Raw genomic sequence first — 50,446 nt, forward strand, 5'->3', positions numbered from 1 at the left:
GCTTGCGGCAAACAGAAAAATCGTACAGGTCCGACGGACAGAATTCATGGGATAGCCTTGGTTTTCAATAACTTGGAACACTAGTTTTTGCGCCCGACAATTATGTTTCACGCCTCGGGGGATTGTCCACTCACATTTCCAACAGCACATCACACCGCTCGCCCCCTGATGCGCGATTGCATCGTCTGGAAAAAAACGAAAGGGATTCAGGTCTGTTCGCCATATTTTTTGTCACTTGCGCAGATTTTCGCCGAAAATTCCCCGTAAGAAAGCACAAGACCAAAAGATCACTTGGCGCAAGAATCCCTCTGTGGCATAAAATCCGCATCTGGGATGGGAAAGAATTAAGAAGGCGCACGTAACATCGTGTGCAGGCAGGAACTGTACGGGACGAAACACGCTATGACCAAGAGCAGTACCTCGGGGATGACCCGGCGTGCCCTATTGGGCGCATTCGCGGCAACGGCAGTTGTTGCAGCACCAACCTACTCAAACGCAGCAGGCTTCCTTCGCGGGGGTGGAGACATCCGCAGGATCCGTATGTATTCGGGTCGTACCGGCGAGCGCTTGGACATGATCTACTGGGTCGATGGTAAATACGTCAAAGACGCGGTCAAGGAAATCAACCACTTCATGCGTGACTGGCGCACCGATCAGTCAAAGGACATGGATCTGCGCACGATCGACATCATGGCCGCGGCCCACAACCTGCTGGATGTGAACGAGCCCTACATGCTGTTGTCGGGCTACCGCTCTCCGCAGACCAACGCCATGCTGCGCCGTCGGTCGCGCGGTGTCGCCAAGAACTCTCTCCACGTCAAAGGTCAGGCTGCGGACCTGCGGCTTGCCTCCCGCTCGGTCTCACAGATGGCCAAGGCAGCCATTTCGTGCCGTGCCGGCGGTGTCGGCCAATACTATGGATCAAATTTCGTGCACATGGATTGCGGCGACGTTCGCTCCTGGCGCGGCTAATACACTACCACTCATCAACCCCGCAAAAAGCCCCGGCGCATCACTGCCCGGGGCTTTTTGCTGCGCAGCGCCCATCTGGCAATGACGGACACAGGCGCAGAAGCGCTACGCCTTGAAACTCTGGAAGAAAGTGGCGCACCTGAGAGGATTCGAACCTCTGGCCTCTGCCTTCGGAGGGCAGCGCTCTATCCAGCTGAGCTACAGGTGCGTTGGCCGTTAGCTAACCTTGTTCCGATCCGGGTGCAACTGGATTTTGCATGTCGGAACTCGGTTTAGCGACGAACAATCAGGCAAACAATTCGTGCGCCAGTTCCAGCGCATCGATCAGTGTGTCGACCTCATCGGTTGTGTTGTACAGACCAAAACTGGCGCGGCAGGTGGCCGTAACCCCGAGATGATCCATCAACGGACCGGCGCAATGGTGCCCCGCCCGAACGGCGACGCCCTTCTTGTCGAGAATGGTGGATACATCGTGCGCGTGGCCCGCACCATCCAGCGTAAAGCTGAAGATAGCGGCCTTGTCGGGCGTCGTCCCCTGAACCTGCAGCCAGTTCAGCCCGGTCAGGCGCTGCATTGCATAGTCGCGCAAGCCCGCCTCATGGGCCGCGATGTTGTCCATCCCCAAACTCATCATGTAGTCCAGCGCAACGCCCATGCCGATCGTCTGGACGATACCTGGAGTGCCGGCTTCGAATTTCATCGGCGGATCGTTGTAGATCACCGTGTCTTTCGACACCTCCTTGATCATATCGCCTCCTCCGATGAAGGGGCGCATCTCGGCCATACGTTCCGATTTGATGAAGATCGCGCCAGATCCCGAGGGGCCGTACAGCTTGTGCCCGGTGATAGCATAGAAATCACACCCGATATCCTGCAGATCCACCGGCATGTGAACCGCGCCCTGGCTTCCGTCGACCAGCACAGGCACCCCTTTGGCGTGAGCGCCTTCGGTGATCGCCTTCACGTCAACCACGGTACCCAGAACGTTGGAACACTGGGTCACCGCCACCAGTTTGGTCTTGGGCCCGATGGCGTCGATCACGGCCTGCGGATCCAGCGCACCACTTGCATCCACGTCCACCCATTTCAGAACGACGCCCTGGCGTTCGCGCAGGAAATGCCAAGGTACGATGTTGGCATGATGCTCCATGACGCTCAGAACAATTTCGTCACCGGCCTGCATCCGCGGCATGGCCCACCCATAGGCGACAAGGTTGATCCCCTCGGTCGTCCCGGAATTCAGGACGATCTCATCCTCATTCGCGACATTCAAAAACCGGGCGACGGTCCCGCGCACGGATTCGTACTTTTCGGTCGCCAGGTTCGACAGGTAGTGCAATCCGCGATGCACGTTCGAATACTCGTGCGCATAGGCATTGGTGACTGCATCTATCACCACCTGAGGTTTCTGCGCCGAGGCCCCATTGTCGAGATACGTCAACGGTTTCCCGTTCACCTCACGCGAGAGGATCGGGAAATCGGCGCGGATTTTCTGGACGTCATACATGAACGAATTCCCTAAACAGGCCCGCTTGGGGTCATCAACAGGACGAAGGGTATCGCCAGCAATCCCGAGATGAGGATGACCACGAAGGATTTGCCCAGCGAGTGGAAGTGGTGCGCCTGATTGATGAAATGCAGGCTGATGTAGAGGCTGTACAGGCTCATCCCCAATACGAGGATCAGGAACATCGTCGGCGCAACCATCACCATGACGAAGATGATCAATTGGCCCAGAATCTGCAGAAATTGCAGCCAGACCATTAGCAGCATCATGCCTTCCAGGCTACCGGTGCCGCCAAGCATCCTGCCGACAAAATGGAACGCGAAGATGCCCAAGAGAACGGCCCCGGCCGAAGTCGCCAACGACTGCACAACCGGTTCAAACGCCATATCCAGCGATGGATCAAGCGCCGGAAACACAAGGGTCGACAGTGATTGAGACAAAGCGTTCAGGACAACGACCAATGCCAGCGCTGTCCAAAGCACATCCCGACCGGGTACACTGGTCAACAGACGCCTTGCCGCCTCGGCCGGATTTGCCAGTGTCAGAACGGCCAGATGTCCCAGAAATGCGGCGTTCATGCCGGCGCCCTTCGTGTTTGAGAAAACCCGGAAAACCAGAACCAGACGAATACCGCAACCCACAGGGCCCCGGTCAGCGTCTGGACAGGGCCCGGACCGATGAAACCCGCCACCAGCCCGTTCAACAACACCAGCGGCGATGAGGCGAGCAGAGCCCAGAACAGCGCAAGCCGCGCCTGATAGGACGTGGTTGCACCGCCGAACATGCGAGAAATCAGATAAGTCCCCCAGGCAAGGACGTAAAGCAGTAACGGCAGAATGAAGACCGACCCCAGCAAGGCCCCACCCATCAGCATGTTCAGGTCCAACCCCTCAAGATGGGCACGGCGCGCAAGGCCCGGCAACTGTGCGATAAAGCCAATCACACAGAACGCCATGACAAAGGCCAGCGCGCGGTCTTCGCGCGGGCCCATGTCCAGCAGTCGACGCACCACCCGACCGGGCCCGCGATACGAGGCGACGATATCGGTGGTCACCGGCATCAGCTGTGCCGCGCCAACCAGCCTTCCAGCCGCGAGACGATGTCCTCGGCCAGCGCTTCGTCTTCGATCTCTTCCACGGCTTCGGCCAAAAAGGCCAGCGTCAGCATGTTGGTCGCCTCCTTTGCCGGAACCCCGCGCGAGCGCAGGTAGAACAGCGCGGTCTCGTCGATCGCACCCGAGGTCGACCCATGCGAACAGGCCACGTCGTCGGCATAGATCTCAAGCTCGGGCTTGGCCAGGAACTGACTGTCGTCATCCAGCAGCAAAGACTGGCTGATCTGGTAGCCATCGGTCTTCTGAGCGCCTTCCTTGACCAGGATCTTGCCTTGGAACACGCCGGTCGCGCCGTTGCGCAGAACCTTCTTGAACACCTGACGGCTTTCGCAGTTCACCGCGTCATGGGTGATGAACACCGTGTCGTCATGGTGGAAGTCGCCATCGCCCACGCAGGCGCCGGCCACATGCGCCACCGCATCGTCGCCGGTCAGCTCGACCACCTGTTCATTGCGCGTCAGCACACCATTCACGGTCAGGGTGAAAGACTTGTAGACGGAGTCCTTGCCCAACCGGGTGAACATATGCGTCGCGGCACGGCGCTGATGGTCCCTGCCCTGCGCCCGGACATGGTGCAGCGTGCCGCCATCGGCGATGTCGATCTCGATGCACTTGTTGAACCGCGAGGCCGCCGGGCCATTCTCGAGAATCGTCACCTCGGCGCCGCTTTCCACGCGGATCACGTGGTGCAGGATCGCGTCCGAGGTCTCGGAGTCGTGGCGATAGATCAGACTGATCGGCTTGGACGGGTTGCCGGTCACATGGATCGCCACGCCGTCCTGCACAAAGGCGGTGTTCAGCGCCGCCAGCGGGCGTTGAACCGGGGTCTGGCCCCGCTCCTCGAGCACGCCGTACAGTTGCTTGGCCCAGTGGATGTCCTTGCAGCAGATATCCTCAAGCCGGTCGATGCTCACGCCTTCCAGCGTCAGGTCATCGCTGTCCTCGGGGCTGAACACGCCATCGACGAAGACGATTTTAAGGCGGTCGAACCCGTCAAAGACCATCGGCTCGTCGGTGTGGAACACCTCGGCCGCCGGGGCCTCGGGCGAAATCAGCGTATCAGGACGCGTGTATTTCCAATACTCGTCGCGCCGCCCGGGCAGACCCATGGCGCGCAGCCGGGCCAGAGCCGCCTCGCGCGCATCGCGGGTGCAGCCAGCTTCGGGCATGCGCAGCGTGGCCAGCCGCGCCTCGGTCGCGGATTGTTTCACGTCGGGCAAGGCCATCAGTTCACCTCGGCAAGAATGTCGGCGTAACCGTTGTTTTCGACTTCCAGCGCCAGCTCGGGCCCGCCGGTCTTGACGATCCGGCCATCGGCCATGATGTGCACCACGTCGGGTTTGATGTGGTCCAGCAGGCGCTGATAGTGGGTGATCACCAGGAATCCACGGCCTTCGTCGCGCAGCGCGTTCACGCCCTCGGCAACCAGCTTCATCGCATCCACGTCAAGGCCCGAGTCGGTCTCGTCCAGGATGCACATCTTGGGCTCGAGCATCGCCATCTGCAGGATTTCGTTGCGCTTCTTCTCACCGCCCGAGAAACCCACGTTCACCGGGCGTTTCAGCATGTCGGCGTCGATCTTCAGCGACTTGGCCTTTTCGCGCACCAGTTTGAGGAAATCCGCGGCCGAGAGTTCTTCCTCGCCGCGCGCCTTGCGCTGGGCGTTCACGGCCGTGCGCAGAAACGTCATGTTGCCCACGCCCGGGATCTCGACCGGGTACTGGAACGCCAGAAATACGCCGGCGGCGGCACGCTCTTCCGGCTCCATCTCCAGCAGGTCCGCGCCATCCAGCGTCGCCGAACCCTCGGTGACCTCATACCCGTCACGGCCCGAAAGCACATAGCTGAGCGTCGACTTGCCCGAGCCGTTCGGCCCCATGATCGCGTGTACCTTGCCGGCCTCGACCGTCAGGTCTACGCCCTTGAGGATCTGCTTTTCTTCTTCCTCAAGTTTGACGTGCAGGTTCTTGATTTCCAGCATGTTTTGTCCTTTTGCGTATCTTCGGGACGCGCCGGCCCCGGTCTGTTCCTATCCCAGCACCCTGCGCAGCAGCCGCGCCGCGATCCATCCCAGGACCGCCCCGCCGCCGATTGCCCAGACCGGGTTGATGAAATCGGTGTCGTTGACGTTGACATAGGCCACGCCCAGCAGGCCGCCCAGCACCGGCAGCGCATAAGACGCAGCGGTCAGGACATCATCCCTGCGGAAGCGCGGCGAGCGGGCCATCAGCCGACCGAGCCTTCCAGCGAGATCGCGACCAGCTGCTGGGCTTCCATGGCGAACTCCATCGGCAGCGCCTGCAGCACGTCCTTGCAGAACCCGTTGACCACCAGCGCCACGGCCTCTTCCTCGTCCATGCCGCGCTGGCGGCAATAGAACAGCTGATCGTCATCGACCTTCGAGGTGGTAGCCTCGTGCTCGACCCGGCTGCTGTTGTTCTTGACCTCGATATACGGAACGGTATGCGCCCCGCATTTGTCGCCGATCAGCAGGCTGTCGCATTGGGTATAGTTGCGGCTGTTCTTGGCCTTGGGGTGCATCGACACCAGCCCGCGATAGGTGTTCTGGGCCTTGCCCGCGCTGATGCCCTTGGACACGATGCGCGACTTGGTGTTCTTGCCCAAATGGATCATCTTGGTGCCGGTATCGGCCTGCTGCATGTTGTTGGTGATGGCGATCGAGTAGAACTCGCCTTGGCTGTCATCGCCCCGCAGGATGCAGGACGGGTATTTCCAGGTCACGGCACTGCCGGTCTCGACCTGCGTCCACATCACCTTGGACCGGTCGCCCCGACAATCGGCACGCTTGGTCACGAAGTTGTAGATGCCGCCCTTGCCGTTCTCGTCACCCGGGAACCAGTTCTGGACGGTCGAGTATTTCACCTCGGCGTCTTCTTCGACGATGATCTCGACCACTGCGGCGTGCAGCTGCGCGGTATCACGCTGGGGCGCGGTGCAGCCTTCCAGATAGGACACGTACGAGCCCTTGTCGGCGATGATCAGAGTGCGTTCGAACTGGCCGGTGTTTTCAGCGTTGATGCGGAAATAGGTGCTCAGCTCCATTGGGCAGCGTACGCCGGGCGGCACATAGACGAACGAGCCGTCCGAGAATACGGCCGAGTTCAGCGTGGCGTAGAAATTGTCCGACACCGGCACCACCGAGCCCAGGTATTTCTTGACCAGTTCAGGGTGTTCCTTGATCGCCTCGGAGATCGAGCAGAAGATGACGCCGGCCTTCTTCAGCTCGGCTTGGAAGGTCGTGCCAACCGAAACCGAGTCGAACACCGCATCCACCGCGACCTTGCGGCCCTCGGCCGGGGCATCCTCGGCACCTTCCACGCCGGCCAGAATCATCTGTTCTTTCAGCGGGATACCGAGCTTCTCGTAAGTGGCCAGCAGTTTCGGATCGACCTCGTCCAGCGACTTGGGCTTGGTCTCCATCGACTTGGGTCGGGCATAGTAATACTGGTCCTGAAAATCGATTTCAGGATAGTGGACCATGGCCCATTTTGGCTCTTCCATCTGGGTCCAGCGCTCGAAGGCCTTCAGGCGCCATTCGGTCATCCACTCGGGCTCTTCGTTCTTTTCCGATATCAGCTTGACGATATCGGGGTTCACGCCCTTGGGCGCGTACTCCATCTCGATATCGGTATCCCACCCGTATTTGTAGGTTCCGACCTCGCGCACCGCGTCAACGGTTTCCTGATCGACACCTTCTTTTACCTGGGTCTGGTCCAAAGCGGCCATGTTCCACCCTCCGTCAGATCACGCGGCCCGCGCGCGATGCTTTTTCTCTTTTTCCAGCCACGTCTCGGCGAAACGCAGCACGTCTTCTTCACTCGTCTCGGGGCCCAGCGAAACGCGTACCGCGCTGGCCGCCGTGGCCTCGTCATATCCCATCGCGGTCAGTACCGCGCTTGCCCTCACCTTGCCGCTGGAGCAGGCCGAACCGGCGCTGATCGCAAAGCCCGACAGATCCATCTGCATCACCTGCGTTTCGCCCTTCCAGCCGGGCGTCGCAAAGCACAGGGTGTTGGGCAACCGATCCTGATCTTTCCCGACAAAAATAGTAGATTTAGAACCAGCCTCAAGGGCCTTTTCTAGAATATTTCTAAGCTCTGCAACCTTTTCCCAAACTCCGTTTGCCAGATCCCGCGCCGCCGCTTCAGCCGCAGCGCCGAACCCAGCGATTCCAATGACATTTTCCGTCCCCGACCGGCGCCCCATTTCCTGGCCACCGCCCTTGATCCGGGCCTCCAGATCCGTGCCGCGTTTCATCACCACGGCACCCACACCCTTTGGCCCGCCCAGCTTGTGCGCCGAGACCAACGCCATCTGCACATCCAGCCAGTTGAAGGCGATCGGCAGTTTCCCGAACGCCTGCGTGGCATCGGTGACGGCTAGACCCTTGGGCAAGGCCTGAATGATCCCGGTTTCAGAATTGGCGAGTTGCAACGTGGACCGGTCCGGGTCGGCTACGGCGACAACGCCTTGGTGCGAAACCGGCAAATCCTCGACAGTCCAGGCCCTTACGGCATCATGTTCGATCGCCGCGCCATGCAGGTTGCGCCCTTCCAAGGCCAGCGCCGCGCCTTCGGTCGACCCGGATGTGAACACGATATCGGCCCCATCCGCCCCAAAGGCCGCGGCCACCTGCGCACGCGCCTTTTCGATGACAGCCTTGGCCGCTCGCCCCTCAGCATGGACCGAGGAGGGGTTGCCGCAGACCTCCATCGCCGCGATCATCGCGTCGCGCGCCTCGGGGCGCAGCCGGGTCGTGGCGTTGTGATCCAGGTAAACACGTCTCATGGACTCACCTTTTCATCCACGGCCACGCCCCTCGAGATTCCCAATCCACTCACCGGTCAATCATCCACGACCGAGAACAGCCCCGGCACCGCCGGACACGGCGCAAGGTCGTTCTGGATCACATCGGACAAGCGTGTCTGGTGCAGGAATACGTAGACATGCGCGCTGAGACTTTCCCACAGGCGGTTGGTCAGCGACTGCGCCCGGCTGCCCGAGGATCCCCCCGACGCCCCGGCCCCCTTGTGCATGGCATCAACTGTTTCATCCACGGCTGACAGAATCTCGACCACGCGGATCTCCGACGCCGGCCGCGCCAAACGATAGCCGCCGCCCGGCCCGCGCACGGATGCAACCAGATCGGCACGGCGCAGCTTGACGAACAGCTGCTCCAGATAGGGCAGCGAAATGTCCTGACGCTCGGAAATCTCTCCCAGGGTCACCAGCGTGTCGGCGGGTTGAAGCGCGATGTCCGCCAACGCCACCATCGCGTAACGGCCCTTGGTTGACAGCTTCATTCTTCGATCCTCGTGGCTTGAACCGCGTGAAAACATTGACGTCGCCGCGGTCAGTGCGTATCTCCGACTGACAGCGTGCTCACGCTGCGATACTCAATTAGAACCGTTCTAAGGTGCCTGACGATAACCGTCAAGTATATCCCGGCGCCCGCGAGAAAAAGACAGGACAACCGCACACATGCCCGAGGTGATTTTTCCCGGACCTGAAGGCCGACTGGAAGGCCGTTACCACCCCCAAAAGGAAAAAGACGCACCGATCGCCATCGTGCTGCACCCGCACCCCCAGTTCGGCGGGACCATGAACAACAAGGTCGTCTACAACCTGCACTACGCGTTCTACAACATGGGTTTTACGGTCCTGCGCTTCAATTTCCGGGGCGTCGGCCGCAGCCAGGGCGAGTATGACCAGGGAGTCGGAGAACTCAGCGACGCGGCATCGGCGTTGGACTATCTGCAGTCGATGAACAACAACTCGAAACATTGCTGGGTTGCAGGCTTTTCGTTCGGAGCCTGGATCGGCATGCAGTTGCTGATGCGTCGCCCCGAGATCACCGGCTTCATCAGCGTGTCGCCGCCCGCGAACATGTATGATTTTTCGTTCCTTGCCCCCTGCCCCTCGTCCGGGCTGATCATCAACGGAACGGCTGACCGGGTGGCACCGCCGGCGGACACCACCGCACTGGTCGGAAAGCTGCACGAGCAGAAGGGTATCACCATCACCCACACCGAGGTTGAAGGAGCCGACCACTTCTTCCAGGGTGAGCACATGGATACGCTGATGACCAACGTGACCGACTACGTCAAACGCCGCCTGACCGAGAACACACGCTGATGTCCGACACCATCACCATTCTCGCGGCGAAACTGGCCGAGGATACGATGAAGGTCATGGACGAAACCGGCCAGGATCGGTTCTACGTCGAAGTCGGTGACGTGCTGGGCGCAGCCTCCCAATCGCTTGAGGAGGCTTTCCTTACCGAAATCCGCGTCCGGTTGGCCGAGCGCAAGGCGCGGCAATTCCTGATCAAGAGGCTGTCGGATCACCGGTCCAAGGTGAAGGCGATCGAAAAGCAATAGGCGCAAAAAAAGGAGCCCGCGGGCTCCTTTTTCGTTTCATTCGTGGCGTTCAAACTGTTGTTGCGCTTGACCTATCAACCAATTTGGCTGCGTCAGTATCGACGGACCCCCCGTCAGCAAGCCACCCAATCGCCACGATAATTGCCGAAGCAAACACGACCGTTTTTGCAAATGTCGTCATGAAACACACTCGTTAAAAAAGTAATCGAAAACGTGCAGTAGTTTACACACTTTCCGGCCTTGCCATAGTCGGGTTTACCTGACCCTAGGTGAACCAACGAAAGGGGCGGCTGCCTGAATTTCCTTGCGCCGTTTCTGAATTCTGTGCTCAACGTCCCAGCAGATGCATCAAGGGTTCAAGAACCATGCCCCACGCCTACCTGATCCTCCTTCTCGCCGTTATTGCCGAGACAATCGGAACGACCGCACTGCAGGCCAGCCAGCAATTCACCCGGTTCTGGCCCTCGGTTCTGGTGGTGGTGGGCTATGGCTTTGCCTTTTACCTGATGGCGCTGACGCTGAAGGTAATGCCCGTCGGCATCGTTTACGCGATCTGGTCCGGGCTTGGCATCGCTCTGATTGCGCTGATCGGCTTTGTGGTTTTCGGTCAACGGCTGGACTGGCCGGCGGTTCTGGGCCTTGCGATGATTCTGGGCGGTATTCTGGTCATCCACCTCTTTTCGCAGACTGCGGGCCACTGATCGCGCGTTAGGGCTGGTAACTTGTGCCGCGCCGCGTTATGCGCGCGGCAACTTCCCGTTCAAAGGCTGACCTCATGGACCTGCGCAACATCGCAATCATCGCTCACGTGGACCACGGTAAAACGACCCTGGTTGACGAGCTTCTGAAACAATCCGGTGCATTCCGGGAAAACCAGGCCGTGGCCGAGCGCGCCATGGACAGCAACGACCTGGAACGTGAACGCGGCATCACCATTCTGGCCAAGGCCACCAGTGTCGAGTGGAAAGGCACTCGCATCAACATCGTTGACACGCCCGGCCACGCCGATTTCGGCGGCGAGGTCGAGCGTATCCTCAGCATGGTCGACGGTGTTGTGCTTCTGGTCGATGCCGCCGAAGGCCCGATGCCCCAGACGAAATTCGTGACCTCGAAGGCGCTGGCACTGGGTCTGCGTCCAATCGTGGTGCTGAACAAGGTCGACAAGCCCGATGCCGAGCCCGACCGCGCGCTGGACGAATGCTTTGACCTGTTCGCCAACCTCGGCGCCGACGACGACCAGCTGGATTTCCCTGCCATGTACGCCTCGGGGCGGTCGGGCTGGGCCGATATGGAACTGGACGGCCCGCGCAAGGACCTGTCCGCTCTGTTCGACCTCGTAGTCGACCACGTTCCCGCCCCCAAACAAGCTGAGCGCAAGGATGAACCCTTCCGCATGTTGGCGACCACTCTGGGCAGCGACCCGTTCATCGGTCGCATCCTGACCGGCCGTGTGGAAAGCGGTACGCTCAAAGCGGGTGACAGCCTCAAAGCGCTCAGCCGTGACGGCAAGCTGATCGAGAATTTCCGGGCTACCAAGATCCTGGCCTTCCGCGGCCTCAGCCAGCAACCGATCGACGTCGCCGAAGCGGGCGACATCGTAACCATCGCAGGCATGAGCAAGGCCACCGTTGCGGATTCGCTGGTGGCGCCCCAGGTGGACGAGGCCCTGCCCGCCCAGCCGATCGACCCGCCGACCATCACCGTCACCTTCGGCATCAACGACTCGCCGCTGGCGGGGCGTGACGGCAAGAAGGTCCAGTCGCGCGTCATTCGTGACCGCCTGATGAAAGAGGCCGAATCGAACGTGGCCATCCAGATCACGGACACCCCCGGCGGCGAAGCCTTCGAGGTTGCGGGCCGAGGTGAATTGCAGATGGGCGTTCTGATCGAGAACATGCGTCGCGAAGGGTTCGAGCTCAGCATCTCGCGTCCGCAGGTTCTGTTCCGCGAGGAAGACGGCCAACGCCTGGAGCCCATCGAGGAAGTCACCATCGACGTGGATGACGAATTCTCGGGCGCAGTCATCGAAAAGGTGACGGGCGCGCGCAAGGGCGAGCTGGTTGAGATGCGCCCCGCAGGAGTTGGCAAAACCCGCATCATTGCGCATGTCCCGTCGCGCGGTCTGATCGGCTATCATGGTGAATTCCTGACAGACACCCGCGGCACCGGCGTTCTGAATCGCGTTTTCCACGGTTGGGCGCCGCACAAGGGCCCGATCCCCGGACGGCGCGCCGGCGTTCTGATCTCGATGGAGAACGGACAGGCCGTCGCATACGCGCTGTGGAACCTGGAAGAGCGTGGGCGGATGTTCGTCGGCCCCCAGACCGATGTGTATCAGGGCATGATCATCGGCGAACATTCGCGGGACAATGACCTTGAGGTGAACCCGCTGAAAGGCAAGAAACTGACCAACGTGCGGGCCAGCGGTTCGGACGATGCCGTTCGCCTGACACCGCATGTCCAGTTCTCGCTGGAGGAGGCCATTGCTTACATCGACGACGATGAGCTGGTCGAAGTAACTCCGAACGCGATCCGACTGCGAAAGCGGTTCCTTGACCCGCACGAACGCAAGCGTATGGCCAAGTCAGCCTGACCCCCGGTCCGTTCGATTTTGGACGGGTCGGAAACAATGGCGCGAATGTGACATTTTTGCGTCCATCTGAAACAGTGTTTTCTCAGGGAAGCCATGAATGGATCATGGCTTCCCTTTTGTTTTGCCTGCAATTTCATCCATAAGATGAGTTAATTCCGTATTGCTATCGCGGTGTTGCCCTTGAAAATGCGACGTGATAGGGGTGTAATTGTGTTCAAAGTGTGTCATCGCCAGGTTGTTCGGTGATGAGTTTAACGAGTTTAAGGAGGCGCGATATGCGCATCAAATCCCGTCTACTGACAATAGTATTTGCTTCAGCTTCATTGCCGCTGATGTCCGGCGGACCTGTTGTCGCCGCGGACAAATGTACGATCCAGACAGCCCGGCAGTCGGTTTCCACAGAAACCCTGTGTGCCTGTACGGTCGTGGATGCACGGATGCTGCGTTACATCCAGCGTCGTGCCGATTTTGAAGACATTCTTGCCCGCACTTTGCAGACCTGCCCGGCTTTTGCAGCCGTACTGACGGATTTCCCTACCGCGTCGATCGGGACGGTTGATCAAAGATCCGGCGACGGCCCTTCGGACCCGGGTGGCAGTTCTTCGGGCGGCAGCTCGAGCGGCGGTAGCTCGAGCGGCGGCAGTTCCTCTGGCGGAAGCGGAGTTACCCCAACTGGTGGCGGCAGCTCCAGTGGTGGCAGCTCAAGCGGCGGTAGCTCTAGCGGTGGCAGTTCCAGTGGCGGCAGCTCTAGCGGCGGCAGCTCCAGCGGTGGAAGCTCCAGCGGTGGCAGCTCCAGCGGTGGCAGCTCCAGCGGTGGCAGCTCCAGCGGTGGGTCCGGTGATGGCGGTGGCAGCTCAAGCGGCGGTAGCTCCAGTGGCGGTTCCGGTGACGGTGGCAGTTCCAGTGGCGGTAGCTCCAGTGGCGGGTCCGGCGATGGTGGTGGCAGCTCAAGCGGTGGCAGCTCCAGCGGTGGGTCCGGTGATGGCGGCAGCTCAAGCGGCGGTAGCTCCAGCGGTGGGTCCGGTGATGGCGGCAGCTCAAGCGGCGGTAGCTCTAGCGGTGGGTCCGGTGATGGCGGCAGCTCAAGCGGCGGTAGCTCCAGCGGTGGGTCCGGTGATGGCGGCAGCTCAAGCGGCGGTAGCTCCAGCGGTGGGTCCGGTGATGGCGGCAGCTCAAGCGGCGGTAGCTCCAGCGGTGGGTCCGGCGATGGCGGCTCGGGCGGTGGCGACGGCGGTGACGGCGGCGGCTCGGGTGATGGCGGCTCGGGCGGTGGCGACGGCGGTGACGGCGGCGGCTCGGGTGATGGCGGCTCGGGCGGCGGCGACGGTGGCAGCTCAAGCGGCGGCAACGGTAACGGCGGTGGCAACGGTAACGGCGGCGGCAACGGTAACGGCGGCGGCAACGGTAACGGCGGCGGCAACGGTAACGGCGGCGGCGTCAACGGTAATAATGGCGGTGGAAATGGACCGGAAGGCGCAAGCCCTGGTCAGGGCAACAACGCCAACAATGACGAGGACTAACCGCCTTTGGTCGTGATGCCACGTTTCAGTGGCAATCTGGCATACAAATGAAAAAGGGCGATGAATTCATCGCCCTTTTTTTTGCTGGAGCCTTCAAGAAACTCAAATCGCTGTGGCTTCTTAGCTTCGCCCGTAAATCCCAACCCAACGCTGGGGCTGTTTCGGATCCTGCATCCGCAGGAACAAATAGCGTGTGGCCGACCAGGGTTTGATCCGATTGGTCAGGTTGTCCAGCACGAGATCACCTTGATTGGAGCGGTAAACCAGAACCGCGTGAGGGCCGCGGCGGGTGTCCAAAACGGTCGCCAGCAAAAGCTTGTTGGGATCAATTCCAGCCTTGATCAGGTCACGCTTTTTCAGCAGCGCAAAATCCTCGCAATCACCGCCGCGCGATGTTGGCAGGGCCCAACGCTCCCGCGTCTTGTACTGCACTTGGTCCGTGACCTCACGCGTTGTCGCATTGACCTGGGCATTGATTTGCTTGACCAGTCGCAATTCCTGATGGCTGGGCAGCGAAACCGACTTCTTGTTCGCACAAGCCCAAGCATACTGGCGGCACAAGGTCCGTGCGCCCGACGGCGGTGGCGAAGCCGAAAACCCCGAAATGAAAGCTGTCTCTGAAGCGCTGGCTTGTCCTGTCGCAAGAACGGCACCGCCGATCACTCCCAACACACCCAGAGCCAATGTGGCCTTGCTGGCCGCGCGACTTGCCACTGTGTTGAGCCTGTCCAAAACCCGTTTCATGCCTGTCCCTCGATCCCATACGTTCGACTGACTGCCGCTTCTGAGGACCACATTCTGCTTTTGGAAACTATCCGTTAACAGACTGGCTCTGGCAATCCTCGGTCAGGTTGTCGGCAAAAAACGGCGGAAATTCGTAACTCAATATGACCTTTTCCGCGCAAGAAAATGGCGAAGCCTGACACAATTAGAGGTAGAACGTCATAGTTTCGCCGCCACAAAAAAGCTCAACCCATTGAAAGTATGAGGGAAATTTTGTTGCGGGACGTGATCACCGGAACACTATCGGCCCAATTACAGGATCGGCGTCGCAACTTTGGCTGACGTTGCGTCACCCAAAGCGGGTTCCGGAGCCAATCCAAGACCGGATCCGGTTGATTCTCACTCGGTCGTTTCGACGACCAGCAATTCGCGCTCGCTTGCGCCCCGGGCGTGGCTCAGGGCTTCTTGGTATTCAGCCGAGTTGTAACAGGCGACGGCGGCTTCAACCGACGGGAACTTCGCCACGACATTGCGGGGCCGCTCTTTGCCTTCCAGTTGGACATAGCGTCCTGCACGGGCAATGAACGTGCCCCCATGTTTGGAAATGGCCGGGCCGGCAAGCTCGGCGTATTTGCCATAAGCTTCGGCATCAGTAACCGTGACATGTGCAATCCAGAGTGCTGGCATCTTATCCTCCCAAAACCTCTTCCGCGGCCTTGATGGCCGCCGCGGCGTTGGCGGCATCGCGACCACCGCCCTGCGCCATGTCGGGACGCCCGCCGCCGCCCTTGCCGCCCAGTTCCTGCACGGCGGCCTTGACCAGATCGACGGCCGATATCGACTGCGTCAGGTCGCTTGTGACACCGGCAGCAACTGCAGCCTTGCCGCCCGTGTCGGCGATCAGAAGAACGGCGCCCGATCCCAGCCGCGCTTTGTGCTCATCAATGAGGGCCGGCAGATCCTTGCCCGACACACCATTCAGAGCCTGTGCCAGGAACTTGACGCCGTTGATCTCTTTGGCTTCCGCGCCGCCGCCTTGACCGGCTCCACCGGCCATCGCCAGATCGCGGCGCAGTTGCGCCACTTCGTTCTGCAACGACTTGCGCTCGTCCAGCAGAGCTTTGATGCGATCGACGACATCATCCGGCTGCGCCTTCAACTCGGCAGCAATCTGGCCAAGCCGCCGATCCTGCTCGGTCAAGTACCGCAATGCAGAGTCCCCGGTCAGAGCCTCGATCCGCCGCACGCCCGCGCTGCTTGCACTGTCACCCAGAATGACAAAGGTCCCGATATCTCCTGTCTGGCACACATGCGTACCGCCACACAGTTCGATCGACCAGGTTTGGCCGTCGTGACCCTTGCCGGTCTGGGCCTTGCCCATCGAGACGACCCGGACTTCGTCGCCGTATTTCTCACCGAACAACGCCTGTGCACCCAAGGCGCGGGCATCGTCCGGGGTCATGATACGGGTTTCGACCGTCGAGTTCTGACGAATGAACTCATTCACCTCGCGTTCCACGGTCTGCAGCTCGGCCGGTGTCAGCGCTTTGGCGTGGCTGAAATCAAACCGCAGACGGTCGGCAGCATTCAACGATCCGCGCTGTGCAACATGATCGCCAAGCGTTTCTCGCAGCGCTTCGTGCAGGAGGTGCGTCGCCGAGTGGTTCGCTCGGATGGCCGAACGCCGGGCGTGATCGACTTCGAGCTCGACGGCATCACCTTTGGCGATCGCACCGCTGTCCACGACGATCTTGTGTGCATAGACCTTGCCATCCGCGAACTTCCGGGTGTCTTCGACCGTCGCGCTCTGGGTGCGATCTTCAAGACGGCGGATGCTGCCGGAATCGCCAACTTGGCCACCCGCCTCGCCGTAGAAGGGTGTCTGATTTACGACCACCCAGCCGGATCCGCCCTGCTCGATACGGTCCACAAGGTCACCGTCGACCACCAGAGCCACTACCTGACCCTCGGCCATTTCGGTTTCGTAGCCCAGGAAATCGGTCGCACCGCTTGCGTCCAGTATGTCGAACCAGACCGCCTGATCTGCTGCCTCGCCCGAACCAGCCCAGGCGGCGCGCGCCTTCGCCTTCTGCTCGGCCATGGCGGTGTCGAACCCGGCGGTATCAACCGTCCGACCTTTTTCGCGCAGGGCATCCTGGGTCAGGTCAAGCGGGAAGCCATAGGTGTCATACAGCTTGAAGGCGGCATCCCCGGGCAGTGGCGCCCCGTCCGGCAGGCCCGCCACTTCGTCATCCAGCAGCTTGAGCCCCCGGTCCAACGTCTGCTTGAACCGGGTTTCCTCCAACAACAACGTCTCTTCGATCAGAGCCTGAGCACGACCCAGCTCGGAATACTGCGCGCCCATCAATTGAACCAGTGTCGGAACAAGTTTGTGCATGACCGGATCCTTGGCGCCCAGAAGATGCGCGTGGCGCATGGCCCGGCGCATGATCCGGCGCAGGACATAACCGCGACCATCATTCGAGGGCATGACCCCGTCTGCAATCAGGAACGAGGTCGACCGCAAGTGGTCGGCAATCACCCGATGGTGCACATTCTGATTGCCATAGGGGTCCACATGCGTGACTTCGGCCGAGGCCTCGATCAGTGTCTTGAAAAGGTCGGTGTCATAGTTGTCATGGCTGCCCTGCAGCAACGCACCGATCCGTTCCAGACCCATGCCGGTATCGATCGACTGCATGTCCAGTTCACGCATCGAGCCGTCTTCGAACTGCTCGTTCTGCATGAAAACGATATTCCAAATCTCGATGAACCGGTCACCGTCTTCCTCGGCCGATCCCGGAGGTCCGCCCCAGATGTGGTCGCCGTGATCATAGAAGATCTCGGTACAGGGGCCGCAGGGACCGGTCGGGCCCATTTGCCAGAAATTGTCGCTGGTGGCGATGCGGATGATCCGGTCCTCGGGAACGCCGACTTTCTTCCATATCTCAAACGCCTCGTCATCGGTATGATAGACGGTCGTCAGCAGACGGTTCTTGTCGATCCCGAACTCCTTGGTGATCAACTCCCAAGCGAACGGAATCGCTTCCGATTTGAAATAATCGCCGAACGAGAAGTTGCCCAGCATCTCGAAGAACGTGTGGTGGCGGGCCGTGTAACCAACATTGTCCAGGTCGTTATGCTTGCCGCCGGCGCGCACGCATTTCTGCGCCGTGGTGGCACGTGTGTAGTCGCGGGTCTCAAGGCCGGTGAACAGGTTCTTGAACTGCACCATGCCCGAGTTAACGAACATCAGCGTCGGGTCGTTGCGCGGCACAAGCGGGCTCGATGCGACCACTTCGTGCCCTTGTTTGGCAAAGTAGTTCAGAAAGGTTGAGCGGATATCGTTCAGCGTGGGCATTGGGCTCTCTCAGCGCGCATTCATGATCTATCGCGACGGTTTAGCCCCCTGCCCGCCGATAGTCCACAGGATTGCTGCACCGCAAACGAAACAAGGTGAACCCGAAGGCTCACCTAGCCAGTGTTCTCTCGGATCTTCCGATCAGGCTTCGAGGATATCATCCTCGTCCGCCGCAGGCGGCATGTCGAAATCAAGCCCGTGCGCGGCACGGATCTTATCCTCGATTTCCAGCGCAACCCGACTGTTGTCCCGCAGGTATTGCTTGGCGTTTTCACGCCCCTGCCCGATCCGCTCGTCCCCATAGCTGAACCACGAGCCGGACTTTTCGACCACTCCAGCTTTGACGCCTAGATCCAGCAGTTCGCCCATCTTGCTGATGCCCTCGCCATACATGATGTCGAATTCCACCTGCTTGAACGGCGGGGCCACCTTGTTCTTGACCACCTTCACGCGGGTCTGGTTGCCGACCACCTCATCGCGGTCTTTGATCGCGCCGATGCGGCGGATGTCCAGGCGGACCGAGCTGTAGAATTTCAGGGCGTTGCCCCCGGTCGTGGTTTCCGGGCTGCCGAACATCACGCCGATCTTCATGCGGATCTGGTTGATGAAAATCACCATGCAGTTGCTGCGGGCGATCGAGCCGGTCAGTTTGCGCATCGCCTGGCTCATCAGCCGGGCCTGCACACCCACGTTGCTGTCGCCCATGTCGCCTTCCAGCTCGGATTTCGGCGTCAGCGCCGCCACAGAGTCCACCACGACCATGTTCACCGCCCCGGAACGCACCAGCGTATCGGTGATTTCCAGCGCCTGCTCACCCGTGTCGGGCTGCGAGATCAGCAGTTCGTCCAGATCCACCCCCAGCTTGCGCGCGTATTGCGGGTCCAGCGCATGTTCCGCATCGACGAATGCACAGACGCCGCCGCGTTTCTGCTGCTCGGCGATACAATGCAGGGTCAGGGTCGTCTTGCCCGAGCTTTCCGGGCCGTAGATTTCGACAATCCGACCCATCGGAAGTCCGCCGATGCCAAGCGCGATATCCAGCCCAAGTGACCCGGTCGAACTGGCTTCGATCTCCTGCCGGGCACCATCGCCCAGTTTCATGATCGAGCCCTTGCCGAACTGCCGCTCGATCTGCGCCAACGCGCTGTCCAGCGCCTTTTGCTTGTCGGGGTTTTTCTTGTCGTTCATTGTCAGAAGATCCGCCATTGTCCTGTCGCCTTCCCTTTTGTCACACCCATCACCGGGCGGCAATCGCTGCTTTGTTCGCCTCTTGTTCCTTATGAGATCAAAAAGAGAACATTTCAACAAAAACTTTCATTCCTTACCATTCGACGAAGAGGTTAAAGAGTCGTTTACTCAGACCTCGAAACTTCTCAATCATGCCCAAGGCTCTGTCTTTGCAATGAAACTTTGCTTGCACAGGCTGGCGATTTTGTGCGGAAGCAATTGACCTCGGCCGCCGGGGCGGACAATCATGTGGCACGACAGCCTTCGGCGCAGGAAAGACATGAAATGCTGATCTTCTTCAAGGAACGCCTTGCGCTTCTGTCCCTGCCTAAAACCGGAAGCACCGCCTATCAGGTCGCGTTGCGGGACCGGGCGGATATCGTGGTGTCGGGTCCACCGGATCTGAAACATGCGCCGGTGCGTCGCTACGACCGTTTCTTCCAGAACATTTTCCGCAAGATGTACGACACGGAAATGGAAATCATGGCCGTCGTGCGCGAACCCGTCGATTGGCTGGGCAGCTGGTATCGGTACAGGACGCGCACCGAATTGACGGGCCACCCGCATTCGACCGACGGCATGTCTTTCGACAAGTTTGTCCAAGCTTATATGCAGTCGCCCCGTCCCGCGTTTGCCGATGTCGGCAGCCAAACTGAATTCTTCCGGACCCGCAGCAACGGCGCCGGTGCTTCGCATATCTTTCGCTACGAACACCAGGACGAGATTCTGAACTTCCTTCAAGATCGACTGAACGCCCGGATCGATCTGACCCGCGAAAATGTATCGCCCAAGCGGGAACTGATACTTTCGGACCAGACCATGGATACATTCCGCAAGGCTCATGCCGCCGAGTTTCGTCTGCATCAGCAGGCGCGTTAGTTGAGGTGTTGGAACACCGCCTCGGTCAATTGTGTCAGTGAAAAAGGCTTGGGCAGGAAGGTCGAGTTTCTGATTTCCGGCCCAGCGTCCCCAAACGCGCCTTCGGTATAGCCCGACATGAAGACCACCCGCACATCTGGCCGGCTTTCAAGCGCCTTGGCAACCCAGGTTGGACCATCCATTCCGGGCATGACCACGTCCGTGACGAAGACGTCGACGTGCAGGTTCTGATCCGCAAGAATGCGCAACGCGTCCTCGGCAGAGCCCGCCTCAAAGACGGTATAGCCCTTGAGGCGCAAGGCACGGGTGGCAAAGGCGCGTACCGGCGCCTCATCCTCGACCAGCAAAACGACACCTTCGCCTTGATGCGCGTTCGGTTCCGGTTGTGCCGGCGGTTCGATCGCAACCTCGGTGTCCCGTGCCAAGCAGACCGGCAGCATGACGTTGAATTCGGTCCCACGCCCTTCGGTGCTGTCCACGAAGATGAAGCCGCCGGTTTGCTTGACGATGCCATAGACCGTCGACAAACCCAGACCGGTCCCCTCGCCTGTCCGTTTGGTCGTGTAGAAGGGTTCGAAAATCTTCTGCAGCTTGTCTGACGGAATACCGACGCCACTGTCGATGACCTTGACCGAAACATATTCACCCACCGGAACCGTCGCTCTGTCCCGCATCAGCGGCTCGGTCAAAGAAAACACCTCGGTTTCGATACGGATTTCTCCGCCGTCGGGCATGGCATCGCGCGCGTTCACCACAAGGTTCATGACGACCTGTTCCAACTGCCTCTTGTCTGCGCGAACGGGCTTGAGAACCGGATCATGACTGAGGATCAGCTTGACCTTCTCGCCCACCAGGCGGTTCAACAAGTGGATCAGGTCGGAAATGGTATCGCGCAGATCCAGCACTTCGGGTCGCAGAGTCTGTTTTCGGGAAAAGGCCAGCAACTGGCTGACCAACGCAGCGGCCCGGTTGGCATTCTGGTTTATCTGGACGAGATCGCCGTAGTTCGGATCACTTTGATCATGGCGCAACAGAAGCAGGTCGCAATGTCCGGAAATGGCGGTCAGCAGATTGTTGAAATCATGCGCCACACCGCCCGCCAGCTGCCCGACCGCCTGCATCTTTTGCCCCTGGACGAACTGAGCCTCCAGCGTCTTGAGTTCGGTCGCGTCGTTCAGCACGGCAACAAGGCGCACCTCACCGTTCTTGACGATGCGGGTCAGGGTCAGTTGAACGAAGACCTCTCGGTCCTTTCCACCCAGCCGCAGGAATTCGGAACGTGGTGGCCCATCGCACGCGGCGACCTGAAGCAGCCAGTCCCGCAAGGGATGCCCCAATCCGCTCAGAACCGTGTCGATATTGGTCTGACCAAATTCAACATCACCGATCAGCTTGCGCGCCAGTCGATTGGCATCCAGAATCTCACCGCCCGGAGCGATGTGCATCATGGGCACCGGGACGTCAGCGAAAGTCGTGGTCCACTGATCTACAGGCACGTCGTCAAGCACGACCAGCGCTATGTCCCGGCCCGCGCTGGTTTTTTGAACCTCGCACACGAATACCCGCCGCGAACTTTCTTGAGCAGGCAGGCGCAGAACCGTTTCACCGGATATGACCTCCGGCGTCAGAGCCTCGGCCGCGCCAACCTCGCTGCCTCGGAGCATCGCCTCGGCCGCAGCATTCATGTTCAAGACCACGTCATTTCGCCCGAGCGTCACGATCGGAAGCGAAGTATACGCCCAAGGTTGCCGACCCGAGGCCTTGATCCGCCACAGGTACAGATCATCGCCAAGGTCGATCGCCAGAACTGGAATTGTCGTACCCTTTGTCACGATGTCTTCTGCCGCGCGCCCTTCGGCTTGCGCCAATGACTGCATCCGAACCAGTATTGCCGCAGGATTGGCGAAAACGGACCGCAAACACATGTCCAGCCTTGCGCCTGTTGAGGCGTTGAACCTGTCCCGCGCTGCGGAATTCACGATCAGCACCCGCCCGTTGGCATCCGTGATGAAACCCGGAGCGGGCTCTTTTTCCAGAAACGACGCGAGAATGGTCTGCGCCTGTTTGTCAACGCGATACGAGAACCATCCGCGCAACAGAACAAACGCGCCAACGGCCAGAAAAGACCCTCCGACCGCCAGCAGGCCCGAAACCAACTGAGGTGAGAACGGAAAGAGTTGGGCGAGAATGACCAACAAAAGCGCGACACCGACCAGAGAAATGGCCCGCGACCAGCTCGGAAAATGTCGCCCGGTCAAGCTTGGCGTAAATTGAGCGACTTCGGTCATCAACAACTCGATTCAAAATCAATCCACGGCATATCGTGGTACAAAGAGTTAATATCCGCTTAAGAAATCCAGCGGACATTCTCCTTTAAGTTGTTTTCAACGTATCAGCGTCGCGTCAAGTGGGCGGAATAGAAGCCGTCGGTGCCGTGTACAACCTGCCACAATCGGCTGAACGTGCATTGCCATTCCGGATGCGCCGACAGGAACGTGTCTATGACGCCTCTGTTTTCGACATCCAGCATCGAACAGGTGGCGTAGGCCAATACACCGTCATCACAGATGAGGGGTGCGGCCGCGTCCAGAATGGACAATTGTGTCTGAGGCAACTGGGCCAATTGCTCGGGCGTCAATGCCCATTTGCCCGCAGGTGCGCGCCGCCACGAGCCGCTCCCGGAACAGGGGGCATCAGTCAGCACCAGGTCAAACGGGCCGTGTTCTTCCAAGTCATCCGTAGACAGGATGGAAATGCGCGCTCCCGCCCGTCGTGCTCGGTCAGGAAGGTCACGCATGCGCCCGGGGTTGGCGTCATGGGCGAAGACTTCGACACCGCCAGAGGCGGCCATGGCCAACGCCTTGCCGCCACCCCCGGCACAATAGTCCAGAACCCTCATGCCGGGTCTTAGGTTCAATGCAGCAACGACAGCCTGGCTCGCCGCATCCTGCAACTCGACCAAGCCGTCACGATAGCTTTGGGATTGCGAAACCTTCCGGGCACCATCGACGACTTCAAGCGCCGTCTCGCAGGCCGGGTGCGGCGCAGTGGAAATCCCTTCCCGCGTCAGTGCATCCACCGCCTCTTGCATGCTCGTGCGGGCCAGATTGACCCGCAGGTGAACCGGAGCGCGTGATTGCAGCGCGGCGGCGGCCTCTCTGGCACTTTCACCAAGCGACCGCTCGAACACCGGCAAAAGCCACTCGGGTATGTCAAACTGTTCGGCTTCCGTATCGAATGGACGTCCGACCTCGTCCGCCGTGACGGGGTCTGGGGCGTGACCAACTCCGTTGAACAGATCGACCGGGTCCTGGCCCCGGGACCGCAGAGCGCCCAACATCAGGCCTCGCCCGGTCCTTGCACCGCCGATCGCAGCGTAAGACCGAAGATGCCGAAGCGCGTCAAAGACATGGTCGCGGATCGCCGCCCTGTCTTTCGATCCCGCAAAACGGCTGCGCCGCGCCCATCCCGTCAACGCTTTCTCGGCGGGGGTTCCGCCCAGAAAATCGTCTAGGATTTCGATAGCGGCCTGAACGCGCGCGCCTGGGGTCATGTCGAGGTCCTGAGTCCGACGGAAACCATCACATCACGCGGTAGTTGGGGCTTTCGCGTGTGATCTGCACGTCATGCACGTGGCTTTCCTTCAGACCCGCTCCGGTGATCTTCACGAACTGACAATTGCGGCGCATTTCATCAACAGTCGCGCAGCCGGTATAGCCCATGGCCGCACGCAGACCGCCGACCAGTTGATGAACGACGGCGCTGGCCGAGCCCTTGTAGGGCACCTGTCCCTCGATCCCCTCGGGCACCAACTTGTCATTCGCGGCGTCTTTCTGGAAATAACGATCGGCCGAGCCGCGCGCCATCGCGCCCAGGCTGCCCATGCCGCGATAGGATTTGAAAGAGCGGCCCTGATACAGGATCACCTCGCCCGGGCTTTCGTCGGTGCCGGCGATCATCGAGCCAACCATAGCGCAGGACGCGCCCGCCGCGATGGCCTTGGCGAAATCGCCCGAGAACTTGATACCACCATCGGCGATGACCGGCACGTCGCCAGCCGCAGCCGAGCAATCCATGATTGCCGTCAACTGGGGCACGCCGACACCGGCCACCATGCGCGTGGTGCAGATCGAGCCCGGCCCGATCCCGACCTTGACCGCATCGGCGCCGGCGTCGATCAGGGCCTTGGTTGCGTCGCCCGTTGCGACGTTGCCCGCGATGATCTGCACTTCGTTCGACAGGGCCTTGATCCGCTTCACCGCGTCCAGCACCCCTTGGGAATGGCCGTGCGCCGTGTCGACCACGATGATGTCGACGCCAGAGTCGACCAATTGCTCGGATCGTTCAAAGCCGGCATCGCCAACCGACGTGGCCGCCGCAACCCGCAGCCGACCCAGATGGTCTTTGCAGGCCGTGGGGTTCAGCACCGCTTGTTCCGTATCCTTCAAGGTCAGCAGACCGGTCAGTTTGCCCGATCCGTCGACGACCAGCAGCTTTTCAATCCGGCGAGCCTTCATCAGGCTCTTTGCCTCTTCCAGGTCGGCCGGCTCCTGCAGCATCGCCAGATTATCAGTGGTCATCATCGCGCGGATCGGCTGGTCGTCCGACGTGGCAAAACGCATGTCGCGGTTGGTCACGATACCCACGACGCGGCCGTCGTCATCCACCACCGGGAAGCCGGTGAAGTTGTAGCGCTCGACCAAGGCCTTGGCATCGGCCAGCGTTTGATTGGCGCGCAGGGTGACGGGGTTGTAGACGATGCCGGATTCGAAGCGTTTGACCCGGCGCACCTCACGCGATTGCTCCTCGACGGTCAGGTTCTTGTGGATGACCCCGATGCCCCCGGCCTGCGCCATTGCGATGGCCATCCGCGCCTCGGTCACCGTGTCCATGGCCGAGCTGAGCAGCGGTATGTTCATGGTGATCGCGCGCGTCACGCGCGTGGACGTGTCCGCCGTTGCCGGCAGCACCGACGAGGCCGCCGGAACCAAAAGAACGTCATCAAAGGTGAGTGCCTCACGAATCTGCATCTGCTAACCCCATGCAAAACCCCGTTTGGCGGTGACCCTATTGCATGGTTTCGACCAAAGGAAAAGCCCCTGCCCCAACTTGTTCGCCCACAAACCGCCGTGATGGCGCGGAAAACGACGCAAGCCGCGCAAAACCTGCCGCGGATTGGCCTTTCCCTTTGCCGCGAAACCCATATCTTGCCGCCATACGCGCGAACACCAAAAAGGCATCCGTCATGACCACCGATCCCCTTGTCGTCTTTACCCCTTCGGGCAAACGCGGACATTTCCCCGTCGGCACTCCGATCCTGACGGCGGCCCGGCAACTGGGGGTCGATCTGGATTCGGTCTGCGGTGGGCGCGGGATCTGCTCGAAATGCCAGATCACGCCCAGCTATGGCGAGTTTCCCAAACACGGCGTCACGGTCCGCGAAGACGCGTTGAGCGAATGGAACGCGGTCGAGCAGCGCTATGACGACAAGCGCGGTCTGAAACCGGGCCGGCGGCTGGGCTGTCAGGCCACCGTTCAGGGCGACGTGGTGATCGACGTCCCGCCTGAAAGCCAGGTGCACCGCCAGGTGGTGCGCAAGGCCGCCGCCGCGCGCGCCATCACCATGGACCCGGCCACGCGCCTCTATTTCGTGGTGGTCGAAGAACCCGACATGCACTCGCCCACCGGCGATCTGGAACGGCTGGAGCGCGCCCTGCGCGAGCAGTGGCAGATCGACGCCGTCACCGCCGACCTGTCGCTTCTGTCCAAACTGCAGCCGACCCTGCGCAAGGGTAAATGGGAGGTCACGGTCGCCCTGCACAAGGGCCACAAGGACAAAGTGGCGCGCATCGTCGAAATCTGGCCCGGACTGCACGAAAACGGGCTGTACGGGCTGGCCATCGATTTGGGCTCGACCACCATCGCCGCGCATCTGACCGATCTGGACACCGGTGAGGTCAAGGCCTCGTCGGGACTGATGAACCCGCAGATCCGGTTCGGCGAAGACCTCATGAGCCGTGTGTCGTACGCGATGATGAACCCCGGCGGTGATCAGGAGATGACCCGGGCCGTGCGTGAGGCGATCAACGATCTGGTCACCTCGATCGCCGACGAGGCAGGGATCGACCCGGCCCTGATCGTGGAAACTGTGTTCGTCTGCAACCCGGTCATGCACCATCTTCTGCTGGGTCTGGACCCGGTTGAACTGGGCCAGGCGCCGTTTGCGCTGGCCACGTCGGAAAGCGTCACGCTGCACGCACGCGAGATGGATCTGACCACGATGAACCCCCGTGCGCAGGTCTACATCCTGCCCTGCATCGCGGGCCATGTGGGAGCCGACTGCGCCGCCGTGGCGCTGAGCGAAGAGCCGGGCAAGTCGCAGGATCTGGTTTTGATCGTGGACGTCGGAACCAATGCCGAGATCCTGCTGGGCAACACGACCCGCGTGCTGGCCTGTTCCTCGCCCACCGGACCGGCCTTCGAAGGTGCGCAGATCAGCTCGGGCCAGCGTGCCGCGCCCGGCGCGATCGAGCGCATTCAGATCGACCCGGTGACCAAGGAACCCCGGTTCCGCGTGATCGGCTCGGACAAGTGGTCCGACGAAGACGGATTCGAGACCGATATCGCCACTACCGGCATCACCGGCATCTGCGGGTCGGGCATCATCGAGGCGGTGGCCGAACTGCGCATGGCCGGCCTGCTGGACGAGAGCGGCCTGATCGGCTCGGCCGAGCAGACCGGCACCAGCCGCTGCATCCCCGAGGGCCGAACCCATTCCTATCTGATCCATGACGCCAGCGCCGAGGGCGGCCCGCGCATCACCGTGACACAGGGCGACATCCGGGCGATCCAGCTGGCGAAATCCGCGCTCTATGCCGGGGCGCGGCTGCTGATGGACGAGATGGGCGTGGACCGTGTGGATCGCGTAGTGCTGGCCGGGGCGTTCGGCGCCCATATCTCGACCAAACACGCGATGGTTCTGGGCATGATCCCCGACGCGCCGCTGGACAAGGTCCAAAGCGCGGGCAACGCCGCCGGCACCGGCGCACGCATCGCGCTGTGCAACATCGCCGCCCGGGCCGAGATCGAACGCGTGGTGCGCGAGATCACCAAGGTCGAAACCGCGATCGAGCCGAAATTCCAGGAGCATTTCGTCGCCGCGAACGCGATTCCGCACAAGACCGACCCGTTCCCGGAACTGGTTAAGATCGTCACCCTGCCCGCTCCGTCCTTCAACACCGGAGGCGATGCGGAAAAAACTGGCCGCCGTCGCCGCAGAAAGGCATAGTCCGAAAAACTGCGGAGGACCCCCATGCAAACAGCAAACGAAGATCAGGCTGAATACTGGGGCAACTCCGAATCCGGCACCAAGTGGCTGACTTTTGAGGACAAACTGGACCACATGCTGGCCCCGGTTCTGGACCTCGTTCTGGATCAGGCCGAACTGGAACCCGGAATGCGCGTGCTGGACATCGGCTGCGGGACCGGCGCCAGCACCATCGCGGCCGCCCAGCGTGTCGGACCGCAGGGCCATGTTCTTGGCGGCGACATTTCTGAGCCGTTCCTAAGCCGAGCGCAGGAAAGGGCCTTTTCCGCGGGTGTTGAAAACGTCGATTTCCAATGCGTCGACGCTCAGGTCGCCCGGTTCCCCGAGGGCGCGTTCGACGCTGCGATATCGCGGTTCGGTGTCATGTTCTTTCAGGATTCGGTTGCGGCGTTCGCCAACATCGCCAAGGCTCTGGCCCCCGGCGGACAAATGACTTTTGCCGCATGGGGACCTCTGGCTGACAATCCCTGGTTCAGGATTCCCCACATGGCCGCCACATCGCATCTGGGCCACCCACCAAAATATGGTCGGTACGCACCGGGACCACTTGCCTTTCATGACATCGACCATGTGACCGGCATGATGGCAACGGCGGGTTTGGATGACATCTTCGCCAACCCCGTAAGCCTCCGACTACCGGGGCTTGGATCGGTGGAGGCCACCGCTGAGCTTTGCACCCGGGTCGGGCCGGCCGCGCGCGTGATAGCGCATTTTAAAGGCGATGAGGCCGACGAACGAAAAATCCAGAGCGCCGTGGCCCAGGAGTTTTCGAGTTTTCAAACGGCAGATGGGTTTGGCATCCCGGCAGTCATCAACGTCTTTCAGGCCCGTAAGCCCTCCTGAAATACCAGAGCGTGTCGCCCTTGGCCAATCACACCCGCTGACTGTTATTGTTTCTGATCGTCAACTCTTTTCAGCCTTTTGAGCCTAATTGTCTGCGTTTTTGCCAGTGTTTTTCTCACCATCCGGAAACTTAATAAGATTCTTGGTGATTTTTGCGTAAAAATCGTAAAATATGAATGTATTGGGCAGAGTAATTCAAATCTACAGAAGCCGCTGAACCGGCTCGCTTTAGTGAGTAAGACGTTTACCAGTTGGTGCTATATGGACAGGGGGATGGGCCGTGCAGGTGCGTGGCTACCGAACACGCAACACACACGCGCATTGATCAGTTTCATTCAATGGAGCCAGGGCGGAGTGGTTCTGGACGCTGCGTTGACCGAAGTTGTCAACGCGTTTGGAGCCGATTGCGGTACCCTCAGCCGTGTCTGGCTCAATAAAGTTGGCAGCCGAGTAGCTGCGCGCGCAGATACCCGTGACCAGACAATAAGTCGGCCGCTTTTCCTTTCCTTCACGAACGACGTGATTGGTCCGTTTGCGAGCAAGCCAAAGAAAGGCGTCGTCTTCAGTCTCAAGGATCACGGGAAACCCGTAAACGAGTTTTCTGCCGTTGTTTTGGACTGGATCTCGCACCGCAAGCTGCACGATATCCTGTTCGTCTGTCTCGACAACCAAGGCTGCGAAATCGATTTTCTGGAGCTGCATTTCGCCAAAGGCCTCGAACCCGGCTGGCGCGAAGCGATAGAGACAATCGCACCCGAAATCTCCGAGATCTACCGCAACAGACGCGCCGGTCTGATTACCGAAGCACTGTCCCGCCAATCCGTAACAACCATCCAAAGGGCGGTGAATGACGCGCCGCTGATGAGCCTCGAAAACCCAGCGGGCCTGACACGGGCCGAATGGCGGGTCTGCGTTCTGATTTCCCGGGGACTGTCGCAACAGTCCATTGGAACCGAGCTCGAGATTGGTCCCGCGACTGTAAGAACGCATCTCAAGCATATCTACGGCAAGACAGGAATGGAGAACTTCCACATGTTGGCCAGACGGCTGGTTTCGATCGAAGAACGCGAAGCCTTGCACGGCAGACACAATCAGGCGCGCGCATGATGATTGATCTGCCTTGGCATATCTGGGTACCTCTGTGGTTGATGGTGCCGCTGTTTGTGGCGGTGGCGTGGACGGACCTAACCGAATACCGGATACCGAACCTGTACTGCCTGATAGGGGTTGCCTTGTTTCTGGTCGGGTTCCCTGCCCTCGGCTTGCATGAAGTTGGATTGCGATTGATCGCCGCCGGGCTTTGCTTTGGGATCTGTTTTGCCCTTTTCGCCGCCGGTTGGCTGGGGGGCGGAGACGCCAAAATGCTACCAGTGGTCTTTTTGGCGATACCGACCCAAGCCCTTTCGACATACATGCTGCTACTATCTGCCGCGATGGCGTTTGGACTGACCAGCTTGACCCTGCTGCGCCTGTGCGTCCGACAACCGACAGGAAAGCTTGCAGCAACGCTCAGCGGACGCGAGTTTCCTCTTGGGATTGCCATAGGCCTTTCGGGCCTGATCCTGGCCGGCTGGTCGATGCTGCTTTACAGCGCCTGAAAGAGCGCGACCCAAGTCGGGGACGCACAGTTGACCTGGTGTGGACCCGGGAGCGCCGCACCCACAAAAACAGCGTCATTTCACGAAAGTTTCGACGTATCGAATGATGATCGGTGCAAGGATCAGCCCCGCGATCGAGGGCAACATCAGGCTCGCCATGACCGCGGACATCTGCACCGGCAACTTGTTGGCTTTCTCCTGCGCGCGAAGCTCTCTCAGTTCGCGCATTTCTTCGGAATACGTAGTCAAGGCGGCCGACAACGGGACGCCGAACCGGGACGACTGGAGGACGACGCTCACGAACGAACTCATTTCGTCGATCCCCGTCCGGCGCGCCATTCTCATCAACGCAACTTCACGGTCGCGCCCGGCCTGAATCTCGCTCAGGGCAATCAGAATTTCCTCGGACATTTCGGGCGATACAGTCTGCATTTCCACTGCAACTTTGAGAAGCGCCTGGTCAAAGCCCATTCCCGCCTCGATCCCAATCTGGAGCAAGTCCAGCATGTTCGGGAACGCATTCTCCATCCGACGTTTACGCTCCTTGATCCGAGCGCTCATCCAAAGCTGGGGGATGAAGAACCCGATGCCGCAGAGGATGCCAAGGTTCCGCAAGATCTGAAATGAATTCAGACCAGACACATAATCGTTGATCGTGGCGCCGATACTGGACGCAGGCTGCCAAGACATGAGGACAAGAAAGACAAGCGGCAGAAACGTCGCCAAGCCCAAACGGATCAGATAGAAATTGGCGATTGCATTCCGGCCGCGAAACCCTGAGCGCGCAAGCACTTGGCCAACTTCGAACCTGACACTTGCATCGCTGGGGATAAGTGCGGCGCTCAGCCCGGTCGGTGTATCGCCCTCCACCTTTTCCGGCACAAGACGTGCAAGGCTCTGGCCCCTTGTTCGTTTGGGCAGCATCCGTTCTGCTGCTGTAGACCGATCGCCGAGCGACGATGATATCCCAAAGAATGCAACGATCGCGCCGGCGGCAACAACGCCCAGGATCATGAGTTGGGAAAAAAGACCAGTGTCGAGTAGCGAGTTCACGATTTCCATTTCGACAACCCTCCCTCAGATCCGGAAATTGACAAGCTTGAACAAAACGATGGCGTTCAGAACGATGGCCGCTGAAATGACGCTCATGACGGGCCAGAAAATCGGGTATTGCACAACGCTTCCGTAATAGTCCGGCGTCATGACCGTCATCACGAGGGCAATCCCGACAGGAATGAACGACAGGATATAGGCGGTCATCCGACCCTCGGCAGAAATGGCCTTGATCTTGCGCCGCAGAGACATGCGGGCACGGATGACGCGCGCCAATGTTCGCAGAATGCCGGCCAGATCGCCACCAGTGCCATGCTGCATCGTCAGCGCGACCGAGAGGTACTGGATATCCTCTTCATCTACCCGGTCTGCCATGTTGCGAATGGCGGTCGTCAACTCTTCCCCATAAGCGACTTGGTCCACGACCAGACCGAATTCAGTTCCGATCGGATCGGGCATTTCGTTTGCCACGCTCTGCAAGGTCGTGTTCAACGGATGTCCGACCTTCAACCCACGCGACATCAGGTCCAACGCATCCGGCAATTGCTTGATCAGCGCGGCCTTGCGCCGTCTGAGGTTGGCGCCAAGGTAGACCAACGGGGCCAACAGGAAGCACACAGCGCTTACAGGTATGACCGTCAGTGGGTTGGCCACCAGTGAGCCTCCGATCGCCGAAACCAGAAAAGCACCCCCACATCCCAACAGGAACATTTCCGGCACCATGTGCAGGCCCGATGCCGCAAGGGCACCCGGCAAGTCGCCGACCAGCGGAAACGACTTCATGAGTGGTTTGCTCTCCCGCGGTTTGAGCAATTCCAGAACGTCCTCGCCAGTCTTTCCCTGGTTCAGCATCTGGATGCGCCGGTTTATCGCCTCTTCCCGGTTTTCTCCGCGCTTCAAAAGCTGACGGACCCCTTCGAAAGCAATCAGGGCGCCGAGAAATATCAAGAGTGACAGAACAAAGCGGACATCGTAACCGCCCACTTCCATCTCTGGTCCGATCAACGAGTCTATGCTGTGCGTCGAAAAGAAGGATCTGAGATCTTCCAACATGGCCGGGTCCCTCAGTTGAACTTGATCGATGAAAGGTCGACACCCGCCGCCGCCAGCGCATCGCTGGATTTCGGTCGGATACCGGTCGGCATGAAGCGCCCGAGGATGTTGCCGGCCTCGTCCTTGCCTTCACGTTTGAAGACGAAGATGTCCTGCATGGTCACGATATCGCCCTCCATGCCGGTGATCTCGGCAATCGAGGTGACACGGCGGGTACCATCAGACAGGCGGTTCAATTGCAGAACAAAGTGAATTGCCGAAGCGATAGTCGCGCGGATTGCTGCATGCGGCAGCTCCAGCCCGCCCATTTGCACCATCTGCTCGACCCGGGAAAGTGCATCGCGTGGGCTGTTGGCGTGTACCGTCGTCATCGACCCGTCATGGCCGGTATTCATCGCCTGCAACATATCGAATGCTTCGGAGCCGCGCACCTCGCCGATGATGATCCGATCCGGACGCATCCGCAGCGCGTTTCGCACAAGGTCTCGTTGGGCAACGGCGCCAGTACCGTCGAGGCCAGCAGGCCGCGTTTCCATGCGCAAGACATGTTCCTGCTGAAGCTGAAGTTCGGCCGCGTCTTCAATCGTGACGATCCGCTCCCGAGGGCTGATATACGACGACAATGCATTCAGCATCGTGGTCTTGCCCGATCCGGTTCCGCCCGAGATCAGCACGTTCATCTTGGCTTCAACCAATCCCCGCAGCAGCTTGGCTGCGCTTTCGTTCAAGGCCTCGTTCTTGATCAGGCGTTCCATCGTCAGCGGAACCCGCGAGAATTTTCGAATAGAAAGCGCCGGCCCGTCCAGTGCGCAGGGCCGAATGATCGCGTTGACGCGGCTGCCATCTTCCAACCGCGCATCCACCCACGGTTGCCGTTCATCAATACGGCGACCGATCCGGCTGACGATCTTGTCGATGATCCGCAGCAGATGACGTTCGTCACGGAAACGTGCCGATGTCTTTTCGAGGATGCCCGAGCGCTCGACAAAGATCTGCGTGTGACCGTTCACGAGGATGTCGTTGATCGTGGGGTCGGCCAACAACGGTTCCAACGGGCCCAGGCCAAGAACCTCGTGCATCAGCTCTTCGACAAGCTGCTTGACCTCCTCGCTGCGCATCGCACGGCCTTCGGCGCGCAGCAGTTCGGTGACATGTCGCCCAATTTCACCCCGCAGTGTTTCTTCCTCGACTTTTTCGATAACGGCGAGGTTAAGCTTGTCCAGCAACGAATTATGCAGCCGCGCCTTCAGATCTATCCGGTCGTTCTGGATGTCATGCATCAATACGAGGTCATCGCCGGAGCGATGAACCGGCTTGCTGATCTGAGCAAACTGCTTGGTGTCCAACGGCACAACTTTCGAAGCGTCCGGTTTTTCCTGGCCTGGTCGGTCGAATTCTCGAAACATCTACTTAACCTTCTGCAAATATTTAACTATTCCGAAACACTCTGCCTCAGTGCTGGCCGACCCGAGGCGGCAATGACAGGCATGTCTCGTGTGCCAGCTTTCGGATTGCGCGTGTCATCGGTGCGCGGGATGAAACATCTTCCAACGGCACGCCCCGATCGACCGACTCGCGTACTGTGCGCTCGTCGCGCGGCACCCAAAATGCAAAGTCCTTTTCAAGGAGTTTTGCCGCCGCTCTGTGGTGCGCCGCCGGAATGATGGGTTTCTTTTCAAGGTTGGCGACCAGTTGAATTTCCAGTGCTGGATTTTCCGCTTGGTAGAAATCCATCAGCTTGCGGGCCGAGCGAACGGACGGAACGGCAACGTCCGTCACCAAATATAGGCGGTCCGCTTGCGTCAGGACGGGCGTAATCCATTCCACCAGCGCCCGCGGCAAATCTACCACGACGTAGTCATGGGTACGTTTGAGGGAATCCAGAATGGCCGAAATTTGCTCTTCCTTGATTGCAGTCAACGGACCATAGCGCGACGGAGCCGCCAGGATATCGACCCCGCAGGGCGACTTGACCATCGCCTGTTCCAAAAAGGCACTGTCGGGAATGCTGCCTTCCATGGCCATGCGCCACATCGCGTCGCTTTCGGCGACATCCATCAAGGCAGCAATCGAGCCGAACTGAAAGTCCAGATCCACCAGCGCAACCGAGTTCGACGCCGTCTTTTTCAGGAAGCCGGCCTTGGATTGAAGCTCGTTCGCCATATTGGCCGCAACCAAGGACGATCCAACGCCACCACGAGATTTGCCAACCGCGATCAACTTGCCAAGTGTGGCTTGTCCACCCCAAACGGCGGGAAGCTGCGCCTGCCGTCGGGCACGGATCGCATCCACCTGCGGAATGATCTCCTCATGGATTGCATTGCGCGGCAGCACGTCATCAACTCCAAGCTTTTTGAGCTGTCGGGCCTTCTCAAGCGGCAGATCTTCAGACGCCAGGGCGATAATGATCGCATTGGGCATGCGCGCATCACAAATCTGCTTTGCGGTCTGCAACAGCTCTGGCGAACTGTCATCCACATCGAACAGAACAACGTCATGACGCGCTGACAAGGCAACGGCCGTCCCGTTGACCCGCGCGACAGTGTCCTTGCGGCCCGTAAAGCGGCAATTGCTCAGCCCCTCCAACGAGGTTTCGATTGCCGCGAAAATCTCTTCGTCCGGGGAAATCAACAGCACTGAAATCTGCTTGGCACTCATGACTCTTCTCCTTACTCAACGGCACCGATGGCAAGATCCTCGGCCGGGACGGATGTGCTCATCGTTGGGATTGAAATGGTGTTGGGGCTGCTGGCGGATATGGCAGGGTTGCCAGCAGCAAGGGCGACCAGCGGCCCAATTGGCAGCGCGAAATCGTAGTCCAGGTTTACCAGTTCGGCTGTAACCACCGGTGTATAGGGTCCACCAAGAAAACCAAGACGAGGATCGTGCGAATAGGTAATTTGCACATTTGCCGCGGTGGCTCCGGGCGGCAGCAGCATTTCGATCTCGTCCCAGATCCGGCTGCCATAGGCAGTTGATGCGTCAAGCTGACACGGCGCCGGCAGGTTCGGATTGGCGCAGATGCTGCCGCTGCGGCACAGCGCTCCGAACTTGGTTGTTGCGGGGGCGCCACCGGCCAGCGTGTGCGTGTTTGGCATCGCGCCACACAGGGGCGGCCCGACCGTGGCAAGCCGAGAGGCTTTTTGCATCGCTTTCTGCGCCATCGTCGTGGACCAGTAGAGCCGTCCGTACTCGAGAATTCCAAACACGAGCACCAGGAACAACGGAACGACCATGCCAAGCTCGACCAGGGCCGATCCGTTTTCACGTCGCCAAAAAGCGCGCAGCATATGCAGGTTACCCGTCATACCCCAAACACCCGGCTCTGGTCCGAAATCTCGGTGTCGAGAGGCCCCAGCGCCGCCCCAAAAAGGCTGAAAACGTTTCCAAAAAGGTACTCGATCCGGATCTGAGCCGTGACCTCGACCACCGAAGTCGGATTGATCCGGTACACGCCAGCCCGCGAGATACAGCGCGGCGTGACGTCGATGACGGTTGTGCCATGCGGCATGATCGACGAACCGCCCAACTGGTTCTGGACGATGTCCGTGGCCAGAGCGTCATAGCTGCCGACTCCGCCCGCTGCGCACAAGTCCAACGGTGCGATCCGCGCGATCATACGCGAGGCATCACGCACCCCGGCCGACGTTGCCTGATGAATCCAGGTGATACGCCCACCTTCGATGATCACGGCAAAGAACAGCAGGATCAGCGGCAGTACGATCCCGAACTCGACCATCGGGGCGCCGGCCTCGCACGACCGCAACCGTCGGATATGCCGAACGAGCCGAGTCATCGATACAACCTCACGACATCGCGAAAGATTCCATCATCGCTGCTGCCGCCGACTCCACCGCCGACCTGCTCGACCACCTCGACATAGATGTCAAAATCAGTTCCCGAGGATTCTTCGAGCGGCTGGATCAGGAAAACCTTTACAAACTCCTGCACCGGAACGTTCTCCGCGCGTCCCGCGACCGGATTGGCACCGCAGTTTATGGCGGCTGCGATAAATGTGCGGCGGTCAGGGTCGTCCAGCGTTGTGCTCGCGCATTGCGGGCGGCCGGACTCGCTGCGCCCAAACAGCACATCACCCGTACCAGCCCTGGTGATCTCGTCGAGATACATTTCGTATCGCGTGTTACCCGTCGGGTTACCCAGCGGGTGCGGCGTCAGATCATTGGCCGGACCGTCGCCATAGTTCATGTCCAAATAAGCCGCTTTGCCGGAGGTCCAGACACCGTTTCCAAAACGGCCGCCATGCGCGCAGGTGCCGGCGGCGAAGCAATCGTCGGGCGGAAACGGCATCGAGTCGGTCGAAACCTCGGGATTGTTCTTCAGACAGCTTCCGCCAGAGTTTTCCCAGCCCGCGATGACCTGCGGTCCGGGCGCATAGTCTTCATCATTCTTGAGGTTGCTCATCGTCGAGTGGAAAATATCGAACCGAGAATTGTAGATTGCGCTGCCAATGCCATTGCGCTGACCGGGCTCGGTATCAACACCGCGCTGAGACACGCATTGCGTCAGGTTTCCATGCGCCGCGATCAGGCAGATATAGAGTTTGGATCCGGTCTGCCCCGCGCAAGGACCGTTGGGGTTTATGCCGATGTCCGTCGGGTCGAGGAAACCAAAATTCCCCGGCCCCCAAGCGGCACCGTTACCTCCAGTGCGCAACTTGATGGTTGACCCTTTGTTCGCATTCGCTGTCCAGCCGGAAGGGATGCAGAACATCAACGGCGTCACATCACAGGCATATTGGGTGTAACCCGCAATCGCGACGGCCTCGACATCCTCATCCGGGCGAGTCACGCCCAACAAGTCAGCGAGCGCCCGACCGAACGGAAGGAAAACGGTTCTAGGGGTCGCGGTCACCTCAACCAGAACGGCAAGAGCGGGATCGGTCGTAACAAACCCATCGACTGGATCATTGTCATCCGGATCGGCGGCAGGATCGGGCAGTCCCGACAGAAACCGCAGCGAATAATCTGCGGCCGTCCCCAGATCTTGGCTGCCCTCGGCAAAGAACTGGGAGTCTTCGATCATTCCGGCTGCTGCAGCCGTGGCGCGTGTGATCGCGTCACTGCCGCCATCCAGTTCTCCGGCGGCGGCCAGAGCCACGTGATCGGTATAAGCCTGCAGGTCGGTCTGCGTAGAAGCCAGTCGCCCAAGATCAAAGGTCAACGCCGCCATGCCAACGATCACGGTCATGCAAATTCCGACGAAAACCAGAATGGTCCCCTGTTCGTCGTCCTTTATGTTGCGCAACGTGGGCATGAACAGACCTCGCGAGCGATCAGTTGGACACGGTTGCATTCGAGGGGTTGCCGGCAACAGGAACTTCCTGGACGTCCGTGGTACCCCGACGCACCTTCACGATCGGCTTGGGCGCGCCCTCTGCAACCGGCGACTTTTCAAGCAGAATGTCGCTGAGGCGGATAGCCTCCAACGGCTTGTCTTCCTGGATTTGCAGGGACCGCAGTGACAGGCTGAGTTGCCCGGCCTTCTGAGCCAATGCCAACCGCTGTCCCTGGTCCGGCGTGACTTCGACAGTCACCGTTCGGGCAATCCCGGGCTGGTCGACATCTTCATCAGCCGTCTGATCAACCCCAATGACACGAATGTTTTGCAGGATCGTCACCGCCCGCAGCGACTCGTTCTTGCCCTGCGTCAGCACGATATCAACAAAGTCACCTGGTGTGACGAACCCGCCAACACCGGTCTGCGCATCCACATTGATGGCCATTGCACGATTGTTCTCGCCCAAGGTCTGAACGATGGTGACCTTCTCACCGAAGTCAGAAACCTTTGACGCCAACAGGATTTCACCCTGCGCCAACGCGCGCTTGGCGCGTCGCGGGTCGACACCTGCTGTGGGCAGAACATCTTCGAAACTTGTAAATACACCTGCCGGCACGGAATCCGCCGGCCAGTCGATGGCGGTCAGCTTGTGACCTTCAATCGGAGATCCGAACGGGATCTCTTCTGCTGCTGCGACCACGCGAACGATCGTCGGATCAGCGGCGGCCTGGCTCCGTCTCAGCTGCTCCTGCGCGATCATCACGGCGCCACCCGCCAGACCCACGCCAAGAATAGTTATCATCAAGGATTTCAATCGCATAGGTCCCTCCAAATAGCCGGGCCGGTCATTCTGAAAACGTGGGGCCAGTCCTCGGCCGAAACTGCTTCACGCGGGGCGCAGTATGCCGAGACTGGTCTGGTTCTGGCTTCCCGCCGTCCTCGCGGCGGAAAACCAGTTGCTTTTCAGGCCAAAACAGCAGGATTACGGCCGTGTTGCAGCCGTGTTGGCGTCATTGAAGTTGGTGTTGGTTGTGCCGCCCAGACCGGTCAGCAGGGTCCCGCCAACAGCGATCGCGATGAACAGTGCGATACCGTATTCGACAAGAGTGGCGCCACGCTCGTCACGGCGCAGACGAATAAATAGACTACGAATTGCCTTTGACATGATTTGAACTCCAGTTTGTACTCATTAATGTGCGAATTTCGCACAGGAACGAGGGTTCCCCCGTCAGTTCAAATCGTATCGAGCCCGTATCTGGCAAACCTCCCCACAAACGAAAAGGATTTCCCGTTTAACGCGAGAATTCGTTCATTTTGGCTTTTTTGTGGCAGGATTTTTGCGCGAAATAGTCCGAGTCCAGCTCAGCTTTTGAGCTTCAAGCGGGCAAATATCAAAGTGCTTGGAGCGGGTAGCGGGAATCGAACCCGCGCGTTCAGCTTGGGAAGCTGACAGGCTACCATTACATCATACCCGCCGCTCGGTGCTGAATATCACCCGTCCTTTGCAGAGTTCAAGATGCTTCGATCAGCGCGGCAAACAAAAAGGCCGGGCAGATTGCCCGGCCCGTTGACAAAGCAGCCTGCTCAGGCCCGGCGACGTCGAGCACCGCCCCGGCGGCCACGTGCGCTCTCGCCTTCGGCGCCTGCAGCATCGGCAGGTTTGTTGAACTTGATCCACTCGCCGCCATGCGGGTCGTTGTTGGTCAGCAGGTTGGCGGCCCGAATGGCCTCCATCTCCTTGCCGGCGCGCGGCTTGGTCGAGCCCAGCCCGAACATCTGAACGAAGGTTTCGTCGTCCATTCCCTCGGGCAGGATGATGCCCGCCGCCGCAACCTCGGCCTTTTTCTCGGCGATCTTCTTCTGCGTCACCGGCAACGCCACCGGGTTCATGATGGCCGAGGTCATGCCCGCGCCCATCGCCATCGGCAGGAAGGCGTTGTTGATGCCGTGACGGTTCGGCAGACCGAACGAGATGTTCGACGCACCGCAGGTGGTGTTCACGCCCAGCTCCTCGCGAAGGCGGCGTACCAGGGCAAAGACCTGCTGGCCGGCGGTAGCCATCGCGCCAATCGGCATCACCAGCGGGTCCACAACGATGTCGTGGGCCGGAATGCCATAGTCGGCGGCGCGCTGAACGATCTTCTTGGCAACCTCAAAGCGCACGTCGGGGTCTTCGGAAATGCCCGTATCGTCGTTCGAAATCGCTACGACCGGCACGTTGTATTTCTTGACCAGCGGCAGCACCAGTTCCAGGCGGTCCTCCTCGCCAGTGACCGAGTTCAGCAGCGGGCGGCCTTCGGCAGCCTCCAGCCCGGCCTCCAACGCACCCGGAACCGAGCTGTCGATGCACAGCGGCACGTCGACCAGACCCTGCACCAGCTCGACGATCTGTCGCATCAGCGGCGGTTCGGTCTCGTTCGGGTTGGGGTTCGAGTTGTAGACCACACCCGCGTTGATATCGAGCACGGTCGCCCCGGCGGCGACCTGTGCCAGCGCGTCCTGCTCGACGGTCGAGAAATCGCCCGCTTCCAGCTCGGCGGCCAGCTTCTTGCGGCCGGTCGGATTGATCCGCTCGCCGATCACGCAGAACGGCTGATCGAAGCCGATGATCGCGGTTTTGGTCTTTGATTCTACGACTGTACGGGTCATGTCCGGTCCTTAGGAGTTTGCAGGCTTCGCCGAGGCGCCGCCGTTTTCGATGGCCCAATTGGCATTGGTTTTGATGCCGCCAAGCGGGAAGAAGTGCACGTTGGTGATGTTGAAGTCGGGGTTGGCCGCCTTGTGCTGGGCCAATTCGGTAATCACGTCGGTCGGCTCGTAGGGCAGCAGCAGCTTGGACACGTCCATGGCGCGCTTCTGCAGCACCTTCAGTGATGGGCCCACACCGCAGGCGATCGCGAATTTGATCAGGGTCTGCAGCTTGGCCGGACCGGCGATGCCGATATGGATCGGCAGGTCGATCCCCGCCGCCTTCAGGCCGTCGGCCCATGCGATGATCGGCTTGGCGTCAAAGGCAAACTGGGTGGCCAGCGCCATTTCGGCGTCGGTGGTTTCGCTGAATTTCTGCTTCCAGCGCAACGCCTCGTCCACGTTTTTGGTCGAACCGTCCGGGTCGATGTCCTTGTTGCCCTCGGGGTGGCCTGCGACGTGCAGGCGCTTGAAGCCCGCCTTGTCGAACAGCCCCGTTTCCAGCAACTGCATCGAGCTGTCGAAGTCGCCATGCGGCTTGTCCACGCCGCCTGCCAGCAGCAACGCCTGCTCGACACCCGCCTCGCCCTGATACATGGCGATCCAGTTCTCCAACGTCGCCGCGTCCTTTATGATGCGGGCCGGGAAATGCGGCATGACAGGATAGCCCTCGGCCGCAATCCGCTTGGCGGTCTTGACCATGTCCTCGATGGGTGTGCCCTCGATATGGGCGATGTAGACGCGCGTGCCTTCGGGCAGCAGATCGCGAAAATCTTCGACCTTCTCGGCGGTGCGCGGCATCACCTCGATCGAATACCCTTTCAGAAAGGCTTCGACGGCAGGGTTCACCGGGACCTTTTCGGCCGCATCACGTTTCTTGAAGTTCAGCAAAGCCATCGCGGCCTCCCATAAAGTTCTGGGGCTCATGCCCAACCGTCATTTCCGATCAGGGCCTTGAGGCGATCCTGATCGTATTCCGTTTCCAGGCGCAGCGCCTGGGCCTCGGCGATCTCGGCCGGGTCGCCCTCAACCTCGAACGGCTCGGCCTTGCGCCACTCGGCCAGGTAGGCGTCGCTGTCCTTGGCGTTCACCTTCATGGCGGCGCGGTCGATGGCCTGTTCGAACCGTTCCGACAATTGCCGCTTGGCCCCGCGCCGGCCCTTGCCGACGATGACCTGAGCGGGAATGTCGCGCCAGTATACGATGGTGACGTCAGGCATTGATCGTGATTCCTCCTAACCAGATGGTCCGGTTCTAAACGGCAATGTGGGGCCGGGTCGGTCGGATTTCGACACCCGGCGCTTTTACAGCGACGTTTTGCAGTTCGGGATACAGGCCCTGCACCGGTTTCTCCAGTCTCGGGGTCCATCAAAATCCTCATGACTTTAATGAGCGTCTTGCACGACGCGCGCCCGCGACCTAAGGTCGGGGTAACTCGAAAATCGGAGGGCGTGACGATGGCGCCCAAGCGTCCCAAAGGTGCGGGCGCGTTCCCGAAGATGGTCGAAAGCCCCGCGCCGGCAAGACCCGATCCAGATGCCCTGTATGCCGCGCTGGATTTGGGGACTAACAGTTGTCGCATGCTGATCGCCCAGCCCAAGGGCAGCGGCTTTCATGTGGTCGACAGCTTCTCGAAGTCCGTGCAGCTTGGTGCCGGGCTTGAAAGGACCGGACGGCTGTCGCGGTCCTCGATGGCGCGCACCATCCAAGCCCTTCGGATTTGCCAGCAAAAGCTGAAACGGAACAAGGTCAAGCGTATGCGGCTTGTGGCGACCGAAGCCTGCCGTCGCGCCCGGAACGCGCGCGACTTCATCCGGCAGGTGAAACGCGAAACCGGCCTGACCTTGGAGATCATCCAACCCGAGGAAGAGGCGCGCCTGGCCGTGATTTCATGCGCGCCGCTGGTCAGCACCAAGACCGAGCAGCTGCTGGTGGTCGATATCGGCGGCGGCTCGACCGAGCTGGTCTGGATCGACCTGTCCTCGGTGCCGCGGCGAGACCGGCCATCGGCGATCATGCGGTTGCACAACGGGTTCCACACGGTCGACAGTCCCTTTCCGGCGGCCAAGGTGGTGGATTGGATCAGCGTTCCACTGGGCGTCGCCACACTGCGCGATCAGTTCCACGATGTCGAAGACGATGCTGCCCGCTTTGCCCTGATGAGTTGGTTTTTTGAAGAAAACTTGGCCGATTTTGCGCCCTATAAGGACGAACAGGCCCGCGAGGGGTTTCAGATCGTTGGCACCAGTGGCACCGTCACAACCGTCGCTGCCTCTCATCTGGGCCTGAAGCGCTATGACCGAACCAAGGTGGACGGCCTGCGCATGACCAGCGATCAGATCGACAAGGTCATTCGCGGCTATCTGGAGCTTGGCCCTCAAGGCCGCCGTCGCGATCCGCGCATTGGCGAGGACCGGCAGGCCCTGATCATGTCCGGATCTGCCATCTTGCAGGCGCTGTTGCGCTGCTGGCCGACCGACCGCCTATCGGTGGCGGACCGCGGGCTGCGCGAGGGTTTGCTTTATGCACAGATGAGCGCCGATGGCGTCCTGGAAGACGGGCCGTTTTGAGAAAGCTCTGCGCTGCATGCCGCTTGCGACCATAGCGATCGCCTACCGGGTTTCGACGGCTGCAACCACGATCTGTGCGCTTGAGGCTGCTGGGTTCAAGGTATTCAGCCCGAGTTTTCACTTCGCCAACACCGTTCCGCACTATGCTTTGGCGATTGGCGGCATTGGGATCGCCGTGCCAGCGGTCGACTCGGCAGAGGCGCTAGAACTGCTGCACAGTTTTTCGGCGTCACCGCCGACATCTGGCACCCTCGGCGGGAAGCTCTTGAACGGTCTGGGATGGGCGGCATTTGGTGTTTCTACGCCCTGGCCCGATCTGCTATTGATGGAGCGGTCGATATCATCGGCTTGATGCCACATGAACAAGCGGGTAAAGGCCTCGCAGTCTTCAGGAGACCTTTTTTATGGCCAAGAAACCCAGCGGCAAAAACACCTCGGGACGCGGGCAGCGTGACTTGAAGGTCAAGGTCAAGACCGCGCGCGGACGCAAGCTCAGTTCGACCCGCTGGCTCGAGCGGCAGCTGAATGATCCGTATGTTAAGCGAGCGCAGGCCGAGGGGTATCGGGGGCGCGCGGCCTACAAGATTCTGGAGTTGGACGACAAGTTCCGCTTTCTGGTTCCGGGCGCACGCGTGGTCGACCTTGGCTGCGCGCCCGGTGGCTGGTGCCAGGTCGCGGTCAAACGCGTGAATGCGCTGGGCGAGAAATCGGGCAAACGGATCGGGACGGTTCTGGGCGTCGACCTGCAAGAGGTCGAGCCCGTGGCGGGTGCCGAAACCCACGTTCTGGACTTCATGGAAGACGATGCCGACGAGAAGGTAAAACAGTGGCTTGGCGGCAAGGCCGACGTTGTCATGTCGGACATGGCCGCCGCGTCCTCCGGGCACAAGCAGACCGACCACCTGCGGATCATGGCGCTGTGCGAAACCGCCGCCTACTTCGCCTTTGACGTGCTGGAGGTCGGAGGAACCTTTGTCGCAAAAGTTCTGGCAGGTGGCGCCGAAGGCGATCTGCAGAAACTGCTGAAGCAGAAGTTCGAGAAAGTGGCAAATGTCAAACCGCCAGCTTCACGGTCGGACAGTTCGGAAAAATTCGTGGTGGCAACCGGTTTTCGGGGCTGATCAGTCGTCGTCCAGGGCGATTTTGTCGGCCACAATCCGCTGCGGCCGCAACGACGCCGCCGCCATTCCCTGCAGCAGCAACGCCTCGCCATGGTTGAGATACGTGGCCGGCTTGTTGCGCAACTCGTCGATCCGCTGATCCAGCGAGACCCGGCGCGTTGCCACAGGTTGGTCGAGCTTTGTCGACGGGCGTTTCAAATACAACATGGATAACCACATCCTGAACTGGTCAATGACTTGACCATGGATGTTGGCCGGCAAATGGGACTGCAAAATGGCGCAACTGCGTCGCTTCGATGCCGGTTTACCGGCCCAGTTGCCGCGCAAGATCCTGAAGCGCTGGGCTGTCGGGCAGAGTCCGAAGACCCTCATCCAACACCTGACGGGCTGCATCCGTGCCGCGGTTGATTTGGGCCAGCTGGATCAGCATTGGCCAAGCATCCTCGCGCTGGGGATCCATGGATACCACCTGACGAAAGGCCTGTTCGGCGGCGACAGGGTTTCTCAGCGTCAGCGCCATCCCCCCAAGGACCAGGTGGGTTTCCGGGAAATCCAGACGGTTGGACAACGAGCGCTGCCAATCCGCCATGTTCTCACGCGCGTTGTTGCGCTGCAGGGGCGTCAAAGCCGCGGCGGGAATGGGCAGGAACTCCTTGGCAGCGGCAAGGCGTACACTTCGCACTGGGTCGGACAACAGCGGCGACAACCGGGCCACCCTGTCGTCCAGGCCTGCCGCCCGCTGCAACACCGCCGCGTTGGCGCGAACCAATGGGTCTTCGTCCGTCAGCATCGCTGCTGTTTGCTCGGCCATTTCGGGGGTCGCGAAGGGTTGCAGCAGATAGGCGGCCGTCGCCCGCACGATGCCGGGTTGCGCACCGTCCTGAGCAACAGCCAGCAACGCGGCCGGGTCCTCGACCTCTCCGGCAAATGCGGGGGCGAATGCCGTGCCGAAATGGGGCGTACGATGATCCGAGTCCGGGAACCAGTCATTGATGGCGGCGGCGGCCCATGGCTGATCCTGATCCGTGTGGCAATCAGTGCAGGCATCCTCTGCCAAGCCCAGATCGGGGCGCGGCACACGGAAACTGTGATCGCGCCGGCCATCGACGCCCATATAGAGGCGTTCGATCATGTGGCAGCTTTTGCACTGCGCCCCCTCGCCTCCCTCCGGGTGGTGATGGTGTGAGGGATCGTCGTATTGCGCTTTTTGCAGTGACGGAAAATCGGGATCGCCAGCCGGGGAATGGCACTGCGTACAGACCGCATTGCCCTCGGCCTTCAGAGTTGCGCTGTGCGCCTCATGGCAATTCAGGCAGCCGACGCCTTGCGCATACATTTTGGACTGCAAAAAAGATCCATAGACATAGACCTCGTCCAGTATCTGGCCGTCGGAGTGGTAGAGACCCGGACGCAGAAGCGCCAGATTGTAGGCATCGTGGAATGGCGTGCCGGGCAGCGGGTTTCCGTCCTCCAGCGCTTCGCGGCGGGAATGACAGCCGGCGCATTGCTGAATCTCGATCTCGGTGTCGCCCGTACCCCAGATGGCAGGAAACCCAAACTCGTTCAGCCCGGCAGGCGCGGGCTGACCTTTTGTCCAATCCAGATGAGCCGAGCCGGGGCCATGGCAAGCCTCACAGCCCACGCCGATCTCAACCTGCTCGGAAGCAAAGGACTGGGTCTGCGGCTGAAAGTTCTTTTCGAACCCTGTCGCGTGACACTCCGCGCAGCGGCCGTTCCAATTCTTGTATGGGCCGGTCCAGTGCAACCCATCGTCTGGCGGCAAGTCCTGATCCGGATACAGGTGGTACCAGCGCCCGGCCTGCGTGTCCCAGACCACATCAAAGCTCTGCAATCGGCCGGGCTCGGTTTCAAACAGATATTGCTGCAACGGCTCGATCCCAGCGACGGAATGAACCCTGTATTGCTGGCTTTGGCCGTCCTTCTCGGTCACGTCGGCAAGATAGTCCGACCCCTCCCGCCGAAACGTGACGGTCATGCCGTCATGAGAAAAGGTCGTATCACCGAAATTGGCCACAACGGTGTCTGGCGCGGGCTCTGTCCAAGCCAGGGCGTGGTGGGATCCTGCCCAGGCTTGCACCTGTTCGTCATGACAATCGCGACAAGCGTCCGAGCCGACATAGTCCTGCGCCCAAGCCCAACCGCCGTTTTGCAAAAGGGCGCATCCGGAAAACGCGATGATCCGGGCGATGCGGTGCCAATTTCTCATGAAGCTCCGACCTCGCCCTGATTGTCGATGTCCATCAGCGCGCCGTTGAACTCTGCGCCGAAAATTAGGATGGCAGCGCACAGATACATGAAAATCAACGCGGCCATGGCCCCCGCCAGGCCAGCATAGGTGGCGCTGTAGGTCGCGAATTGCGCGATATAGACCGAGAACCCCCACCCTCCGGCCGCCCACAACAGAAGGGTCAGCGCCACTCCGGGCAGGATTTGCATGATGCGGTGACGCTTGGTCGGCAGGATCAGATGGGCCAGTAAGACCGTTCCCGCCGGCACCGCCACCGTGAAGGTCCACCGCAAACGGTCAACCGACAGCCACTCGCCCACGTCCACGGCCGTATTCTCGGACACCAGACGTGTATAGACCGGCAGCACCAGTTCAACCGCCGCGATCAGCAGGATCGCGGCTCCGCCCAAAATGACTAACCCGAGGCAAAGCAGGCGCGTCTTCCAGAATGGCCAGCTGTCATTGTCATGATAGGCCTGATTCATGGCGGCACGTACGGCCGCCACTCCGTTCGAGGCAAAGTAGACGGCCAGTAGACCGCCCAGCGTGATCACACCCGAACCCGACCCGTCCAGAACCGCGCGCAGTTCGGCCACGATGGGTTGGGCCACGTCTTGTGGCCACGCACCGAATATCAACTCGATCAGTTCGTCCGTCACATATCCCTGCGACAACGACCCGGCCAAAGCGACGGTGAAAAGAACAAACGGAAACAGCGCCAGCATCAGCGACATCGCCACATGGCTGCTCATGACGAAACCGTTTTTGTCGCCAAAGCGTTGGACCGCCAGCCACAGCGCCCGGCCAAACCGGCCAAAAACGGGAATCGAAAGACGTGTCATTGGGAAACTCTAGCCTGCAATCCGCGTTGGAAGAACCGGCCAATGTGCCAATTGCACGAGATTCTACCGAATAACTGTCTGGCCCGATTGCATAAAGCCCGCTGCCTGTGCAGGATTGCCCCACAAAACTCCAATCGCTGCCGGCATGCACCGGTATAGCCGAGGCCCCGCATGACGCCATCAGAGCCCCCCACCCGCACACCGCTGAGGTTGAGTGTCGTTCGCGACGTCACCATCGTGCTGACGCTTGTGGTTCTGGGGCTTTACGCAGGCGCCAGCTTTCTGGTTCCGCTGACCATGGCCTTGCTGATCAACGTTCTGATCATCGCACTCAGCGATCGGGTGATCGCACTGACCCGCGCTCCGGTCTGGCTTGCCAACCTGGCCGCAGTCACAGTGGTTCTGGCGGGCCTGTTCATGATCACCTACATCCTCGGCAGTCAGGCCACGCAGTTCGCGCGAACCGCGGGCACCTATGAAAGCCAGTTCGACGGCGTGATCAACCGCGTCACCGGTCTGGTCGGGAATGATGTCACCGCTTTTGTCAGGGACAACCTGATCAGCATCGACATGACCTCGGTCGCGCGGATTTTGCTGGGCAGCGCCACCTCGATGCTAAACCAGTTCTTCCTGATCAGCCTCTATGTGGCCTTCCTGATGGCCGAGCGGCTGGCCTTCCGCAAAAAGCTGCGGATTGCAGCGGGCAACCCCGTCACCGGAGCCGAGCTTTCTTCGGTTCTGGATGCGATTACCTTCAGCTTGCAGCGCTACGTCGGGGTCAAAACCTTCATCAGCCTCGTTACCGCTGGAATCAGCTATTCGGTTTTTCGCGTGTTGGGTCTGGAATACGCGGAAACCTGGGCCGTTCTGACGTTTGCCCTGAACTTCATCCCATCAATCGGGTCGATCATCGCGGTGATCTTTCCCGCGATGATCGCCCTTGTTCAGTTCGAGACGATCGGCCCGTTCCTGATCATCGTCTTCGGGTGCGGCACGATCCAGTTCCTGATCGGCAACTTCCTTGACCCGGCCCTGCTGGGCCGTTCGCTGAACATGTCGACATTTCTGGTCATCCTCGCACTGACCTTCTGGACCACGGTCTGGGGCCTGATCGGCGCGTTTCTCAGCGTTCCGTTGACCGTGTGCATTCTGATCATCTTCAGTCACATTCCGGCCCTGCGCCCGATCGCCGTCCTGATGTCGCTGGATGGACGTTTGGCCGACGACGTCAAGTCGGCACGGCCCTGATCAGGGTTGAACACCCTGAAATCGGGGGTGGATCGGTCACGAGTGCGCTGCTAACTTTCAAATATTGCAATGGATTGACCGAAAAGATCCAGCGGGTCCGGCGCAAACGCATGATTGACCGTTTCTGATGATTGGACCGCCATGACACCGCTTGACCAAATCAACGATCTCAAAGCCCGGATGGCCCAATCGATCATTGGACAGACTCAGGTCATCGACCGCCTTCTGATCGGGCTGCTGGCCAACGGGAACCTGCTGATCGAAGGTTTGCCGGGCCTGGCCAAAACCCGTGCCGTCAAGGCGATGGCGCGCAATCTTGATGCCGAGTTCAGCCGCATCCAGTTCACGCCCGACCTGCTGCCGTCCGACGTGACTGGGACCGAGGTCTATACCCAGACCGAAGCGGGCGGCACCTTTCGGTTCGAGCCCGGCCCGATCTTCGCCAACATCGTCCTGGCGGACGAGATCAACCGCGCGCCGGCCAAGGTTCAGGCTGCGCTACTTGAGGCGATGGAGGAGCGGCAGGTCACCGTATCCGGCACCACCCATAAGATGGAGCCGCTGTTCATCGTGATGGCCACTCAGAACCCCATCGAGCAGGAAGGGACCTATCCGCTGCCCGAGGCACAGATGGACCGGTTCCTGATGCATGTGCAGATCACTTACCCCCCGGTCGAGGACGAGGTGCTGGTGATCCGTCTGGTCCGCGGCGAGGATACCGCCGCCAATTCCGGGACCACCGCCGAGAAACCCTCACCGATCCCGCAGGATGCCGTTTTTGCAGCCCGGCAGGAGATCGGGCAGATCCATGTCTCGGATGCTATGGATCGGTACATGGCCGATCTGGTTCAGGCTACCCGGACGCCGTCCGCGCTTAGCGATGAGCTCGCCCCGTGGATCGAGATCGGCGCCAGCCCGCGGGCGTCGCTGGCGCTGGACAAATGCGGCCGGGCCCATGCCTGGATGAATGGGCGCGATTATGTCGACCCGGCCGACATCCGTGCCATTGCCCATGACGTGTTCCGCCACCGCATCACGTTGAGTTTCGAAGCGCAGGGGGACGCCAAGACCGCCGATGACGTGATCGACGAGATCCTGAAGCTCGTCGCCCTGCCCTGATCGCAACAAAGGAGAGCCGCGTGTCCCCGACCGCAGCGACATCCCGCGACCCACGCATCCACGTCGATGCCCGCCACCTGCTGAGCCTCGGCGGGCGCAGCGGCGCGCTCAGCCTTCTGCCCCGACAGCCTGCCCGTTCCGTGCTGAACGGCCGCCATGCCTCGCGCCTGCGCGGGCGCGGCCTGAATTTCGAGGAACTGCGCACCTATCTGCCCGGCGACGACATCCGCACGATCGACTGGAAAGTGACGGCCCGAACCGGCGAGCCGCATGTGCGCGTCTATACCGAAGAGCGCGACCGCCCGGCGCTGCTGCTGGTGGATCAGCGGGTCTCGATGTTCTTCGGCACACAAGTCTACATGAAATCGGTGGTAGCGGCCGAGGCTGCGGCCATCGCCGCCCATCGGGTTCTGGCGCAGGGCGACCGCGTCGGCGGTATCGTGTTCGGCGATACCGACCTGGCCGAACATCGGCCACAGCGCCGCCCGGCGGCCTTGCGGCGGTTTCTGTCCTCGCTCGGCGCGCTCAATTGCAACCTGCATGCCGGGCTCCGCCCACAAGCCACGGTCTCGCTGAACCAGGTGCTGCAACAGGCTGCGCGCATCGCACATACCAATGCCTTGGTCTGCGTGTTCTCGGACTTTGACGGCCTGACCGACGGGTCCGAACGGCTGCTGCGCCGCCTGGCCCATTCCAATGACCTGATCCTGTTCGACATCTCCGACCCGATCTCGCGCCACATGCCGCCCGAGCTTCGCCTGACGGTCTCGGACGGCGACCAGCAGATCGAACTGGACGCGTCAGACCGCCAGATGTCGGACCGCGTGACACAGGCGATGGAGCAACGGCTGGTGCAGCTGCAATCCTGGTCGCGCCGATACGGGTTTCCCGTCATCCCGCTGACCACCGCCGAGCCCGCTCTGGCCCAGATCCTGAGACTGTTCGGCCACCAACGGGGGCGGTCATGACCCCGGACACCGAAGGCAAATCGCTGGTCGAGCTGCTGGACATGCTGAAACCCGCGCCCGAGCCGGCTCCGATTTCCATGGTACCGCAGACCTGGGGTTGGGTTGTTCTGGCAGTGGCACTGTTGCTCGTGGTTGGTCTGATCCTCGTGGCGATCCTGCGGCACCGGCAGTCA

Annotated in this window: 49 protein-coding genes and 2 tRNA genes; 18 read left to right on the forward strand and 33 right to left on the reverse strand. The window is 60.4% G+C overall.

Features of this window, described 5'->3' with window-relative positions; genetic code table 11:
- Positions 1-402: 402 nt before the first annotated feature.
- Entirely contained in the window at positions 403-972 is a 570-nt protein-coding gene (gene mepK, locus AC2FM5_RS07640; RefSeq protein ID WP_170338571.1) for a peptidoglycan L,D-endopeptidase MepK, read from the forward strand.
- A gap of 131 nt (positions 973-1,103) precedes the next feature.
- Here the strand turns inward: mepK and AC2FM5_RS07645 are convergent.
- The 10 genes from AC2FM5_RS07645 to iscR all read right to left on the reverse strand — a co-directional run bounded on the left by AC2FM5_RS07645 (position 1,104) and on the right by iscR (position 8,917).
- A tRNA-Arg gene (locus tag AC2FM5_RS07645) sits at positions 1,104-1,180 on the reverse strand.
- 78 nt (positions 1,181-1,258) lie between these two features.
- Positions 1,259-2,479: a cysteine desulfurase gene (locus AC2FM5_RS07650; RefSeq protein ID WP_170367122.1), complete on the reverse strand. Its 1,221-nt coding sequence runs from the start codon at positions 2,477-2,479 to the stop codon at positions 1,259-1,261.
- A gap of 11 nt (positions 2,480-2,490) precedes the next feature.
- Positions 2,491-3,057: a Yip1 family protein gene (locus AC2FM5_RS07655; RefSeq protein ID WP_170439204.1), complete on the reverse strand. Its 567-nt coding sequence runs from the start codon at positions 3,055-3,057 to the stop codon at positions 2,491-2,493.
- On the reverse strand, positions 3,054-3,539 hold the full coding sequence (locus tag AC2FM5_RS07660) for a YIP1 family protein (protein WP_170357884.1): 486 nt from the start codon (positions 3,537-3,539) through the stop codon (positions 3,054-3,056). The genes AC2FM5_RS07655 and AC2FM5_RS07660 overlap by 4 nt, the downstream gene beginning before the upstream one ends.
- Positions 3,539-4,819 (reverse strand): Fe-S cluster assembly protein SufD, encoded by a 1,281-nt coding sequence (gene sufD / locus AC2FM5_RS07665; protein WP_496734848.1) that lies wholly within the window; start codon positions 4,817-4,819, stop codon positions 3,539-3,541. Before sufD ends, AC2FM5_RS07660 begins: the two co-directional genes overlap by 1 nt.
- The gene (gene sufC, locus AC2FM5_RS07670; protein WP_170357887.1) at positions 4,819-5,574 is read right to left on the reverse strand and encodes a Fe-S cluster assembly ATPase SufC; all 756 of its coding nucleotides are present in this window, start codon (positions 5,572-5,574) and stop codon (positions 4,819-4,821) included. The genes sufD and sufC overlap by 1 nt, the downstream gene beginning before the upstream one ends.
- 48 nt (positions 5,575-5,622) lie before the next feature.
- On the reverse strand, positions 5,623-5,820 hold the full coding sequence (locus AC2FM5_RS07675; protein WP_496734850.1) for a hypothetical protein: 198 nt from the start codon (positions 5,818-5,820) through the stop codon (positions 5,623-5,625).
- The gene (gene sufB / locus AC2FM5_RS07680; RefSeq protein ID WP_170339113.1) at positions 5,820-7,340 is read right to left on the reverse strand and encodes a Fe-S cluster assembly protein SufB; all 1,521 of its coding nucleotides are present in this window, start codon (positions 7,338-7,340) and stop codon (positions 5,820-5,822) included. The genes AC2FM5_RS07675 and sufB overlap by 1 nt, the downstream gene beginning before the upstream one ends.
- Positions 7,341-7,358: 18 nt before the next feature.
- Positions 7,359-8,402 (reverse strand): cysteine desulfurase family protein, encoded by a 1,044-nt coding sequence (locus AC2FM5_RS07685; protein WP_170439200.1) that lies wholly within the window; start codon positions 8,400-8,402, stop codon positions 7,359-7,361.
- Positions 8,403-8,458: 56 nt separating this feature from the next.
- A complete protein-coding gene (gene iscR, locus AC2FM5_RS07690) occupies positions 8,459-8,917 on the reverse strand; it encodes a Fe-S cluster assembly transcriptional regulator IscR (protein ID WP_093962098.1) in 459 nt (152 codons plus the stop codon).
- A gap of 178 nt (positions 8,918-9,095) precedes the next feature.
- Between iscR and AC2FM5_RS07695 the strand changes: the two genes are divergently transcribed.
- The 5 genes from AC2FM5_RS07695 (at position 9,096) to AC2FM5_RS07715 (ending at position 14,107) form a co-directional block, all read left to right on the forward strand.
- Positions 9,096-9,749, forward strand: a complete 654-nt coding sequence (locus AC2FM5_RS07695) for an alpha/beta hydrolase (RefSeq protein WP_093962099.1) — start codon at positions 9,096-9,098, stop codon at positions 9,747-9,749.
- Complete coding sequence (locus AC2FM5_RS07700; RefSeq protein WP_093962100.1) at positions 9,749-9,994, forward strand: hypothetical protein; 246 nt, start codon at positions 9,749-9,751, stop codon at positions 9,992-9,994. Before AC2FM5_RS07695 ends, AC2FM5_RS07700 begins: the two co-directional genes overlap by 1 nt.
- A 365-nt stretch (positions 9,995-10,359) precedes the next feature.
- Positions 10,360-10,695, forward strand: a complete 336-nt coding sequence (locus AC2FM5_RS07705; protein ID WP_170339109.1) for a DMT family transporter — start codon at positions 10,360-10,362, stop codon at positions 10,693-10,695.
- Positions 10,696-10,769: 74 nt separating this feature from the next.
- Positions 10,770-12,587, forward strand: coding sequence for a translational GTPase TypA (gene typA / locus AC2FM5_RS07710; RefSeq protein ID WP_170338557.1), 1,818 nt, complete (start codon positions 10,770-10,772; stop codon positions 12,585-12,587).
- Between the two features lie 332 nt (positions 12,588-12,919).
- The gene (locus AC2FM5_RS07715; RefSeq protein ID WP_496734857.1) at positions 12,920-14,107 is read left to right on the forward strand and encodes a hypothetical protein; all 1,188 of its coding nucleotides are present in this window, start codon (positions 12,920-12,922) and stop codon (positions 14,105-14,107) included.
- 120 nt (positions 14,108-14,227) lie between these two features.
- On the opposite strand, the gene AC2FM5_RS07720 is transcribed toward AC2FM5_RS07715, so the two are convergent.
- The 4 genes from AC2FM5_RS07720 to recA all read right to left on the reverse strand — a co-directional run bounded on the left by AC2FM5_RS07720 (position 14,228) and on the right by recA (position 19,397).
- On the reverse strand, positions 14,228-14,851 hold the full coding sequence (locus AC2FM5_RS07720; protein ID WP_170339104.1) for a transglutaminase-like cysteine peptidase: 624 nt from the start codon (positions 14,849-14,851) through the stop codon (positions 14,228-14,230).
- A 378-nt stretch (positions 14,852-15,229) separates the two neighbouring features.
- The gene (locus tag AC2FM5_RS07725; protein WP_093962104.1) at positions 15,230-15,517 is read right to left on the reverse strand and encodes a DUF1330 domain-containing protein; all 288 of its coding nucleotides are present in this window, start codon (positions 15,515-15,517) and stop codon (positions 15,230-15,232) included.
- A gap of 1 nt (position 15,518) precedes the next feature.
- A complete protein-coding gene (alaS, locus tag AC2FM5_RS07730; protein ID WP_496734860.1) occupies positions 15,519-18,191 on the reverse strand; it encodes an alanine--tRNA ligase in 2,673 nt (890 codons plus the stop codon).
- Between the two features lie 141 nt (positions 18,192-18,332).
- Positions 18,333-19,397, reverse strand: coding sequence for a recombinase RecA (recA, locus tag AC2FM5_RS07735; RefSeq protein ID WP_170339099.1), 1,065 nt, complete (start codon positions 19,395-19,397; stop codon positions 18,333-18,335).
- A 306-nt stretch (positions 19,398-19,703) separates the two neighbouring features.
- On the opposite strand from recA, the gene AC2FM5_RS07740 reads away from it, so the two are divergent.
- Positions 19,704-20,297, forward strand: a complete 594-nt coding sequence (locus AC2FM5_RS07740) for a sulfotransferase family 2 domain-containing protein (protein ID WP_170446054.1) — start codon at positions 19,704-19,706, stop codon at positions 20,295-20,297.
- Here AC2FM5_RS07740 and AC2FM5_RS07745 read toward each other — a convergent pair.
- The 3 genes from AC2FM5_RS07745 to guaB form a co-directional block, all read right to left on the reverse strand.
- On the reverse strand, positions 20,294-22,585 hold the full coding sequence (locus tag AC2FM5_RS07745) for a hybrid sensor histidine kinase/response regulator (RefSeq protein WP_496734863.1): 2,292 nt from the start codon (positions 22,583-22,585) through the stop codon (positions 20,294-20,296). The genes AC2FM5_RS07740 and AC2FM5_RS07745 overlap by 4 nt on opposite strands.
- A 104-nt stretch (positions 22,586-22,689) precedes the next feature.
- Entirely contained in the window at positions 22,690-23,850 is a 1,161-nt protein-coding gene (locus AC2FM5_RS07750; protein ID WP_496734865.1) for an RsmB/NOP family class I SAM-dependent RNA methyltransferase, read from the reverse strand.
- Positions 23,851-23,878: 28 nt separating this feature from the next.
- Complete coding sequence (guaB, locus tag AC2FM5_RS07755; RefSeq protein ID WP_170338542.1) at positions 23,879-25,327, reverse strand: IMP dehydrogenase; 1,449 nt, start codon at positions 25,325-25,327, stop codon at positions 23,879-23,881.
- Between the two features lie 215 nt (positions 25,328-25,542).
- Here guaB and AC2FM5_RS07760 point away from each other — a divergent pair, with 215 nt between their 5' ends.
- The 4 genes from AC2FM5_RS07760 (at position 25,543) to AC2FM5_RS07775 (ending at position 30,065) form a co-directional block, all read left to right on the forward strand.
- The gene (locus AC2FM5_RS07760) at positions 25,543-27,585 is read left to right on the forward strand and encodes an ASKHA domain-containing protein (protein WP_480635736.1); all 2,043 of its coding nucleotides are present in this window, start codon (positions 25,543-25,545) and stop codon (positions 27,583-27,585) included.
- 24 nt (positions 27,586-27,609) lie between these two features.
- Positions 27,610-28,467: a class I SAM-dependent methyltransferase gene (locus tag AC2FM5_RS07765; RefSeq protein ID WP_170339087.1), complete on the forward strand. Its 858-nt coding sequence runs from the start codon at positions 27,610-27,612 to the stop codon at positions 28,465-28,467.
- A 78-nt stretch (positions 28,468-28,545) separates the two neighbouring features.
- Entirely contained in the window at positions 28,546-29,574 is a 1,029-nt protein-coding gene (locus tag AC2FM5_RS07770) for a helix-turn-helix transcriptional regulator (RefSeq protein ID WP_496734871.1), read from the forward strand.
- On the forward strand, positions 29,571-30,065 hold the full coding sequence (locus tag AC2FM5_RS07775) for an A24 family peptidase (protein ID WP_170442747.1): 495 nt from the start codon (positions 29,571-29,573) through the stop codon (positions 30,063-30,065). The genes AC2FM5_RS07770 and AC2FM5_RS07775 overlap by 4 nt, the downstream gene beginning before the upstream one ends.
- A 75-nt stretch (positions 30,066-30,140) precedes the next feature.
- Here AC2FM5_RS07775 and AC2FM5_RS07780 read toward each other — a convergent pair whose 3' ends face one another.
- From AC2FM5_RS07780 to AC2FM5_RS07840, 13 genes are all read right to left on the reverse strand, one after another.
- A complete protein-coding gene (locus AC2FM5_RS07780) occupies positions 30,141-31,127 on the reverse strand; it encodes a type II secretion system F family protein (RefSeq protein WP_170359189.1) in 987 nt (328 codons plus the stop codon).
- Between the two features lie 15 nt (positions 31,128-31,142).
- Positions 31,143-32,171 carry a type II secretion system F family protein gene (locus AC2FM5_RS07785; RefSeq protein ID WP_170359187.1) on the reverse strand — a complete coding sequence of 343 codons (1,029 nt, stop codon included), beginning with the start codon at positions 32,169-32,171 and terminating at the stop codon, positions 31,143-31,145.
- Between the two features lie 11 nt (positions 32,172-32,182).
- On the reverse strand, positions 32,183-33,577 hold the full coding sequence (locus AC2FM5_RS07790) for a TadA family conjugal transfer-associated ATPase (RefSeq protein WP_496734874.1): 1,395 nt from the start codon (positions 33,575-33,577) through the stop codon (positions 32,183-32,185).
- 46 nt (positions 33,578-33,623) lie between these two features.
- Positions 33,624-34,829, reverse strand: a complete 1,206-nt coding sequence (locus AC2FM5_RS07795) for a CpaE/TadZ family protein (protein ID WP_170359183.1) — start codon at positions 34,827-34,829, stop codon at positions 33,624-33,626.
- Between the two features lie 11 nt (positions 34,830-34,840).
- Positions 34,841-35,479, reverse strand: a complete 639-nt coding sequence (locus tag AC2FM5_RS07800; protein WP_496734875.1) for a TadE/TadG family type IV pilus assembly protein — start codon at positions 35,477-35,479, stop codon at positions 34,841-34,843.
- Positions 35,476-35,967 (reverse strand): TadE/TadG family type IV pilus assembly protein, encoded by a 492-nt coding sequence (locus tag AC2FM5_RS07805; protein WP_170338526.1) that lies wholly within the window; start codon positions 35,965-35,967, stop codon positions 35,476-35,478. The genes AC2FM5_RS07800 and AC2FM5_RS07805 overlap by 4 nt, the downstream gene beginning before the upstream one ends.
- Positions 35,964-37,445: a pilus assembly protein TadG-related protein gene (locus AC2FM5_RS07810; protein ID WP_496734876.1), complete on the reverse strand. Its 1,482-nt coding sequence runs from the start codon at positions 37,443-37,445 to the stop codon at positions 35,964-35,966. The genes AC2FM5_RS07805 and AC2FM5_RS07810 overlap by 4 nt, the downstream gene beginning before the upstream one ends.
- Before the next feature lie 19 nt (positions 37,446-37,464).
- Positions 37,465-38,271, reverse strand: coding sequence for a Flp pilus assembly protein CpaB (cpaB, locus tag AC2FM5_RS07815; protein WP_254428886.1), 807 nt, complete (start codon positions 38,269-38,271; stop codon positions 37,465-37,467).
- Positions 38,272-38,451: 180 nt separating this feature from the next.
- On the reverse strand, positions 38,452-38,634 hold the full coding sequence (locus tag AC2FM5_RS07820) for a Flp family type IVb pilin (protein ID WP_093962121.1): 183 nt from the start codon (positions 38,632-38,634) through the stop codon (positions 38,452-38,454).
- Between the two features lie 236 nt (positions 38,635-38,870).
- Positions 38,871-38,944: transfer RNA gene (locus AC2FM5_RS07825), tRNA-Gly, on the reverse strand.
- A gap of 109 nt (positions 38,945-39,053) precedes the next feature.
- Positions 39,054-40,118, reverse strand: a complete 1,065-nt coding sequence (locus AC2FM5_RS07830; RefSeq protein WP_170439179.1) for a methyltetrahydrofolate cobalamin methyltransferase — start codon at positions 40,116-40,118, stop codon at positions 39,054-39,056.
- A 9-nt stretch (positions 40,119-40,127) separates the two neighbouring features.
- Entirely contained in the window at positions 40,128-41,054 is a 927-nt protein-coding gene (locus AC2FM5_RS07835; protein WP_496734891.1) for a methylenetetrahydrofolate reductase, read from the reverse strand.
- Between the two features lie 26 nt (positions 41,055-41,080).
- Positions 41,081-41,377 carry a virulence factor gene (locus AC2FM5_RS07840; protein ID WP_490360414.1) on the reverse strand — a complete coding sequence of 99 codons (297 nt, stop codon included), beginning with the start codon at positions 41,375-41,377 and terminating at the stop codon, positions 41,081-41,083.
- A 237-nt stretch (positions 41,378-41,614) separates the two neighbouring features.
- Between AC2FM5_RS07840 and AC2FM5_RS07845 the strand changes: the two genes are divergently transcribed.
- From AC2FM5_RS07845 to AC2FM5_RS07855, 3 genes are read left to right on the forward strand one after another with little or no spacing between them, the layout of a single operon-like run.
- Positions 41,615-42,727: a Ppx/GppA phosphatase family protein gene (locus tag AC2FM5_RS07845; RefSeq protein ID WP_496734879.1), complete on the forward strand. Its 1,113-nt coding sequence runs from the start codon at positions 41,615-41,617 to the stop codon at positions 42,725-42,727.
- Positions 42,728-42,743: 16 nt separating this feature from the next.
- Complete coding sequence (locus AC2FM5_RS07850; RefSeq protein WP_496734881.1) at positions 42,744-43,079, forward strand: hypothetical protein; 336 nt, start codon at positions 42,744-42,746, stop codon at positions 43,077-43,079.
- Positions 43,080-43,131: 52 nt separating this feature from the next.
- Entirely contained in the window at positions 43,132-43,848 is a 717-nt protein-coding gene (locus AC2FM5_RS07855; RefSeq protein ID WP_170339056.1) for an RlmE family RNA methyltransferase, read from the forward strand.
- On the opposite strand, the gene AC2FM5_RS07860 is transcribed toward AC2FM5_RS07855, so the two are convergent.
- From AC2FM5_RS07860 to AC2FM5_RS07870, 3 genes are all read right to left on the reverse strand, one after another.
- Complete coding sequence (locus AC2FM5_RS07860; RefSeq protein ID WP_093962135.1) at positions 43,849-44,055, reverse strand: hypothetical protein; 207 nt, start codon at positions 44,053-44,055, stop codon at positions 43,849-43,851.
- Positions 44,056-44,152: 97 nt separating this feature from the next.
- The gene (locus tag AC2FM5_RS07865; protein ID WP_496734884.1) at positions 44,153-46,075 is read right to left on the reverse strand and encodes a multiheme c-type cytochrome; all 1,923 of its coding nucleotides are present in this window, start codon (positions 46,073-46,075) and stop codon (positions 44,153-44,155) included.
- Positions 46,072-46,938, reverse strand: a complete 867-nt coding sequence (locus AC2FM5_RS07870) for a YihY/virulence factor BrkB family protein (protein ID WP_170339051.1) — start codon at positions 46,936-46,938, stop codon at positions 46,072-46,074. The genes AC2FM5_RS07865 and AC2FM5_RS07870 overlap by 4 nt, the downstream gene beginning before the upstream one ends.
- A gap of 171 nt (positions 46,939-47,109) precedes the next feature.
- On the opposite strand from AC2FM5_RS07870, the gene AC2FM5_RS07875 reads away from it, so the two are divergent.
- The 4 genes from AC2FM5_RS07875 to AC2FM5_RS07890 form a co-directional block, all read left to right on the forward strand.
- Complete coding sequence (locus tag AC2FM5_RS07875; RefSeq protein ID WP_170359158.1) at positions 47,110-48,186, forward strand: AI-2E family transporter; 1,077 nt, start codon at positions 47,110-47,112, stop codon at positions 48,184-48,186.
- A 141-nt stretch (positions 48,187-48,327) separates the two neighbouring features.
- The gene (locus AC2FM5_RS07880; RefSeq protein WP_496734887.1) at positions 48,328-49,305 is read left to right on the forward strand and encodes an AAA family ATPase; all 978 of its coding nucleotides are present in this window, start codon (positions 48,328-48,330) and stop codon (positions 49,303-49,305) included.
- A gap of 20 nt (positions 49,306-49,325) precedes the next feature.
- Positions 49,326-50,273: a DUF58 domain-containing protein gene (locus AC2FM5_RS07885; protein ID WP_496734889.1), complete on the forward strand. Its 948-nt coding sequence runs from the start codon at positions 49,326-49,328 to the stop codon at positions 50,271-50,273.
- Between the two features lie 41 nt (positions 50,274-50,314).
- The coding region (locus AC2FM5_RS07890; protein ID WP_496734893.1) for a DUF4381 family protein at positions 50,315-50,446 on the forward strand (132 nt) is incomplete at its 3' end.

The sequence above is a fragment of the Ruegeria sp. BHSA162 genome (assembly GCF_059613385.1).

What these genes read in the sequence shown, in the direction of transcription:
- sufB (WP_170339113.1), bottom strand. Translation starts at nt 7,340, where the DNA reads ATGGCCGCTTTGGACCAGACCCAGGTAAAAGAAGGTGTCGATCAGGAA.
- AC2FM5_RS07720 (WP_170339104.1), bottom strand. Translation starts at nt 14,851, where the DNA reads ATGAAACGGGTTTTGGACAGGCTCAACACAGTGGCAAGTCGCGCGGCC.
- AC2FM5_RS07705 (WP_170339109.1), top strand. Translation starts at nt 10,360, where the DNA reads ATGCCCCACGCCTACCTGATCCTCCTTCTCGCCGTTATTGCCGAGACA.
- AC2FM5_RS07840 (WP_490360414.1), bottom strand. Translation starts at nt 41,377, where the DNA reads ATGCCTGACGTCACCATCGTATACTGGCGCGACATTCCCGCTCAGGTC.
- AC2FM5_RS07800 (WP_496734875.1), bottom strand. Translation starts at nt 35,479, where the DNA reads ATGACGGGTAACCTGCATATGCTGCGCGCTTTTTGGCGACGTGAAAAC.
- AC2FM5_RS07820 (WP_093962121.1), bottom strand. Translation starts at nt 38,634, where the DNA reads ATGTCAAAGGCAATTCGTAGTCTATTTATTCGTCTGCGCCGTGACGAG.
- cpaB (WP_254428886.1), bottom strand. Translation starts at nt 38,271, where the DNA reads ATGATAACTATTCTTGGCGTGGGTCTGGCGGGTGGCGCCGTGATGATC.
- AC2FM5_RS07850 (WP_496734881.1), top strand. Translation starts at nt 42,744, where the DNA reads ATGCCGCTTGCGACCATAGCGATCGCCTACCGGGTTTCGACGGCTGCA.
- AC2FM5_RS07650 (WP_170367122.1), bottom strand. Translation starts at nt 2,479, where the DNA reads ATGTATGACGTCCAGAAAATCCGCGCCGATTTCCCGATCCTCTCGCGT.
- AC2FM5_RS07760 (WP_480635736.1), top strand. Translation starts at nt 25,543, where the DNA reads ATGACCACCGATCCCCTTGTCGTCTTTACCCCTTCGGGCAAACGCGGA.
- AC2FM5_RS07855 (WP_170339056.1), top strand. Translation starts at nt 43,132, where the DNA reads ATGGCCAAGAAACCCAGCGGCAAAAACACCTCGGGACGCGGGCAGCGT.
- typA (WP_170338557.1), top strand. Translation starts at nt 10,770, where the DNA reads ATGGACCTGCGCAACATCGCAATCATCGCTCACGTGGACCACGGTAAA.
- AC2FM5_RS07655 (WP_170439204.1), bottom strand. Translation starts at nt 3,057, where the DNA reads ATGAACGCCGCATTTCTGGGACATCTGGCCGTTCTGACACTGGCAAAT.
- sufD (WP_496734848.1), bottom strand. Translation starts at nt 4,819, where the DNA reads ATGGCCTTGCCCGACGTGAAACAATCCGCGACCGAGGCGCGGCTGGCC.
- AC2FM5_RS07780 (WP_170359189.1), bottom strand. Translation starts at nt 31,127, where the DNA reads ATGGAAATCGTGAACTCGCTACTCGACACTGGTCTTTTTTCCCAACTC.
- AC2FM5_RS07875 (WP_170359158.1), top strand. Translation starts at nt 47,110, where the DNA reads ATGACGCCATCAGAGCCCCCCACCCGCACACCGCTGAGGTTGAGTGTC.
- AC2FM5_RS07790 (WP_496734874.1), bottom strand. Translation starts at nt 33,577, where the DNA reads ATGTTTCGAGAATTCGACCGACCAGGCCAGGAAAAACCGGACGCTTCG.
- AC2FM5_RS07870 (WP_170339051.1), bottom strand. Translation starts at nt 46,938, where the DNA reads ATGACACGTCTTTCGATTCCCGTTTTTGGCCGGTTTGGCCGGGCGCTG.
- iscR (WP_093962098.1), bottom strand. Translation starts at nt 8,917, where the DNA reads ATGAAGCTGTCAACCAAGGGCCGTTACGCGATGGTGGCGTTGGCGGAC.
- AC2FM5_RS07695 (WP_093962099.1), top strand. Translation starts at nt 9,096, where the DNA reads ATGCCCGAGGTGATTTTTCCCGGACCTGAAGGCCGACTGGAAGGCCGT.
- AC2FM5_RS07765 (WP_170339087.1), top strand. Translation starts at nt 27,610, where the DNA reads ATGCAAACAGCAAACGAAGATCAGGCTGAATACTGGGGCAACTCCGAA.
- AC2FM5_RS07750 (WP_496734865.1), bottom strand. Translation starts at nt 23,850, where the DNA reads ATGACCCCAGGCGCGCGCGTTCAGGCCGCTATCGAAATCCTAGACGAT.
- mepK (WP_170338571.1), top strand. Translation starts at nt 403, where the DNA reads ATGACCAAGAGCAGTACCTCGGGGATGACCCGGCGTGCCCTATTGGGC.
- AC2FM5_RS07805 (WP_170338526.1), bottom strand. Translation starts at nt 35,967, where the DNA reads ATGACTCGGCTCGTTCGGCATATCCGACGGTTGCGGTCGTGCGAGGCC.
- AC2FM5_RS07700 (WP_093962100.1), top strand. Translation starts at nt 9,749, where the DNA reads ATGTCCGACACCATCACCATTCTCGCGGCGAAACTGGCCGAGGATACG.
- alaS (WP_496734860.1), bottom strand. Translation starts at nt 18,191, where the DNA reads ATGCCCACGCTGAACGATATCCGCTCAACCTTTCTGAACTACTTTGCC.
- AC2FM5_RS07685 (WP_170439200.1), bottom strand. Translation starts at nt 8,402, where the DNA reads ATGAGACGTGTTTACCTGGATCACAACGCCACGACCCGGCTGCGCCCC.
- AC2FM5_RS07775 (WP_170442747.1), top strand. Translation starts at nt 29,571, where the DNA reads ATGATGATTGATCTGCCTTGGCATATCTGGGTACCTCTGTGGTTGATG.
- AC2FM5_RS07880 (WP_496734887.1), top strand. Translation starts at nt 48,328, where the DNA reads ATGACACCGCTTGACCAAATCAACGATCTCAAAGCCCGGATGGCCCAA.
- recA (WP_170339099.1), bottom strand. Translation starts at nt 19,397, where the DNA reads ATGGCGGATCTTCTGACAATGAACGACAAGAAAAACCCCGACAAGCAA.
- AC2FM5_RS07830 (WP_170439179.1), bottom strand. Translation starts at nt 40,118, where the DNA reads ATGACCCGTACAGTCGTAGAATCAAAGACCAAAACCGCGATCATCGGC.
- AC2FM5_RS07740 (WP_170446054.1), top strand. Translation starts at nt 19,704, where the DNA reads ATGCTGATCTTCTTCAAGGAACGCCTTGCGCTTCTGTCCCTGCCTAAA.
- AC2FM5_RS07745 (WP_496734863.1), bottom strand. Translation starts at nt 22,585, where the DNA reads ATGACCGAAGTCGCTCAATTTACGCCAAGCTTGACCGGGCGACATTTT.
- AC2FM5_RS07810 (WP_496734876.1), bottom strand. Translation starts at nt 37,445, where the DNA reads ATGCCCACGTTGCGCAACATAAAGGACGACGAACAGGGGACCATTCTG.
- AC2FM5_RS07675 (WP_496734850.1), bottom strand. Translation starts at nt 5,820, where the DNA reads ATGGCCCGCTCGCCGCGCTTCCGCAGGGATGATGTCCTGACCGCTGCG.
- AC2FM5_RS07725 (WP_093962104.1), bottom strand. Translation starts at nt 15,517, where the DNA reads ATGCCAGCACTCTGGATTGCACATGTCACGGTTACTGATGCCGAAGCT.
- AC2FM5_RS07660 (WP_170357884.1), bottom strand. Translation starts at nt 3,539, where the DNA reads ATGCCGGTGACCACCGATATCGTCGCCTCGTATCGCGGGCCCGGTCGG.
- sufC (WP_170357887.1), bottom strand. Translation starts at nt 5,574, where the DNA reads ATGCTGGAAATCAAGAACCTGCACGTCAAACTTGAGGAAGAAGAAAAG.
- AC2FM5_RS07795 (WP_170359183.1), bottom strand. Translation starts at nt 34,829, where the DNA reads ATGAGTGCCAAGCAGATTTCAGTGCTGTTGATTTCCCCGGACGAAGAG.
- AC2FM5_RS07845 (WP_496734879.1), top strand. Translation starts at nt 41,615, where the DNA reads ATGGCGCCCAAGCGTCCCAAAGGTGCGGGCGCGTTCCCGAAGATGGTC.
- AC2FM5_RS07865 (WP_496734884.1), bottom strand. Translation starts at nt 46,075, where the DNA reads ATGAGAAATTGGCACCGCATCGCCCGGATCATCGCGTTTTCCGGATGC.
- AC2FM5_RS07715 (WP_496734857.1), top strand. Translation starts at nt 12,920, where the DNA reads ATGTCCGGCGGACCTGTTGTCGCCGCGGACAAATGTACGATCCAGACA.
- guaB (WP_170338542.1), bottom strand. Translation starts at nt 25,327, where the DNA reads ATGCAGATTCGTGAGGCACTCACCTTTGATGACGTTCTTTTGGTTCCG.
- AC2FM5_RS07835 (WP_496734891.1), bottom strand. Translation starts at nt 41,054, where the DNA reads ATGGCTTTGCTGAACTTCAAGAAACGTGATGCGGCCGAAAAGGTCCCG.
- AC2FM5_RS07860 (WP_093962135.1), bottom strand. Translation starts at nt 44,055, where the DNA reads ATGTTGTATTTGAAACGCCCGTCGACAAAGCTCGACCAACCTGTGGCA.
- AC2FM5_RS07785 (WP_170359187.1), bottom strand. Translation starts at nt 32,171, where the DNA reads ATGTTGGAAGATCTCAGATCCTTCTTTTCGACGCACAGCATAGACTCG.